The organism is Zobellia russellii, assembly GCF_018728565.1.
Taxonomy (GTDB): Bacteria; Bacteroidota; Bacteroidia; order Flavobacteriales; family Flavobacteriaceae; genus Zobellia; species Zobellia russellii.
On the sequence record NZ_JACSOI010000007.1, the window covers coordinates 1 to 57,671 of the forward strand.

Sequence of the window (57,671 nt, forward strand, 5' to 3'; positions counted from 1 at the left end):
CTGCCAATAGGTGGGAGAGTAGGAAGCCGCCTTGCTTCGAGGTCCCGATCAGTTTTACTGGTCGGGACCTTTTTTTTGTCCCCTCCCGAACGGTGGGAGTTGGTTTAATTTGTGATTAGCGTGATTGTATATGACTATCCACTATGTACAAACCCGATGAAGCTAGTTGTATTCGATAAGGATTATCCGTCTTCAAACAATCTATAGAGTGTTTTTATTACCTTAGAGAGTGTCTTCTTCTTATGAAAGGTGCCACAAAAAATAACCCTTGGTAAAACCAAGGGCTATCTTCACTATCAACTAACTATCAAAAAAAAGAAATTCTTAAAAGTATCTTATGTATTAGTAACCTGTGTTTTGCGATAGGTTAGGGTTGTTTTGCATTTCTGATGTTGGAATTGGAAACAGGAGTTCTCTTTCTGTTAATGCTTTATTGGGGAGGTAGGAAAAGTTGTGCCCTACAAAATCTTCTAGTTGATTGGTTTCTGGGTTATAAGCTTTTCTCCATCTAGCCATGTCAAACCAAGTTTTGTTCTCAAAGCTTAGTTCATGAATTCTTTCTATTCGTACTGCATTTCTAAATGCTTCTTGTGATAAACCGGATAAATCTGCAATTTCAGCACGTTGTCTAATTTCATTAATGGCTGCATACGCATCCGCGGAGGGTGTTCCTTCTGCTTCATTAGCAGCTTCGGCATACATTAATAACACATCGGAATAACGATAGATGCACCAATTTAAATCGGATTGTGCACTTTCTTCATTGGCCTGAACATCAAAATGCTTAAATATATACGGAGCGCCCAGATTAACACTGTCACTTCTATCCGCTTCCAAAGAGTAGCTTGTAAAATAGAATTGCTTTTCTTCAGCACGTTTATCCCCCGCTTCATAGGAATTTGCAAATTCATTGGTTGAAAATATACCTCCAGTCTGTGCTGAGTAGGCTGAGATTCCTAAATTGTACGGTAGAATTGCCGGTTGCCAGTTTGCCGATTGTATGTTGGCGGCAAATTGCGTCATAAAGATGTACTCCCCTGTATTTTTAGTAGCGGGGTTATGTAAATCATCATATGAATCGAATATAGTATACTGGCCAGAGTCTATTACTTCTTTGGCTTTATTGGCGGCTAGTTGAAAATTTTCCGTTTTTTGAAGAGGGTATCCGCCCATAGTCAAATAAACATCTGCCAACAATGTTTTAATCGCTCCTAATGTTACTCTACCTGATTCATCTCTCCACGGTAGGGAGGAATTTTCGGCTTCAGTTAAATCTGATACAATAAGGTTGTAAACCGCTTCTGGTGAAGCTTGCTCTGGGTATAGTTGTTCTGAAGTTAAGTCTACGGATTCTGTAATAATTGGAATGTTACCGAACATTCTTACTAGTCCAAAATAATAATAAGCCCTAAAAAACTTAGCTTCCGCCAAATAGTTCTGTTTAGCGGTCTCATCCATGTTTATTTCCGGAATTTTTTCAATGGCTAAATTTGCTCTTGATATACCTGTATAGTATTCATTCCAAAAGCTACTTCCGTATCCGTTGTCCGAATTATTAATCAAATCTTTGACTAAATAAATGTTGGTGGCTTGTCCTAAAGAAGTATTTGCTAAACCAGTTGCAAATTCTAGCATGAGCCAAGTTCCTCCTCCGAACCCACTGTTTGTAATAGGAACTAGAGGTTCATATATACCATTTACTGCACTTTCGGCATGTTCTGCTTTGGTGAAATAGGTATCAGTAGTAAAATTGGACTCGTCTTCTTCATCTAAAAAGTCACTACATGAAGTTGTAAGCGATATAGCGGTCAGGGCCACTATAGTTCTTATGATGTTTTTATAGGTTTTCATTTTTTTATCGTTTTATATTATTATAATCCAACATTAAGCCCAATCATAAATGTGCGGGGTCTTGGGTAATCATATAAGGAGTAACCTTGATCGAACGTGCCTCCTCCATTGGAGCTTTCTGGATCGTACCCGGGAAATTTTGTGGATACAAAGAAGTTCTGAACAGACGTATAGAGTCTTAGGCGGTTTAAATGTAAGCGCTTTGTAAGTTCAGGATTAAAGACATAGGAAAGCATTAAGTTTCTTCCTCTTAAGAAAGAGGCATCCTTTAATTTTCCAGAATCATTATTGGTGTCATATCCAGCGGCTATAGGTCTAATTTGAGCTATATCTGTATCTTGATTGTCAGGTGTCCAAGCATTCAATACAGTAGAAAAGCTGTTGGCAATGGTCTGACGGTCTTCGGCCGAATGCTCATCACGGTACATGAGACTGTTACCATATTGAAATTGAAGATCAACCAATAGCTCAAGATTGCCGTATCTAAATGTGTTGGAGAAAGTTCCAAAACCATCTGGAATTCCTTTTCCTATGATAGCTCTATCATCACTATTTATGGCTCCATCATCGTTTAGGTCTTTGTATTTAATGTCGCCGGGAAGTCTGTCATAAATGGCTGCTTCGGCGGCCTCATCTGTATTCCATGTACCTTCATCAATATAACCAAAGAAAGTTCCTACCGGTTCTCCTTCTCGTATTAGCGTGGACCCAAGGAAAATATCAGAACCTCCCGTTAATGCTACAACCTTGTTCTTATTTATGGAAATATTAAAATTTGAATCCCATCCAAATACCTCGTTATCAATGTTGGTAGTATTTAAGGTAAACTCAACCCCTTTATTTTCCATACTGCCCACATTTTGGAAAACGCTTGTAAAACCACTGGTAGAAGGAACAGGAGCATCCAAGAGCATGTCTGTAGTTAATTTACGGTATACATCAAGTTCTATTGCTATGCGGTTGTTTAGCAGGCCAAGCTCAATTCCTGCATCTACCTGCTCTGTTTTTTCCCATTTTAAATCTGGATTGGCCATTCGTTCCGGTATATTAAAGGAAGCGCGGTCTCCTGCAAAGATTACGGACCCACTTTCAAGACCTGCTAAAGCTCTATAAGCTTTAATTTCTGAGTTTCCTGTGGCTCCATAGCTAGCCCTTATTTTTAGGTTGGAAATGGTTTCGCTTTGGGACAGAAAATCTTCGTTGGATACTCTCCATGCCAAAGCCGCCGAAGGGAAGAATGCAAATTGATTTTCTGGACCAAATTTGGAAGACCCATCCGCTCTTCCTGTTAAGGTCAGCAAATATTTGTTTTGATGGTTGTAGTTTACACGGCCAAAATATGAGTTAAGTCCGTATGCTATTTTACTTGACGTTGGTGTTTGCGGATTGGACCCAGCTCCAAGATTGTTGAAACCGTAAAAATCATCTGCAAAACCCCTAGTCTCCGCTTTGGACTCAAATTCATCTATGTGCTGCCAAGAAAGTCCCAGCATGGCTGTTAACGAATTTTCGTTTTCAAAATCTTTGTTATAGGTCAAATAGTTTTCAAATTGCCAAGAGTTATATCTTCCGTTTGAAACATAGGCCGCTCCATCAGGTCTGGCAATATATCTTAAGTCACGACCTCCGTAGTAGTCATTCCTTTGATTTATGACGTTTGCCCCAACTGTAGTTCTCAATTGCAAATTTTTATTGAAGGCAATGTTGCTATAGAAATTACCTAAAACCGTTTGAGTCTTGAGGAAGTACCTTCTGTCATTGGCCACAGCAACAGGACTTCCGCCACCTTCCATGCCGGGATAATCTATGTTAGAGCCCCATGTGCCATCTTCATAAGTGACCGGTATAATAGGAAGCGCTTCAAAAACTTGACGCATTGTGGTGATACCGCCACCACCTAATTGGTCTACTTGTTTTTCATTTTGGTCATTATAACCTAAGCTACCACCAACTCTTAACCAATCCGTGATATCGGAATCCATTGTGAATCTAGCCGAATAACGCTTTAACCATGATTCTATAATAAGTCCTTGTTCATCGCGAAAGCCCATAAAAAGTCCGTAGTTGCCCTTTTGGGTTCCTCCGGTAAAAGAAAGTTGATGGTTTTGTGTAAACGAAGTTCTAATAGCTTCATCCTGCCAATCCGTATCGTATAGAGGGTTTCCTTCAGAATCAAACAACCTTGGGTCGGTTCTTTTGAGTCTAGGGTCTGTATACCTACCTCCTGCCCAACCTTCAGGGTCAAACTTTTCTGCATTGGCGTACGCCGTTTCTTCTACTTGAAGAAATTCTTCGGAGTTTAATAAATTAAGCTTTTTGGGGAGTGTTCCTATGCTAAAATCTACATCATAATTAAGGCGGCCACCACCACTTGTTGTGCCTCTTTTTGTAGTAACCAGAATTACGCCGTTTGCACCTCTAGCCCCATAAATAGCTGTTGCCGACGCATCTTTAAGTACTTCAATAGATTCAATATCGTTAGGGTTCATGTAATCTATGGGCGTGCTTCCGTTGGGTAGACTAGCGGCGCTAAGGATTACGCCGTCAATAACATAAAGTGGTGTGTTGGCAATACTTACCGATGTATTTCCACGAATTCTAACAACAGTTCTACCTCCGGGCCTACCTGATCCTGAAGTAATGTTAACCCCGGAAACCTTACCGGCAATGGCTTGGTTCATAGACGCGGCTGGTCTTTCGGCTAGTTCCTCCGCTTTTACGGAGCCCACGGCACCAGTTAAATCACTCTTCTTTTGGGTGCCATAGCCAACCAGTACTACTTCGTCTAAAGCAGATGCATTTTCCTCAAGGCCGATTGTAATATTGTTTTGGTCATTAATGGGTACTTCTCTCGTAGCATATCCTATATAAGAGATAACCAGTACGGCATCTTGATTGCTAACTTCAATGGAGAAATTTCCATCAAAGTCTGTGGTTACGCCATTTGTTGTGCCTTTTTCAATAATACTTGCACCAGGTAAAGGTTGGTTGCCTTGGTCGTTAACGGTACCCGTAATTACGTTGTCCTGATCATTCCTGATGAGTAGCCGAACGGTGTCATTTCTTTCTGTAAACCTATCAATTGAATCGATAGATAAACTAGCCCCAAAGGAAGATTGGAGACATACAATTTGAATACCTAATAAGATGCAAAACTGTTTGATCTTAAAAGATGATAACATTGAAGTCATAGTCTAAAAGTTTAAGTTGATGAATTAGTTAGGGGGATTTCCTTCAAATGTAATTGTATGTAGTGTGCGAGTACACCTGTAATTTTACTAATAATGGTATTTTTTTGTCATTTTTTGATTATTTGATATTATTGGCTTTATTGTTTTTTTAATATCGCATTTTTAGTCGCTATAATTTTTGATACAAAAAAATGAGGAGGAGGAAAACCTTTATTTTGGTTGCGGATTGTTTTTTGAAGTTTAGAAAGTGGTATTAAAAAACAGAGTTGGGAAGACTTTTTAAGAAATTATCAATGCTTGCTATTTTTGTTGAATGGTATGGGTTGAGGATTTTGTTTTTTTGCTAAAGGGTTAAATGGAAGGTTGAGAGGCTTAGAAGAGTGGTATTTTTTTGTTTTAACAAAAGATAAAATAGTATCAGTTTTGTAATTGAAGAGAACGGCTGCTCATTCTGTAAAACAGTATCAAAATTTTCTAACGTGAAGAAAAAACAAAGGAGATACTCATAAGAATGTCCCCTTTGCAAAGGGTAGAATGGTATACGTTTAAATTATTTCATTGGGTGCTCCTGAAGTAATTCTTCGGGAGAATAGAACCCTTCTTTATCTTTAATCTGTTCCTGAACTTCTTTCACTTTTTCAGGTGAAATGGCTGAAGCTTTGTTGCCAAATGTATTTCTAACATAGGTAAGTACGGCGGCAGTCTCTTCTTCATTCAATAATTTGCCAAATGGGGTCATGGGTACTTGACCAGGGTATTTCTTGCCTTTTACCTCTATAGGGCCCATAATTCCGTTTGTGGTGAGTTTAATCAGTCTTTCCTCACTGCCGGTTACCCATTTTGAACCTGCTAGAGGAGGGAACCCTGAAGCGCTAAGGCCTTCACCATCCGATTGGTGACAGGTAGCACAATAGCCATCCCTTTCATAAATTTCTTGTCCAGCCATTAACAGTTCTAAATCTTTTCCTTTTAAATCTGTTTCTATTACTTCTTTAGCTTCTTCTCCAGCTCTATGTCCGTTCAAATGTGCAAGGGCAGATTCATAAGGTTTTTTCATCCATTTGTCCAATCCTTTTTTTCCGGCTTCGGTAATAATAGGAATGCCAATATCTTTACCTAGTCTAGATGCGGCAACCAATGCTTCAAGGCGTACTCTAGGATTGTCATCTTTTGCGGCCTGCATCAACAATTCTGCTTGATCATTAATTTGGTGTCCGCTATATCTCAATACTTCAACTGCAGCTGCACGTGCCCTAAAATCTTTAGCTCCCAATAATTGGGTCAATAAATCATGGTCAATATTGTTAAGTCCCCAACTAACCCAAAGAGCCTCTAAAAGGTTATGTTCGTAATTTTCATCTTTTTTATCAAGGTTGGAAACCCAGGTATCCAATTTGGCCAAAACCTCATCGGCGTTACGAGCACGTAATTCTCTTTTGGTTCTGTAACGCGTTCTGTATTCCGGTAATTTTAAGTTCTCCAACAATTCGTCTATTGTTGCACCTGCAACCTTAGCTGGTTTTACCAATGGTCTAGATGGATAGGTAACCCTATAAATTCTACCATGTACGTGATCTCTTAGTGGGTCGCGTGCATTGTGTTGCATATGACCTATGAGTACGTTGCTCCAATCCAAAAAGTAAAGTGAACCGTCTGGGGCGAACTCCATATCTACGGGGCGGAAATTTTTATCATCGGAAAAAATAAGGTCTTGTCTATGTTTGCTGATATAGCCCGCAGTTTTGGGGTCATCTACCATTTTGTGTTGTTTGGTTCCCCTAAATCCAATCGTATTATTAATCAACATATCTCCTTGTACATTATCCGGGAAATGACGACTAGAAACAAATTCTAGGCCGGAAGTAGGACGCACTAAATGGTCTTTCTCAATAAGGTTTTCTGGGATAGGAGAGCTTACCCCGTAACGCGGAACAATAGTTCCCGGCATCATCCAAGTGGCAGCTGGGCCAGAGGTATGTTCAAAAAATGGCTGCCCCCAATCGTCAAAAGCTATACCCCATGGATTCGGAATTGCCAATTGGGCAGTGCGTTCAAGATGATGACGTTGTGGACTATAACGGTAAAAACCTCCGTTAGATCCTCTAACACTTCCATAGGCCGTTTCTACATTGGAATGAAGAAAAGTACCTTCGCCCATATAAATAGCACCGGATGGATCGGTAGTAAAGGCGCTAATAGCGTGGTGTGTATCATGATCGTCAAACCCACTTAGAATAATTTCTTTTTTATCGGCTTTATCATCTCCATCGGTATCCTTTAATAAAATTAGGTTGGTTCCTTGGGACATGTACACGCCTTCCGGAGCAAATTCAAAACCAATGGTAAGGTGTAGACCGTCTGCAAAAACAGTTTGCTTATCCGCCTTGTTATCGCCATCCGTGTCTTCAAAAATGAGAAGTTTATCATTTGGTTTACTGTCTCCAGCTTTGTAATGAGGGTAACTTGGCATTACGGCCACCCATAAACGGCCCTTGTTGTCAAAAGACATTTGAACAGGATTGGCCAAATCAGGAAACTGTTCTTCGGAGGCAAAAAGTTCTACTTTGTAGCCTGGAGCGGTTTTAATTTGAGCTAGAGCTTCTTGGCCATAGAGGTATTTAGGAGTCCCATTTTTTTCACTTTCTTTATAGTTGGTCTCTACCTTAGGCAATTTTTTTGTTTTTGCATCGGCAGTGGCCAAGTCCATTTTTTTACCGTTAACGGCCATCCAGATGGCAGTATCGCGTATAGCCGTCATTTCCCGAATTTTGGCAATCTCAAAAGGGTAGTTGTCCGGTCCAAAAGGGTCGTACCGTCTTCCGTAAACATGAACGCTATTGGGTATTTTAAAATCGTTGAGCCAAAACCAGTTCTTTTCCATAACGGCCTCATGAACAAGTTGGCTGTTGGTTTCAGTAGTTTGCTTTTCTCCAAATACGGAGTTGGCCAATAATTTGGCGAATTTTTTATAGCCGGAATCCGTAAGCTGAAACCCATCTTGGGTAAGGTCTTCATCTTCGGTTTCGTACCATTTTTTTGTAGCATCGAACGCGTCAACAAAAAGTACACGTTCTTCATTGGCCACCTCTTTCATAGCTTTGGTGTAAAGTGCCAAATTTTTGTTTTCCTGTATACCATCGGGTAAATCCAATTTGGCCGAAAGATTTTCAAAAGCAATAGGCGAAACAATGGCGAGCTGTGGAGGAGCAATGCCGTTATATTTGGTGGCCAAAGTATGTTTTATGAAAGCACGCAGTTCTTCCCTATAATTTTCAAGACCTTCTTGACCCTCAAAAGATTCTATATAACCAAAAAATGCAAGTATGATATCCGGTTTTAAGCTGGTAATCCATTCATCGGGAGTAGGAAAGTGACCTACACTTCCGGATTGGTGTCCGCCATCATCCTCAACAAAGTGTATTCTGCTTCCTGGGTCATGTTCAAACTTGTCGGCTCCAGGAAAGGCCCAGGGAGATTTTCTAGCGGCGTGTGGTCTAAAGGCAGGAGTGTTTCCTCCATCGCACATATTTCTAATATATAAGGAATCGGTGGGATACCTTAGTTGCATTTCGGTCTCAAAATGCCCAAACTCCATCATTCTTGATCCTAAATTGTTTCCTACTAAAACAATGCGAGAGTTTTTATCTACGGTTAAGGTGTTGTTTTCTTTTTCGCTACATGCCAAAAATGAAAGTGCTACGACAAAGGTCATGATGAGCTTTGCTTTGTCGATCGTTTTAATAATTTTCATAATAGGTAGAATAATTTTGTTTTGAGTTAAGATGACGATGGTTTGGTCTTGGTTGAGTATTTATATCGCTCTTACAAGCTAAATAGGCTTAAAATTATTAATGTACTTTTTACACTTGTTAATATCGGAATTTGCATCCACATTAGCTTAACTATTTTTAAAAATTTGCCGATAAAATTAGATTGTTGTTGAGATTGTAGACAAAGCTATGATAGATTTTGATTTAAATTATCCTGTATCTTATTAAAAGTTGATACTTTTTTATCATATATTGGGGTCTAAACGTATTTATAGAGAAAATTTATGAGTGCTCCAAGTATAGAAAAGACGTTGACGCCAAAGGAAACTTTTATCTATAAAGACCTTATTGGTCCTTATTTTAATCCCAATTGGCATTTTCATCCTGAGTTTCAGATTTCATATATCGTAGAAGGCGAAGGAACGCGATTTATAGGTGATCATGTACAGAATTTCAAAGAAGGCGACCTTGTAATGACGGGGCCCAACCTTCCTCATTTATGGAGAAGTGACGATGTCTATTTTCAAAAGGACAGTAAACTTTCTACTAGAGGCTTGGTTATTTATTTTGATCATGTGCTCTTAAACGAACCACTTCTTGAGATGGAAGAGTTTTACAAGATAAATAAGCTTGTAGAACATTCTTTAAGGGGTATAGAATTTTATGGAGAAACAAGGGAAGCCATTATAGCACTTATTTTAGAGTTGGATAACCAACAGGGTTTCAAGAGAATTTTACATCTGTTGAAAATATTAGACACCTTATCCAATAGTAATGAGTATACGATGTTGGCCAGTCCTAACTATATGAATGCCTTTAAAGGTGGAGATGCGGAAAAAATGCGCAAAGTGTATGATTATGTGATGTCTAATTTTAAGACCAATATATCTCTGGACGAGGCCGCAGGTCTTTTAAGCATGACCACAACTTCATTTTGTAGGTATTTTAAGCCTAGGGCCAATAAGACCTTTACACGTTTTGTTAACGAGATACGAATTGGTCATGCCCGAAAATTGCTTTTAGAGGATAATTTTAATATTTCTCAAATTAGTTATGAATGCGGCTATAATGCACTATCAAATTTTAATAGGCAATTTAAGTCTATTACGGACATGAGTCCCCTTGAGTATAGGAAGCTATTTTTAAAGATTCAAAAATCAGTTTAATTATGTATGACTGTGTGCTATCCTCCATGGTAAATGGCAAAAAAGTATCAATCTTTAAGAAAATAAAGGAATTTTAAAGTTTCATTTAGCGCTAGTTTTGTTCACTATATGGAATTCATAAGTCCCCCGGCGCGATTTTTAGAAGGAAATCAGAACCGAATTTCATGTTTTATTTATTTCACAACAAATTTTAAAGAAACCATTACACAATGAAAATAGGGATGAATATGTTGCTTTGGACTAATCATGTCACTGAGCAGCATTTTGGTATTGTAGATACTCTAAAGGATACCGGATATGACGGTATTGAGCTTTTTTTTGGAGAGGGAACCGAAAAATATTATTCACAGCTGGGCAACCATTTTTCCGGAATGGATATGGGAGTTACCGGTGTAGCCTCTTTATCTGCTGAGCAAAATATTGCAAGTCCCGATAAAAAAGTAAGAGAAGCGGGTCTGGAACGTTTAAAGTGGTCAATTGATATGGGTGCGGCTGCCAATGCCCAAGTTTTATGCGGACCTTTTCATTCCACTTTTGCCTTATTTACTCGCAAACCACCCACTCAGGAAGAAAAGAAGTGGAGCAATGAAATGCTGTTAAAGGCGGCAGAATATGCCAAAGGGGCAAATATTATTCTAACGCCTGAAGCCGTAAATAGATTTGAATGTTACCTATATAATACCATGGCCGATTTAGGTGATATGGTAAAGGAGGTAAATCATCCAAATTTGGGAGCCATGTTCGATACGCACCATGCCAATATAGAAGAGAAAAGTCAATCTGGTGCTATTAAAACTATAGCGCCCTATCTAAAGCATGTGCACATTAGTGAAAATGATAGAGGAACACCAGGTAGGGGACAAGTGAACTGGCCAGACGTTTTTTCAGGGCTAAAGGAAATAGACTATAAAGGTTGGGTAACCATTGAAGCCTTTAGTACAACTATACCGGAATTTGCCAATGCTATTAATGTATGGAGAAACTATTCGCCGGTTGAGGAGGTGTATACTGAAGGATTTAAACTCATCTCAGAAGGATTGGGAATCAAAAAATAAAATATTTAAACTAGAATAGAATGAAAAATATACTGCCAATTGTTATTTGTCTATTTTTATTTGCATGCAAAGAGCAAAAGAAAACCGTTGATACAGAACCCGAAATGGCTCAAGAAATAGATGCTCCAAAAAAATGGTTGACCTATGAGGGAGCCAATGACAATGCGAAGCATATCGTTATGATTTCGGGAGACGAGGAGTACCGTTCCGAAGAAGCGTTACCCCAATTGGCAAAAATTTTATCTAAACATCATGGGTTTAAATGTACCGTTCTATTTGCGCAGGAAGAAGATAAGCCAGGTATTATAAATGCGAATTACGTTAAAAATATACCGGGATTAGAGGCATTGACTTCGGCGGATATGATGGTGATCTTTACCCGATTTAGAGCACTGCCCGATAATCAAATGAAATATATAGACGATTATTTAAAATCTGGAAAACCGGTTATGGGGTTAAGAACTGCGACTCATGGTTTTAATTTTCCTGAAGATTCCAATTCTCCATATGCGCACTATAGTTTCAATTACAAAGGAGACAAGACGGAATGGGACGGCGGTTTTGGTCGCTTGGTTCTTGGCGAAACCTGGATCAATCATCATGGGCACCATAAACACCAAAGCACAAAGGGAATGGTGGCTATTGGCGCTGGTACAACTGGCATAACCAACGGGATTTCTGATGGAGACGTATGGGGTGCTAGTGATGTGTACGGGGTTAGACTTCCCCTTCCTGGAGACTCGCAGCCTATAATCTTAGGGCAGGTTATGAATAGAAAAGGAGAGTATGATGAAAACGACGTGTTTTACGGAATGAGACCCTCGGATGATGAAATTGCAACTACCAACAAAGATGGAAAAAGCCTAGGTGAAGAGTTGATGCCCGTTACATGGATTAAGAGCTACCAATTACCTGATGGTAAAAAAGGAAAAGCGTTTACGTCTACAGTTGGTGCCGCAAATGACCTATTGGTAGAAGGTACCAGAAGATTACTGGTAAATGGCATATTTTGGGGACTTGATTTGCCCATTCCAGAAAGGGCAGATGTTACCTTGGTTGGTGATTACAAGCCCACCAAATTTGAGTTCCGTAAGGATGATTATTGGCCTTCAAAACAGGTGAGTATTGAGAGTTTTGAATAAGCCGAAAATATATTGCAAAATATAAAGGTTAGTTAGCGCATAAAAGAAAGCCACGCCAAGCAGTGATTTCTTTTGTGCGCTTTCTTGTCTTAGAAAGGCGTAAGTCCGTTTCATTTGAGTTTTTACAGTGTTGATTGGTCCTCTTTAACTAATATTTAGGTATACTTCTAAAAAGGATTAGTGATTGAGTTATCTTTATGCCAAATTTAAAATAGGGCATTATACTTACTTAATTTATAAATAGATTAAGTGTTACATCGTATATCTTTTGTCTCGGGCTTTGTAGGCAACGTTCATTACCAAACCGGCTATGATTAAAACAATACCCACTAAACTCCATAGCGTATAAACTTCGCCTAGCCACATAAAGCCAATTAGTCCAGTAAAGAGTACTTCAAGATATTTAAAGGGAGCAACTAGATTGTTGGAGGCTATTTGGAATGCTTTGGTCATGTAGAGTTGCCCTATAAATCCGAAAAAACCTAATGTTGAAAAGAAGAGCCAATCTATTCCTATGGGGTTCTGCCAGTAGGGTATGGCAAATATTCCGCCAAAAAAAGTTGCAGTAAGCATAAAGTAATTTACAATTACAATAGGGTGGTCGCTTTGTCCAATTTTACTGATGATAATATAAACTAGTCCGCTTAATACCGCCGCTCCAAAGATTAGAATAAGGCCTGTGTTATCTAGGTTAGAGTCCAGTCCTTTTAGAATTAGAACGCCAATAAACGAAACGATAAAAAACAGCCATTGCACTGGTTTTATTTTTTCCTTCAATAAAAATATCGCAAATATGGCGGAGAAAATAGGTGCTAGATAGCGAAGTGAAACCGCCGTTCCTGCCGTGAGATATTTCAATGACATAAAGAAAAGGGTCATAGAACTTGTACCAACAATTGCGCGTAACACCAGAAGCTTTTTATTATTTCCCAATACAGGAACTTTCAAGCGTTTTAGGATGATCATTGTGAGTAGGAACGAGCCAAACCCCCTAAAAAATACAATTTGATAGACGTTATAGTGCTGTAGTTGTTTTACGGCGACATTCATTAGGGTAAATGCCAAAGCACTAAGAATCATGTAAAAGAGAACTTTTTTAATGTTCATAACGGAAACCTAAAAGGCCTTTTACTACGTGATGTAGTGGATAAAAAAATCCAACCCAATTAATTGGGTTGGATCGTATAAATTCTAGTTATATAAAACTAACCCTGGTTACACCCTTGGCAAATCTCCTTCACCTTTTAACGGTAAGGCAGATTCTCCCATAAGATAGGTGTCTACATGATAGGCAGCTTGGCGGCCTTCAGAAATGGCCCAAACAATTAAGGATTGACCTCGTCTTTGGTCACCAGCAGCAAAGATGCCGGGAACGTTGGTCTTATAGTTGCTTTCGCTAGCCTTAATATTGGTTCTTCTGTCGGCTTCGATACCCAATTGCTCGGCAATGGTCATTTCCGATCCGGTAAAACCTAATGCTAATAGGGCCAATTCGCACTTCCACTCTTTTTCGGTGCCTTCCACTTCTTTTAAGACCATAGCCTTTCCTGGTTCTCTAATCCACTCTACCTGAGTAGTGATAAGTCCAGTTAGGTTACCTTTATCGTCTCCAATGAATTTTTTAGTAGATATGCTAAAGAAACGTTCCGCTCCTTCTTTGTGGGACGTACTTGTTTTTAGGCGCATTGGCCAAAAAGGCCAAGGTTGTCCTTCCGGTCTTTCGGTTGTGGACATTGGCATGATTTCAAAATTTGAAACAGAAGTTGCCCCATGTCTTATAGATGTACCTATACAGTCAGACCCAGTATCACCACCACCAATAACGATAACGTCTTTGCCCGTGGCCATGATTTCGTTTTCAAATTCTTTAACGCCATCTACTCTTCTATTGTTCTGCGGTAAGAAATCCATCGCCTGAACTACACCTTTTAAATCGGCTCCTTCTATTGGCAGGTTTCTGCGAACAGTTGCACCACCACAAAGTACTACGGCATCAAAATCATTTTGAAGGTCTTTACCTGAAATATCCTTGCCAACGTGAACACCACACTTAAACTCAATGCCTTCTTCTTCTAAAACCTCTAGCCTGCGATCAATGATATGCTTTTCCATCTTAAAATCTGGAATACCATAACGTAATAGTCCGCCTGGTTTCTCATCTCTTTCAAAAACGGTAACGGTGTGTCCTGCACGGTTTAGTTGTTGTGCAGCAGCAAGCCCGGCAGGTCCAGAACCTACAATAGCTATCTTTTTACCAGTTCTTGTTGTTGGAGGTTTTGCAACTATCCATCCTTTTTTAAAGGCGGTTTCAACAATATTTTTTTCTATATTTTCTATAGTTACCGGGTCTTCGTTGATGCCTAAAACACATGCTTCTTCGCATGGGGCCGGGCAAAGTCTTCCGGTAAATTCCGGAAAGTTATTGGTGGCGTGTAGAATGGTTGCAGCCTTTTCCCATTTGCCACGATAAACGGCATCGTTAAAATCGGGAATAAGGTTGCCTAACGGGCAACCACTGTGGCAAAAAGGAATGCCACAATCCATACATCTTGCACCTTGTTCCTTAAGCTCCGGCTCATTTAAGGCAACGGTAAACTCATTATAATTCTTAACGCGGTCTTTAACAGGCGCGTATGATTCTACTTTTCTATCGAATTCCAAAAATCCTGTAATCTTTCCCATGTCTCGACTTTAAATAGTTTCTAATTTTTCTCTTTCCATACGTAATAATGCCTGTTTGTATTCTTCAGGTAAGACCTTGATGAATTTAGGTAGACAATCTTCCCATTTCTCTAAAATTCTTTGTGCCAATGGGCTCAAGGTAGAGTTGTAGTGACTTTCTATTAAATCCTTCAATTGTTTAACGTCGTTATCTTCGGTAACCTCTAACAAATTAAGGTCTTCATTGTTACATTTTTTTCTGAAAGTTCCTTTCTGATCATATATGTAGGCGATACCACCACTCATACCAGCTCCAAAGTTTCTTCCTACTTCACCAAGTATTACGGCCACACCTCCGGTCATATACTCACAACCGTGATCGCCAATACCTTCTACTACCGCTTTTGCTCCCGAGTTACGAACGCAGAAACGTTCTCCTGCTTTTCCGTTGATGTAAGCACGTCCCGCGGTTGCTCCGTAAAGCGTAACGTTACCCGTAATTACATTGTCTTCTGGCACAATGGTAGATTTCTCTGGAACTTTAATGACCAATTTGGCTCCTGATAGTCCTTTTCCAAGGTAATCATTGGTGTTTCCGTTTACTGTCATGGTAAGACCTCTGGTGGCAAATGCACCAAAACTTTGTCCCGCAGAACCAGTAAAGTTCAGTTTTAAAGTATTTATAGGAAGGCCTTGTGCCCCGTATACTTTAGAGATTTCATTACTGATGATTGCTCCAACGGCACGATCCGTATTTTTAATAGGGAAATCTAACGTTAGCTTTTCCTTTCTAAATAAAGATGGATTTGCTTTTGCTATAATATCAAACTCAATTGAGTTGTCAATGTCGTGCGTTTGTTTCTGGGTGTTGTAAAATTTGGTTCCTGCCGGTACATCAACCTCGTATAAAATAGGGGTTAAATCAATACCTGCCGATTTGTAATGATCAATAGCTTTCTTACGGTCTAGTTTTTGAACCTGACCTACCATTTCGTTTATAGTTCTGAAACCTAGTTGGGCCATGATTTCACGTAATTCCTGAGCTACAAAATACATGTAGTTTACAACGTGTTCCGGTTTCCCTGCAAATTTCTTACGTAATTCAGGGTTTTGGGTTGCAATACCTACTGGGCATGTATTTAGATGGCAAACACGCATCATAATACAACCTGAAGCAACAAGCGGAGCGGTCGCAAAACCAAACTCTTCTGCTCCAAGGAGACAAGCAACAGCAACATCACGTCCTGTTTTAAGCTGACCATCACACTCAAGAACAATCCTGTTTCTTAGGTCGTTCATGACCAAGGTTTGTTGTGCTTCCGCTATACCAAGCTCCCATGGTAGACCAGCGTGTTTTAGGGAAGTCAATGGAGATGCTCCCGTACCTCCATCAAATCCGGAAATAAGAACAACATCTGCCTTGGCTTTAGAAACCCCTGCCGCAACGGTACCAACACCTACTTCGGAAACCAGCTTCACATTTATACGAGCTTCACGGTTAGCCGATTTTAAATCATAGATTAACTGCGATAAATCCTCGATCGAGTAGATATCGTGATGTGGTGGAGGTGAAATCAATCCTACGTAAGGAGTAGAGTTTCTTGTTTTGGCTATGGATGGGTTTACTTTTGGACCAGGTAGTTGGCCACCTTCACCAGGTTTGGCACCCTGTGCCATTTTAATCTGTATTTCTTGTGCATTGGTCAGGTAATCGGATGTTACTCCAAAACGTCCTGAAGCTACCTGCTTAATGGCACTGTTCTTCCAATCTCCAGTAGCATTTTTGTAGAAACGTTCTGCGTCTTCACCACCTTCACCAGAATTACTTTTACCACCAATACGGTTCATGGCTATTGCCAAGTTTTCGTGTGCTTCTTTACTAATAGAACCGTAAGACATAGCTCCGGTCTTAAAGCGCTTCACGATTTCTGTCCATGGTTCAACTTCGTCCAATGGAATAGGATCGTAATTGGAGAATTCAAATAGCCCACGAATGGTCATTAAGTTTTTAGACTGTTCATTCACCATTTCTGCGTACTCTTTGTACGTCTCATTTTCGTTACCACGTACCGCTTTCTGCAGCTTGGCAACGGTTAATGGGTTGAACATATGTTTTTCGCCATCACGTCTCCAGCGGTAATCTCCGCCCATTTCCAAATCAAGGTTAGCAGCAACTTCTTTGGTGTTGAACGCTTTTTTATGACGTTTAGCTACTTCTTTTTCTATTTGGTACAAACCTATACCTTGAATACGGGTAGGTGTGTTAGGGAAATATTTATCTACTACTTTGGTGTTTATTCCTATACACTCAAACAATTGTGAGCCTCGGTACGAGTTTAGCGTAGAGATTCCAATTTTGTTCATTACCTTAAGAATACCTTTACCAACTGCTTTGTTGTAGTTCTTAACGGCTTCTTCAAAAGTGAAATCGGTTATATCATGCTCCTCTATTTGCTCGCCAATAATTTCATTTACCAAGTATGGGTTAATTGCACTGGCTCCAAAACCGAACAATAAACAGAAATGGTGTACTTCCCTTGGTTCGGCAGATTCAATTATGATACTTAGTTTGCTTCTCTTTCCTAAACGTTGCAGGCCACTGTTTACAAATGAACAGGCCAATAATGCAGGAATAGGTGCCATAGTCTGACTTACATTCCTATCCGAAAGGATAATAATATTGGTACCCTCATCTATAGCTTTTGATGCTTGTTGCAAAATTGATTCTAAAGCATCTTCCAAACCATTATGACCTCTTTCTATTTCATAAAGGACAGGAATGGAAACAACTTTGTAATCCGGGCTGGCATCGTAATTTTTGATTTTATCCAAATCTTCTTTGGAAATAACCGGGTTCTGAATTTTTAATTTTCTACAATGTAATTCAGAGAAGTCAAATATATTATGGTCACTACCTAAGGTAAGGCTAATATCAGTAATCAATTCTTCACGAATACCATCTAACGGTGGGTTGGTTACCTGGGCGAACAGCTGCTGAAAGTAGTTGTAAATTAACTGCGGACGTTGAGATAGTACTGCAATAGGCGTATCCGAACCCATAGAACCTATCGGTTCTTTTGCCGTTTTGCCCATTGGAAGGATAATGGTATTGATATCCTCTAAGGTGTAGCCAAAAACAGATTTACGTTTTTCAAGCGAAGCTTCACCTAAAAATAGCGGACAATCATTATAAGGTATATTCTTTAAGTGAACCAAGTTGTTGTCCAACCACTCTTTATAAGGAAGTCGGCTGGCGATGTCTTCTTTAATTTCCTCATCGTTAATGATGCGGCCCTCCTCCATGTTTACCAAGAACATTTTACCTGGTTCCAGTCTTCCGTGGAATTCAACATTTTCAGGAGCAATTTGCACCACACCGGTTTCAGAAGACATGATAACGTAATCATCTTTTGTAACCGTGTATCTAGATGGGCGTAGACCGTTACGGTCAAGTACGGCACCAATATAGTTTCCGTCAGTAAAAGGTACGGATGCAGGACCGTCCCATGGTTCCATCATACAAGAATGGTACTCGTAGAAAGCTCTTTTTGCTTCGGACATGTCCGGGTTCTTTTCCCATGCTTCAGGAATAAGAATCATCATAACCTCAGGTAAAGATCTACCGGTCATTAACAAAAGTTCAACAACCATATCCATAGTTGCGGAATCTGATTTACCTGGAAGTATAGTAGGTAGGATGTTTTTTATATCCTCACCAAACCAATCGCTCTTTAAAAGTTCTTCTCGTGAACGCATTCTAGAAACGTTACCACGTAGCGTGTTTATTTCACCATTATGACACATGTAACGGAAGGGTTGTGCCAAATCCCAAGTAGGGAAGGTGTTGGTGGAAAAGCGTTGGTGAACCAGAGATAAACGGGTTACCACACGAGGATCCATCAAGTCCTTATAGTATAGGCTGATGTCCTTTGGCATCAAAAGCCCTTTAAATATGATAATTTTTGTTGAAAGGCTAGGTACGTAAAAGAACTTGCTTTCAGATAGTTTTGAGTTGATTACCGTATGCTCTGTAACTTTTCTGGCAACGAACAATTTAAGGTTAAAGTTAAAATAGTCCTGCTCATCACTTTCCTTGGCAACAAAAACTTGTTTAACAAAAGGCTCCGTTTCCATAGCAACACGGCCAGGAATAGATCGGTTAACAGGAACATCTCTCCAACCCAATAGTTTTAAGCCTTGTTTTTTTATGTTTTCCTCAAATGTGGAAATACAGAACTCACGCTGGTTCTCCTTTTGTGGCAGGAAGATATTACCTACGGCATATTCACCTGGCTCAGGAAGTTCAAAATCACAAACCGCTTTAAAGAAGTCATGAGGTATATCTATAAGTATACCGGCACCATCACCAGTTTTTCCGTCTGAGCTAACAGCACCACGGTGCTCTAACTTATCTAATATCTCCAGTGCTTTGTGGATAATATCATTGGACTTTTTTCCTTTAAGGCTACAGATAAAACCTGCGCCACAGTTGTCATGTTCAAATTCCGGTAGGTACAACCCTTGCTTCTTCAACGTCATAGATTATGGTATTTATCCAAAAATAGCATTTCTGATGAATAATTAGCAGCTATTTTTGTCTAATCAAATAAAAATTCAACGTTTCAAATAAAACGTTGAAAAATATTCATATATGGTTTTTATGTGAGCTAAATTTATCAGAATGGTAAAATTAGCACATTCAATAGACCTGTGAAAGGTTTTTAGAGGGGGTATTTGTTATATTTCTTAATTTTTGAAGTTAACCCCCTCTGTTTTGTGTGGTGTTGTGGTATTTAGGTCTATTTTTTATTGTAAATGTGATAGAATTAACGGGGTGGACAGTGTCTGGGATATTAATTTTTTAAAATACTCCTAGAGATTACTATTTTTTGAATCTCGCTAGTTCCCTCGTAAATCTGGGTTATTTTGGCATCCCTCATAAGTCTTTCTACGTGGTAGTCCTTAACAAAACCATTGCCACCGTGTATTTGTACTGCTTCAACAGTCGTGTCCATAGCTGCTTGGGATGCATAAAGTTTGGCAATGGCACTAGATAGGTCGTAATTGTTACCTTGGTCTTTGTCCCATGCCGCTTTATATACTAGGTTTCGTGCCGCTTCTATTTGCACGTGCATGTCCGCCAGTTTAAAAGCTATGGCTTGGTGATTGGAAATTTCCGTGCCAAATGCTTTTCGTTCTTTAGAATATTTGAGTGCCAGCTCATATGCCCCAGCTGCAATACCTAGTGCTTGTGCGGCAATACCTATACGGCCTCCGGATAGGGTTTTCATGGCAAATTTAAAACCAAAACCATCTTCACCTATTCTGTTCTCCTTAGGAACCTTTACGTCATTAAAGTTAAGGGAGTGTGTATCGCTACCACGTATCCCTAATTTATTTTCTTTTGGGCCGATTTCAAAACCGGACATTCCCTTTTCTACAATAAGGGCGTTAATACCTTTATGTCCTTTTTCTCTATCCGTTTGGGCTATGACCAAATAAATGTCCGCAGTACCGCCGTTGGTAATCCAGTTTTTGGTTCCGTTCAGAATATAGTGGTCACCTTTGTCTATAGCTGTAGTTTTTTGGGAAGTAGCATCACTCCCTGCTTCGGGTTCGGAAAGACAGAAAGCACCAATTACTTCTCCAGAAGCCAATCGTGTCAGATATTTTTGTTTTTGTTCTTCATTTCCAAAGGTTTCCAGGCCCCAGCAGACCAATGAATTGTTAACGGAAACCACTACAGATGCAGAAGCATCAACTTTAGATAGTTCTTCCATGGCAATAACATAAGATAGGGTGTCCATGCCGCTGCCGCTATATTTAGGGTCGGTCATCATGCCTAAAAACCCAAGTTCGCCAAGCTTCTTGATTTGTTCGGAGGGGAATTTTTGAGCTTCGTCCCTTTCGATTACTCCGGGTAGTAATTCGTTCTGAGCAAAATCGCGCGCAGCCTGTCTAATCATTAAATGTTCTTCTGATAATGAGAAATCCATAATTTATCTGTCTTTTTTTTGAGCTTCTACAAATATAAGCTTCTGAAATAAATTGTACACCTAGCAAAGTGAGCTAATTTTTTTTAAAAAATTAATGATTCATTAGTGGTCAAAAACTTTGTATCCCAAGCCAAATTTTTATATTTGTTGAATTCGTTTTTCGAATTGATTTAAACTGAAAGTTATGACACAGCAGTAACGCCGTTTTGGCGTAGAGAAAGAGAAATTTTTTAAATGGGGAATTAGAGTCATAATAGTATTTAAATCAATTTATAATGAAAGAATTACTACAAGCATACGAAAATAAATCGCCTGAGATTGTCTTTAATTGGAAAGATAGTGAGACGGAAGCCGAGGGGTGGACGGTCATAAATTCACTTAGAGGTGGAGCTGCAGGAGGAGGAACCAGGATGCGTGAAGGATTGGATATGAACGAGGTGCTTTCTTTGGCAAAAACTATGGAGGTTAAATTTACCGTTTCTGGCCCACCAATTGGCGGGGCTAAGTCCGGAATTAACTTTAACCCCAATGATCCAAGAAAAAAAGGAGTGTTGGAACGTTGGTACCATGCGGTATCACCGTTATTAAAAAGCTACTACGGTACCGGAGGGGACCTTAACGTAGATGAGATTCATGAGGTCATTCCAATTACTGAAGATGCAGGGGTCTGGCATCCTCAAGAGGGCGTTTTTAATGGTCATTTTAAGCCTACCGAAGCAGATAAAATCAACAGAATTGGGCAATTGCGCCTTGGGGTGATCAAAGCTTTGGAAAACAAAAAGTATTCCCCTGAAGTTTCCAGGAAGTATACCGTTGCCGATATGATTACCGGATATGGTGTTGCCGAAGCAGTGAAACATTATTATGATATATACGGCGGGAACGTTGTTGGGAAAAAAGCTATAGTTCAAGGTTTTGGAAATGTAGGGAGCGCCGCGGCCTATTACTTGGCTCAAATGGGTGCTAAAATCGTTGGAATAATTGATCGCGCCGGAGGTGTAATTAATGAAGATGGGTTTTCTTTTGAAGAAATCAAGACTTTTTTCCTTAATAAAAATGGGAATAATCTAATAGCTGGGGCTGATGAGATGATTCCTTTTGATGAAATAAATGAGCGTATCTGGTCTTTGCAGGCAGAGATATTTGCGCCATGTGCCGCATCTCGTCTTGTAACAAGAGATCAGATAAATAGTTTGATCAATACCGGTTTAGAAGTAATTTCCTGCGGGGCTAACGTGCCTTTTGCGGATAAGGAAATATTTTTTGGGCCGATTATGGAGTATACGGACGGAAAGGTGAGTGTAATTCCAGATTTTATATCAAACTGCGGTATGGCACGAGTTTTTGCTTACTTCATGGAAAAAAGAGTAGGCATTGATGATGAGCTTATTTTTAAAGATACTTCGGATACCATCCGAAAAGCTATATTGAACACTTATAAACAAAACTCCTCTAAGGAGAATATCAGCCGAACGGCATTTGAAATTGCATTGAAACAACTAATATAAATAGATTGAGTATGGAGACCATTATTATTATTGTATTCCTCGCAGGTTATCTTGCGATTACCCTTGAGCATAACCTTAAAATAGATAAGCTAATTCCGGCTTTGGCCATGATGGCTATTCTCTGGGCTATAATTGCCTTGACCCATATGGATGTTTTTGAGGTCAATACACAACTTAGGGAGCTCGAGCCCACACATATAGATGAAATTCTACTGCATCACTTAGGTAAAACGGCAGAAATACTAGTCTTTCTATTAGGGGCGATGACCATTGTGGAAATCATTGATTATTTTGATGGATTTGCTACTATTAAAGGGTTTATCCGAACTAAAAGTAAACGAAAGTTGTTATGGTTATTTTCAATATTGGCCTTTGTCCTTTCGGCTATCATAGATAACTTAACTGCTACAATTGTTTTGATTACCATATTGCAAAAAGTGGTTAATGATAGGGAAACACGTCTGTGGTTTGCGGGTATGATTATCATTACGGCAAATGCTGGTGGTGCGTGGTCTCCTATTGGAGATGTAACAACTACCATGCTATGGATCGCAAACAAAGTGTCTGCTTTACAATTAGTGGAACACGTTCTTCTTCCTTCAATAGTTTGTATGGTAGTGCCAGTATTGATAGCTAGTAGATTTAAAGCTTTTAAGGGGAATCTTGATAGTAATATTGATGCTTTAGAAGAGCCAAAGTCTAAATATGGTGCAACAATGTTGTACTTAGGTTTGAGTGCTATCGTATTTGTTCCTTTCTTTAAAACGGTTACTCATTTACCTCCATACGTGGGTATGATGTTGTCATTGGCCGTTGTAGCAACATTTGCTGAAATTTATAGTAATTCAAAATTCAGTATTTCAAATGTGGAAGGAGAAGGAGATGATACTGCAGGTCACCATAGTCCTGTTCATCATTCACTTTCAAAAATTGAACTGCCAAGTATATTATTTTTCTTAGGTATATTATTGGCGGTTGCAGCTTTGGAATCTTTGGGTATGTTATTCCATTATGCCGAAAGTCTAAACGAAGCTATTCCTAATACGGATATTGTGGTAATGCTATTTGGTATTGGTTCCGCTGTAATTGATAATGTGCCTTTAGTGGCTGCTAGTTTGGGAATGTTCTCAGAACCAATGGATAATCCATTATGGCACTTCATTGCATATTCAGCTGGTACAGGAGGTAGTATGTTGATTATCGGTTCTGCTGCCGGTGTTGTTGCCATGGGTATGGAGAAGATAGATTTCTTCTGGTATTTAAAGAAAATAGCATGGTTGGCATTGGTTGGTTTTATATCCGGAGCCGTAACTTTTATTTTATTAAGAGATTTTGTATTAAACGTATAATTTAATCGATAAAATACCGTTATAGAGGCAACTCTAATACCTAAGAATTCTATGATGTTATTTCAAGATATGGCTCAAGATCCTGCAGCTGCGGATGTTATGTCAGAAGAGAAGACACTTTCCGTTATCGATTTGATATTTAATGGCGGTACAGGTAGTGTGCTTATTATAACGGTACTTTTTATCATGTTGTTCGTTGCTCTCTATATTTACTTTGAGCGTATTTTCGCTATCAAGGCGGCCTCAAAAATAGATAGTAATTTTATGAACCAGATTCGCGACCATGTTACCAATGGTAAGTTGGAAGCGGCAAAATTACTTTGTGCCCAGACCGATTCTCCTGTAGCGCGATTAACCGAAAAAGGGGTTTCTAGAATTGGAAAGCCGTTGGATGATATTAATACGGCCATAGAAAATGCAGGTACCTTAGAGGTTTATAAACTGGAGAAGAATGTTAGTATTCTTGCAACGGTTGCGGGTGCCGCACCAATGATCGGATTCTTAGGAACCGTAATTGGTATGATATTGGCGTTCCATGAAATGGCTACCAGTGGTGGTCAAGCAGAGATGGGCTCATTGGCTTCTGGTATATATACCGCAATGACAACTACCGTAGCGGGCTTGATTGTAGGTATTATAGCTTACATTGGGTACAATCATTTGGTGAACAGAACCGATAAAGTGGTTCATAAAATGGAGGCGAACGCCGTAGAGTTTCTAGACTTGTTGAACGAACCTTTATAATTCGCAAGACATGAAACTAAGAGGAAGAAACAAAGTTAGCCCGGATTTTAGTATGTCTTCAATGACAGATATCGTATTTCTGTTATTGATATTCTTTATGCTTACGGCAAACTCTCCCAATGCTTTAGATTTATTACTTCCAAAGGCAAAAGGAAAGTCTACGAACACACAAAACGTATCCGTTAGTATTGATAAGAATTTGCAGTACTACGTTAACAACGAGAGAATAAACGGAGAATACATAGAAATTGAATTAAAAAAGGCACTAGAAGGACAAGATAAACCCACAATTATTTTAAGGGCGGAAGAAAGCGTTGCCATCAAAGAAGCGGTGAACGTTATGGATATTGCCAACAGAAATAGTTATAAGGTAATCTTGGCCGTGCGACCCAATTAATGTCATTCCTAGACACGAGACACAAAAAGAAATCTTTTACACTTACTACTTTTCTACTAAGTGTATTGCTGCTTGTATTGTTCTATATAGGCCTTACCTATATGGACCCACCTATCGAAAACGGAATTTCCGTTAATTTCGGTACTACCAACTTTGGTAGTGGTAATGTGCAGCCTAAAGAGAAAATCCGATCAGAACCTTTGGATACACCACCTGTTGAGCCTTCTAAACAAGAAGAGGTTGTTGAGGAAGTAGAGGAGATTGCAGAAGATGTGCCTGAAGAAGTTGTGGCCGAAGAAGCCCCGGCTGAAAAAGTGTTGACTCAAGAGAACGAAGAATCCATCAAAATTAAAAAAGCTCAAGAGGCCAAAAAGAAAGCGGAAGAAGCAGAGAAGGCTGCTAAGAAAAGGGCCGAGGATGCCCAGAAAAAAGCAAAGGCGGAAGCGGCTAAAAAAGCTCAAGAGAAAAAAGCTGCTGAAGAAAAGGCCCGTAAGGAGCAAGAGGCTAAAAAGAAAAAGCTAGATGCGCTTATTGGCGGTATCAGTAAATCCGAAGGTAATGCTTCGGGAAGCGAAGGAGATGATAACAGAGCGGGTGATAAGGGACAGCCAGATGGTGATCCCTATGCCACGAGTTATTATGGAAGTCCCGGTTCTGGTAGCGGAACAGGTGGTTATGGCTTAAATGGTCGCTCCTTGGTGGGTAAAGGGCAGGTAAAACAGCAGTGTAACGAAGAAGGTAGGGTAGTAGTGAAAATTATTGTTGATCGCAACGGTAATGTAGTGAGTGCTACGCCTGGGGTTAAGGGAACTACCAATAATAGTCCTTGCTTATTGGAGCCTGCAAAGAAAACCGCATTTAAGCATAAATGGAATTTAGATTCCAATGCGCCTAGTCAGCAAGTTGGTTTTGTGGTCGTCAACTTTAAATTGGGAGAGTGACCTATCAGGAAACTTTGGATTGGATGTTTGCGCAACTTCCAATGTATCAACAAAAAGGAAAACAAGCCTATAATGCCAAACTAGATGGTATTCGCAACTTTGCAAATCATTTAAATCATCCGGAGAACAAGTTTAAGAGTATTCACGTGGCCGGGACCAATGGTAAGGGTTCCAGTAGTCATATGTTAGCATCAATACTTCAGGAGGCCGGGTATAGAGTAGGTTTGTACACGTCACCACATCTTAAGGACTTTCGTGAACGTATTCGTATAAATGGCGAATGTGTGGATGAAAGCTTTGTGGTTGAATTTGTAGCGAATAATCAAACTTTTTTTGAAAATCATCATTTGTCTTTTTTTGAAATGACCGTAGGCATGGCCTTTGATTATTTTGCAAAGGAGAAGGTTGATATTGCCGTAGTTGAGGTTGGGCTGGGAGGTAGGTTGGATTCAACCAATATTATACATCCTGAAGTAAGTCTGATTACGAACATAGGTTTTGACCACGTAGATATGTTGGGTGATACCTTACCTAAGATTGCTTTTGAGAAAGCGGGTATCATTAAAGAGGGTGTTCCTGTGGTGGTAAGTGAATTTCAGTCTGAAACGGACGAAACGTTTCGGAAGATGGCCAAATCTAAGAAGGCAAAACTTATTTATGCGGAGCGCGAAATTGAAGAGGTGTATCCTACTTCACTCTTAGGTGCATATCAAAAAAAGAATGTTAAAGGCGTATTGGCCGTTATAAGACAACTAAATGGTTTTGGTTTAGCCGATGAACAAATACGCAAAGGGCTTTTGAATGTGGCCGAGAATACAAGTTTAATGGGGAGGTGGCAGCAAATAAATGTTGCTCCAACCGTTATTTGCGATACGGCACATAATAAAGAAGGTCTATCTATTGTGATAAATCAGGTATCTCAGCAAAAATTTAGAAAATTATTTTTCGTACTCGGTTTCGTGAAGGGTAAGGACCTTGATGGTATACTTCCTTTGTTTCCAAAAGATGCGAATTACTACTTGTCATCACCAAGTATTTCAAGAGGATTAGAGGTTAATGAGTTGATGGACAGGGTGAAAGATTTTGGTTTGAACGGGAGAAAATATACATCTATTGAAGCTGCGTATCATGCCGCTTTGGCAGAGGCCGGACCGGAAGATTTTATCTTTGTTGGAGGTAGTACGTTCACAGTTTCAGAAGTAATTTAATTTTTTTTCTTTTTTTGTTTTGAGAAGTAAAAAAGAGTCTTATATTTGCACACCTTTTAGGGCAATTAGCTCAGTTGGTTCAGAGCACCTCGTTTACACCGAGGGGGTCGGGGGTTCGAATCCCTCATTGCCCACCAAAATCCTCAAGCATTAAAATGTTTGAGGATTTTTTCTTTTTAGGACTTTTTACCTTCTACGTTTTGGTTAGAACAGCGTTAAATCATCCCTTCACAAAACATGTCCGCTCGTTGTTAAGAACGTTAAAAAAGCTATTGGATTTTACTCAAAGATTAAAGCCTGGTCTTTATAGTGTGCGACGAATTTTTCCACAAGTGTAGAAGCATGGTATTGCTTGTGTCTAAATTAGAAATGGAACAGTTTTGCAAAGGTCACGAGTTGTTAGGCATTTATAGTTTGTCAACCACCAAATGTGCTCAGTCTTCATAAAAAAAAGCCGCCTAAATAGTTTAGGTGGCTTTTAAAATTTCAAATGTAGATCGGTTATCCTTTTCCTATTACAATCTTTAGTTTTTCGTTGTTCTCCTGAATGTTTTTTGCTGTTTGGGCACTTACTCCTGTTTGCCATAAATAAACGCGCTTAAGGCTGCTTATTTTTTCTATACTTGGTAAACATGCGTCAGTTACTTTAGTACCGTATAGATTTAAGGCTTCTAAATGCTCTAGTCCGGCTAAGTGAGAAACACCTTTATCCGAAATCTCTGTTTTTTCTAATTGTAAACGAGTAAGGTTCACAAACTCTGAAATATTTGAAAGTTGTTCGTCACTAACATTCGTATTGGCCAGGTTTAACCAAGTCACATAGTCTTTTACCTTATGGAGTTCTGCTAGTTTTTCTTGAGTAAGGTCCGAACCTGAATATTTAACGTCTAATAAGGAATTGTCAGGACCTAAGATTTTAACTTCAAAACCTTGTTGTACCAGATTGGATAATTGGATGCTGTCCAGTTTTTGAAGCTGTACCGTCTCATACCATGGTTTTGGGTTGGTGTCAATGCCATAGCGTCTTAGTAGAACTGGCTTTATGTTTTCGGTTACGTTCATGCTAGTTAACGCGCCTTCAAAAGGAGCTCCCTGTTCAATCCACCATTCTACAGTTTTGATTTCGTCATAGGTGAGGGCATTATTTGTAGGGGGCATGAACTTTACATTTTTTGGTGGAAGCGTAATTCTTCTAAAAAGTTCGCTGTCTTGGGTATTTCCGGCGGCAATAACATTTTCGCTCTCTCCGCCCATACGTAATGAATCTGGGTGGCTCATGTTCAGTCCGCCTCGCTTTATTTCGTCATTATGACACCCTATGCATTTTGCTTCAAAAATTGGAGCAACCAAATCGGCATAAACTTGAACAGAATCTGGAGTCATAAATGAAGGACCGGAGTCCTTTGCATCTTTTGCACCCAACAGTTTTTGGATAGGGGCAGGAGCGTATTCGGTCAAGTAAGTTTCGCCATGGGTTAAATTTCCCCCTTTATGACCTTCTATAAAAAGCATGGCCAAAAGTAGAATGTTAAAACCGTGTTGTAATTTAATGGGGAAAGCTTTTGGTTTGCTCTTTAGGTACCATCCAATAAAGGCCACTATTACCAAGGCAATGCCCAGCCATCTATGGGCGAATAGGTGTTCTTCTTCATATAGGCCGGTTTCACCTAAGAACCATCCGGAAATGGCGGCACCCGCGGCACTAAGTGCACCTAATAACCATGCGAGTGGTATTAGTTTGCTTTTGACTTCGGTTTTTTTGAAGCTTTCGTACCATTCTAAAACAATGGCTAAAAAAAGAAACCCAATAGGAAGATGTACAAATAATGGGTGAAAGCGACCTAAAAAAGTTGAGAATTCTAATGCTATCATGACTCTTGGTTCTAAATTGTTGGTTTGAGTTGAACAATAAATTTATAATTAAAAAAAATACTCATGTTTAATATCAACTCAGGGTATGTGTTGCGCATACTGTAAAATAATGAGTCAATCTTTGAGCTATTGTAAATTTATTGTGATTGACGCAAAATACATATTTTAAATGATAGGATTAGTGCAATAAATGGTCAATCTATGCAATGTTGAGTATTTGTAGACTTTGTAAAGTACGTAAACTTGGGTTAGGTTGGTTAATGGATAATAATTTAGCGTAAACTTTAGTGTTGTTAGGTGTAAGTTGTTGACTCTTTGTACTGAACGTGCAATGCGGGTTTTGTCTTACTAAAGACAATTAATTTATGTTTTCTTAATCCGAAATTAATTTTACCTTTGGCCCACTATTTATGGGTCATTAGCTCAGTTGGTTTAGAGCGCTGCCTTGACAGGGCAGAGGTCACTGGTTCGAATCCAGTATGACCCACATATTTCTCTCTTCTTCCCTACTTGCAATTTTCACATTTTAACAATGTAGATCAGGTGTTTTTTTAAAATTCAATAATTACATCAGGGACAATTCTTTCTTTTTTGAGGAATAGGTAAATATTTATACTTTTTTATGTGACTTTTTTTGTTAAGTGGTTTCCTACTAAGTGTATAACCTGTTAATTACTAAGTGTGTTTAATCCGTTTGTTCTTCTTTTGGCAGTTAGTTTAATCATTTTTTTGGTGATTGTGGTATTTGTGATACCATCGGCCTTATCTTCTAAAGAGCATACTAGAAAAGGTAGGGGCTATTTAGATTTAAGAGGTAAAACAAAATGGAAAAAAAAGATGAAAGAAAAACCTGAGTAGAATCAAAGTAAAAATGAAAATTATATGATCTAAGATATTTGTGTTTAGGGGTAGATAAAGCTGTAATGTTGGTTTCAAAATAGAATTTTTGGTAAAAAGTGACTTTTTGTTAATTGCCGTGTCTAAAAGAATACACTAACTAACATTACTATATGATGAATGATCTTGTATTTGTATTCTTCAGTATAAGCATTGCCATATTCCTGTTGGGTATGGTAGTTATGCTTCCCAACATTTTGTTTTCTACAAATTCCAGTGCCAAAGAACAGAAACCTGAGGCGCTCAAGGATAAAGAGAAAAAAGAATAATTGACACCTTTTCGGTCAACTATTAAAACCAAGACATAGGTTTTAGGGTTGGAAAATGTTCTTTATTATTAAGATGGAAAAGCTCATTCTTGCTTTGTTTAAAAAGCAGATGTTGAGCTTTTTTTATTGATTACTTTTCTGTTTTGAAGGTGATTACTGGCGCTATATTTATACCTTTGCGTGTCGTTAATGAGTCTGTTAAAATATATTACGGTGACTTTTAGACATTTTTTGTGTCGCAATTAGTAACTAGCAACCAGAACCAAATATTGGAAACAGAAGTAGTACCGGAATTGATGTCGGATGAAGAGCTTGTGCGCAAGATAGCGAGGCATAATGATGCTTTGCTTTTTGCTGTACTCTACGATAGGTATGCACAAAGAGTATATAATAAATGTTACAGCTTTTCTAATTCGCAAGCAGAGGCCCAAGACCTTACGCAGGATGTTTTCCTGATGCTTTTTGTGAAGCTTTCCAGTTTTAAGGGAAAGTCAAAATTCTCTACTTGGGTATATGCGTTCACCTATAATTTTTGTGTGAACTATGTGAAAAGGAACAAGCAGAGGTTAATGAGTGATAAATCTGATTCTATTTCGCAAACAACTAAACCCATAACGGTGGTAGATGATGATGCGGAAATAGCCAATATGCGGTCGGAAAAACTTAAAAAGGCCTTAAATTTAGTAGACCCAGAGGATAAAAAAATATTGCTTTTAAAGTACCAAGACGATATATCGATAAAAGAACTGACCTCAATATTAGATATAGGGGAAAGTGCCGTGAAAATGCGACTCAAACGAGCAAAGTCTCGTATTGTGGAAGCTTATAACAAAATACCATAATGTCTATGGAAAAGAAAAATCCATTTAAGGAAATGGAAGACTCGTTGCACGAGGTTCCTCCTCATTTGAAAAAGAAGGTTATGGATGATATAGCTTCTGCCAAACTTGTTATGGACATGGCAAACTTGTTTACATGTAATTATAAGTCTGCAATTGAAGATATATTTAAAACCAAGCCCGATATTATTTAACGCATAACATTTAAGAAAATGGATAAAGTTTCAGAGTGGAAAGATTTAACTTTCAATACCTTAAGTACTATCGTAAGTGATATAGCATCTGCGTTACCCAATATTTTGGGAGCTATCGTTATTCTGATGTTGGGGTGGGGCATTAGTAAAGTAGTGCGTTTTGTTCTTAAAAAGGTGTTCAAGATAGCGCAGTTGAGTAAAGTCTCGGATAAAATTAATGAAGCAAGGTTATTTGGAGACAGTAACGTTAAAATAGATATAGAGAAAGTATTGCTTCAGTTTGTGAAGTATATACTATTGTTGGTATTTATTATAGTTGCGGCAGATATAGTAGAGCTTACCATCATCTCGCAAGAGATAGCCAACCTGCTCCGTTATCTTCCAATATTACTTAGTGCAATGGTCATTTTTATGATCGGACTATATGCGGCCAAGTTGATAAAATCCGCACTGAAAAGCGTTTTTGATTCTATGGGCTTTGGAGGCGGAAAGCTTGTTAGTAGTATAGTTTTCTATATCATGGTGATTTTTGTTACCATAACGGCTTTAAATCAAGCGGGGATTGATACTTCCATGTTTACAAGTAATTTCACGCTTATATTGGGTGCGTTTCTTTTAGCTTTTGCGTTAGGACTAGGTCTTGGGTCTAGAAATGTGGTTGAAAGCCTGTTGAAGACTTTTTATGCACGAAAAAATTATGCCGCAGGAGATAAGGTGAAGTTTGCGGATATAGAGGGCACAATTGAAGCGATAGATAATATTAGTGTAACCTTAAATACAAAAGAAGGAAAGCTAATTGTACCTATAAAAGAGATTGTAGAAAATAGGGTTAAGTTGGAATAGAAGCCAACAAGTAGTAATAGATGGTAAAGGCAGTACTTTAGGGGTGCTGCCTTTTTTGGTTTAAATGGAATCTAGAATGCGTTCCAAGGCCATGCCTCGTGACCCTTTTATAAGGATAAGGCTTTTGGGATTAGGTTGTTGGTCCTTTAAATAGTCCTTAAGTTTGGCAAAAGTGCTATATTTCTTAAAAGATGTGTTGGTCTTGTGAAAGTTTTCACCAACGAGTATAACCTCGCCAAAATTTAATTCTTTTGCTAAATCTGCTATATTTTGGTGCTCAACAGATGCAATTTCCCCGAGCTCGAACATATCGCCTAAAAAAGCAATTTTGTAGCCTCCTTCCATCTGAGAGAAATTTTCCAAGGCGGCTTTCATGCTTGTAGGGTTAGCATTGTAGGCATCAAGGATAATTTGGTGGCCGTTATGGTTAATGATTTGAGAGCGATTGTTGTTAGGGGAGTAGCCTTTTATGGCTTCTGCAATTTCACTAAGGGGAACGTTAAAGTATTTTCCTATAAGTATGGCCGCTGCACAATTGGTGAAGTTGTAACTGCCTATTAACTGTGATTCAACTTTTAGGTCTTCAAATGATGCTGTAACAAATGGATTTGCTCCTAAGAATTCTATTTTGTAAAATTCTTTTTGACTAGTGCTAAAGCCGTATTTTTTTATATAGCTCCCTAGTTTTTGAAACTGAACCGGGTCATCACCGTTCATGAATATATGCTTATCGTTTTGGGTGAGATAATCATATAATTCGCTTTTACCTTTTATAACACCTTCTTCGCTTCCAAAACCTTCAATATGGGCTTTTCCAAAATTGGTGATATATCCAAAATCCGGCAGTGCCAAACTGCACAGGAACTCAATTTCTTTTTGGTGGTTTGCTCCCATTTCTATAATGGCAATTTCAGTCTCTGGTTTTATTGAGAGTAGGGTAAGGGGTACTCCAATATGGTTGTTGAGGTTGCCCTTGGTTGCAATAGTGCGGTACTTTTTTGATAGCACGGCATTAATCAACTCTTTGGTGGTGGTTTTGCCGTTACTTCCCGTTAACGCAATAACCTTAGCGTTGGAGTGATTTCTGTGGAAAGAAGCTAATTCTTGAAGCGCTTCCAAAACATTATCAACTAGGATAAACCTTTGGTCTGATTGTGCATGGTCTTCCTCATCAACCACGGCATAGGCAGCTCCGTTCTCCAATGCCTTGGTGGCGTATTCATTTCCATTAAAGTTGTCTCCTTTTAAGGCGAAGAAAATACAGTTTTCCTTTATTTTTCTGGTATCCGTAGAGATTTCTGGAAACTCCAAAAAGATGTCGTGCAATTGAGCTGTTTTCATAAAGTAAAAGTATAAAAAAAGTCTCGGCATATTATACCGAGACTTTTTAGAAAAATATTTTAAGGAGCTTATCTTACTTTTTTACCTCTTGGTGTTTTGTTCTTAGTTTTAGATTTAGATCCAACCCTAGACATAGCACATCTGAAACCTACGTAATCCGTAGCCATATATTGAGGCATATATCTTCTTTGTGCAGGATCTAACCAGTAGGCACGATCTCTCCAAGAACCACCTTTGTAAACTCTAACTTCGTCATTGATCAATGTTGATCTGTTGTTAGACTTATCATACTGACGAACCAATTTCCCGGTTGAGTCACGCTCAACACTATGCTTAGGAGAGTTGTACATTTTCTTTCTGTCATTCTCATCTTCCTCATCACTAAATTGATCAAAGAATCTAGAAGAACCTGGGTCACCATCACGGTATCCTCTGTTGTCACTTGAAGAGAAGTTAGTTCTTAAATAAGTTTCTTCTTCATCAACAGGTACCATTTTAATTTCACCAGGAAGGTTAACGGCAACTATTTTTCCGTTTGGCATGGTATCGTACATTACAGAGTCTCTAAGAATGTTTACTTTACCATCTTCTCCTATTGCGGTTTTCATGTAAATGTTACCACGGTAGTAGTTAAAATCACTTACTTCATCATCTACAATAGGTCTGTAAACATCAGCAACCCATTCGGCAACGTTACCCGCCATGTCATAAAGACCAAGATCGTTAGGCTTGTAAGACATTACTTGAGCAGTAATATCGGCACCATCATCGGACCATCCGGCAATTCCGCCGTAATCACCTTTACCTTGCTTAAAGTTGGCTAACTGGTCACCTCTACCTACACGTTGTCCGTTTCTGGTATAATCCCCTTCCCAAGGATATTTTTTTCTACCTCTATAATTATTGTATTCACGGTTACCTTGGTTGGCTTGTGCGGCGTATTCCCATTCGGTTTCCGTTGGTAGTCTATATTCTGGCATAATTACACCGCTACTTCTTTTGGCAAATGTATTTACACTGTCCTTTTTAGCTTTTCCTTGTAAAGAGTCTATTTGCCCGTTGTAAACAGATTCTGGTCTGTTCAAATAAGCTTCCGTACTAAAAGTACCTGCTACTTCGCCTTGGGCCGCTTGGTATTTGGCATCTTTTGCCAAGTAACCTTCTCTTTCCAACATTACTTCGTTAACACGATCTGTACGCCACTCGGCAAACTGTGTTGCTTGAACCCAGTTTACACCAACTACAGGATATTCAGCGTAAGCCGGATGTCTTAAATAGTTGTTGGTCATAGTTTCATTAAAGCCTAATCTATTTCTCCAAACCAAAGTATCTGGCAAAGCACCTTTATAGATGTTTGCGTATTGCGGATTCTCGGGAGGATAGACACTTTTAAGATAATCAAGGTACTCCAAGTACATGACATTGGTTACCTCTGTCTCGTCCATATAAAAAGACTGTACGTGTTGCGATGTAGGTGTGTTGTTCCAATCGTGCATAACGTCATCCTGTACTTTACCCTTGGTGAAAGTACCACCTTCAACAAACACAAGGCCTGGTGCCGTTTCTTGTTCTTTAAAATCCGTATTGTATTGAAAACCACCTTCTTTGGCGTTTATTTTCCAGCCTGTGGCTCTTGACACGTCTTTGGAAGAACCGGAATTTTTACAGCTGGTAACCGTAAAACCTCCCGCTAGTACTGCACAAGAAAGTACAACTTTGATAAACTGTTTTTTCATAATTAGGACTTGAGTTCAAATAGTACCACTGCTTAAAATGGTAGCGCAGTTGGTTATTTTATTTTGATTAATTTTTAGTGTCACTTTCGGCATATAAAACGATGATTTGCACAGAATATTTTATTTGTGAAAAATTATTTTGTCTGCCAAGGAGACATCGCGTTTGCAATTAACCGATGCCGCCTCAAAAATCATAACGGTGCAAATAACTTTATAGTATGGCTAGATGCATTTCTTTTGCCCAAAAAACAGTATGAAGGTCATAATATTTCTAAGCGAATGCGAAATTACAAAAGATGTGCGTACTTTATGCCCTGTTTTTGATTTGAAACGGAAATTTGAAAATTTTGTGTTTTCTATGCAAGATATTCCTTAAAAGGCCGTTTACATGTAATACAACTAATATATTTTTGGTTTGTAGCACTATATTGTAATATTTGACCGACTAAATTTAGCTATATTAAAAATGAAAAAAATTTCAATACTTATTTTGCTTGTGTTTGCATGCAAAGTATCGGCCCAAGAAGCAGGTGATCGTGTAATTACCACTGCAGTTCCCTTTTTGAACATAACAGCAGATGCCAGAGCGGCAGGTATGGGTGATTTGGGTGTGGCCACTTCAACCGACGCATATTCTCAGCAATGGAACCCTGCAAAGTTTGCATTTGCGGAGCGTAAAATGGGTATTGGTATGGGGTATACGCCTTATCTTAGCAATGCCATCTCCGGTATTGGTCTTTTAAACGCAAGTTATTTCAATAAAATTAATGATCAGAGCGCTTTTGCCGTTAGTCTTCGCTATTTTACCTTGGGAGATATTGAGCTTAGGCAAACTTTTGATGATGTAGGAACGGTTGTTAAGCCAAACGAACTGTCTTTTGATGGGTCGTATTCTTTAAAATTGAGCCCAACTTTTTCAATGGCTGTAGGGGGTAGATATATTAGGTCTAACCTCAAATTCCAAAATGATAATAATGTAGATTCTAAGCCGGGAAGTACTTTTGCGGTTGATGTAGCAGGCTTTTACCGTTCTAGGGAAATTGCCTATAACAGGTTTGACGGCCGCTGGAGAGGTGGCTTTAATATTTCAAACTTAGGAGGTAAAATTGCTTATGATGAAAATGGGCAAGATAACTTCATCCCAACAAATTTAAAGTTTGGTTTTGGTTTTGATTTTATTCTTGATCAAGACAATGTAATTGGCCTTACTACCGAATTCAATAAGTTGTTAGTGCCAACACCTCAGGATTTTGACAATGATGGAGATATGGATGCCGCGGATAACGACGAGTACCAAAATATTGGATTTTTAAGTGGTGTGTTTAAATCTTTTGGAGATGCCCCTGATGGTTTTAGTGAGGAGCTAAAAGAAATGACATGGGCTTTAGGTGCAGAATATACATACCAAGATGCTTTTATGTTCCGTACAGGTTATTTCAATGAGAGTGATGTAAAAGGTTTTAGAAAATATTTTACGTTGGGTGCAGGTTTTAAATTTAATTCCGCTCAAATAGACTTATCGTATCTATTTTCTACATCTAAAATCACTAACCCTGTAGAGAATTCACTTCGTTTCTCTTTAACCTTTAATTTAGGGGATGAGTTCTATAACGATTAAGATTCGTATAAATATATAATAAGAAAACCTGCCATACGGTAGGTTTTCTTATTTTAGGCCCTTATTAAACAAGTATGCAAAAACAGAATATATCTTTTGAATTGACCATTTTTGATTCAATTCAGGAGCTTTCGGAAGAGGATGGTAAACTTATGATAGATGCGATTGGAGCAAGAAAAAATGCCTATGCACCTTACTCGAGCTTTCAGGTTGGTGCTGCGGTGCTATTGGAAAATGGCGAAGTGGTTATTGGTAACAATCAAGAAAACGCTTCTTATCCGTCGGGACTTTGTGCTGAGCGTGTGGCAATTTTCTACGCTGGAGCAAAATATCCGGGTGTGGGCATTACTGCTATAGCCATAACCGCTACCTCTGTCAATTATGAGTTAACCAATCCTGCGGCACCTTGTGGAAACTGTAGGCAGGCTATCTCGGAGTATGAAGTAAAGCAAAAAACGCCCATAGCACTTTTGATGATGGGGGAAAAAGGCAAAATTTTTAAATGTAATTCCATGGCGGATATTCTGCCATTGGGCTTTGATAGTTCGTTTTTGTAACAGTTCTGAACAACCTAAGGATAAATTCTAACAAACCTTTTACTTCAATTTTTTTCAACTATTGATTTAATATGTATTTTTGCCCTTCTGGTTGGTTCCGTGAATAAAAAAGAAACGGCCAGGGTGTTGTAACCACGAATCCAAATTATTAGCATCAATGAAAAAAATTACCAAAGAAGTATATCTGAAATGGTATGAAGATATGTTGTTCTGGCGCAAGTTCGAGGACAAGCTGGCACAGGTCTACATTCAACAAAAAGTTAGAGGTTTTTTACACTTGTATAATGGTCAAGAAGCTGTTTTGGCTGGCTCATTGCATGCAATGGACTTAACCAAAGACCGTATGATCACGGCCTACAGGAATCACGTTCAGCCAATTGGTATGGGTGTTGATCCTAAACAAGTAATGGCAGAATTGTATGGTAAGGTTACTGGTACTTCCAAAGGTATGGGAGGTTCAATGCATATATTCTCAAAAGAACACCGTTTTCATGGTGGTCATGGTATCGTGGGAGGACAAATTCCATTAGGTGCAGGTATGGCTTTTGGAGATAAGTACGCCGGTAGGGATAACGTTACCTTATGTTATATGGGTGATGGTGCCGTACGTCAAGGCTCCTTTCATGAAGCGTTGAACTTGGCAATGCTTTGGCAACTTCCGGTAGTATTTATTTGTGAAAACAATGGTTATGCTATGGGTACTTCTGTAGAGAGAACATCATATTCAACTGAAATTTGGAAACTAGGTTTGGGTTACGAGATGCCTTGTGGTCCCGTAGACGGTATGGATCCGGTAACGGTTGCTCAAGAGGTAAGTAAAGCCGTAGAAAGAGCACGCTCTGGAGGTGGACCAACTTTCCTTGAAATGAAAACATATAGATATAGAGGTCATTCTATGTCGGATGCACAGCATTATAGAACAAAGGAGGAAGTAAAGGAATATCAGAAAATAGACCCTATTACCCAAGTTCTTGATATTATTAAAGAGAACGATTACGCATCCGATGAAGACATTAAGGCAATAGACAAAAAAGTTAAGGATTTGGTGTTGGAATGCGAAAAATTCGCAGACGAATCAGATTATCCGCCAGTACAGCAATTGTACGATATGGTCTATGAGCAAGAAGATTTTCCATTTGTACAACATAAATAATTTTAGGTAAATGGCAGAAGTAATAAACATGCCCCGCTTGAGCGATACCATGGAAGAAGGTACCGTAGCCAAATGGTTGAAAAACGTTGGTGACAAAGTTGAGGAAGGCGATATACTTGCAGAAATAGAAACTGACAAAGCCACAATGGAATTTGAGTCCTTTTATGAAGGTACTTTATTGCATATTGGTATTGCAGAAGGAGATGGTGCACCGGTAGATTCTCTTTTGGCCATTATTGGTGAAGAGGGAGAAGATATCTCATCATTGTTAAACGGTAGTGCGGATACTTCTGGCGAAGAAGAGGCGGAAGAAGCCAATGAACCTGCAGCTTCAAGTTCTGAAGGTTCTGAGGAAGTTGCTTCTGCAGATGTTCCAGAGGGCGTAGAAGTGGTAAAGATGCCTCGCCTTAGTGATACGATGGAAGAGGGTACTGTTGCTGCTTGGTTGAAAAAAGTGGGTGATACGGTAGAAGAAGGGGATATTTTAGCTGAAATCGAAACGGATAAAGCTACAATGGAATTTGAATCCTTCTACTCGGGTACCTTATTATATATCGGTATTCAAGAGGGTGAATCTTCTCCGGTTGATGCAGTGTTGGCGGTTATAGGACCTGCAGGTACAGATGTTGATGCCGTGCTTAATGCCAAGCCGTCTTCGGGTAAGAAAGAAAGTGCTTCTTCTGAAACTAAAAAAGAAGAGCCAAAAAAGGAAGCTTATAAAGATACTTCAACTCCAAAGGCTGTAAATGACGGCCAACGTATATTTGTATCGCCTTTGGCCAAGAAAATAGCAAAGGAAAAGGGTATTGATTTAGCCAATGTTAAAGGTTCAGGAGATAACGGACGAATTGTGAAGAAAGATGTAGAGGGGTATACTCCTGCTGCAGCTTCTCAAGCTCCGCAAAAAGCGGCTAGTTCGCAAGCGGCGGCACCTGCAAGTGCTCCTGTAATCCTGCCAGTAGGTGAAGAAGGTTCTGAGGAGGTCAAAAATTCGCAAATGCGAAAAACCATCGCAAAGCGTTTGTCCGAATCCAAATTTACCGCACCTCACTATTACTTGACTATAGAAGTAGACATGAGCAATGCCATGGCTTCTAGAAAACAGATAAATGATTTGCCTGATACAAAGGTTTCTTTTAACGATATGGTAGTAAAAGCATGTGCCATGGCCCTGAAGAAGCATCCGCAGGTAAATACTACTTGGAACGGAGATACTACACGTTACAACCATCATGTACATGTTGGTGTTGCCGTAGCTGTAGATGAAGGTCTTGTTGTTCCTGTGTTGAAATTCACAGAGCAATTGAGTTTAACTCAGATCGGTGCTGCCGTTAAGGATTTGGCCGGTCGTGCGAGAAACAAAAAACTGACTCCGGCAGAGATGGATGGTAGTACGTTTACAGTTTCTAACTTGGGTATGTTCGGTATTACCGAGTTTACTTCAATCATTAATCAACCTAACTCCGCAATTTTATCCGTTGGAGCCATTGTTCAAAAACCAGTGGTTAAAGACGGTCAGATTGTAGTTGGTAATACAATGAAGGTAACTTTGGCTTGTGACCATAGAACGGTTGATGGGGCTACTGGCGCTCAATTTTTATTAACACTACGTGCGTATTTGGAAAATCCGGTAACCATGCTGGCTTAAACAGATCGCTAACTATTATAATAAAGGCATCTTGGTTATTTCCAGATGCCTTTTTTTATTTCTAAATTGTACTATTAAAAATAACACCTATGAAAAAGAGTTTTCTGTTTGTTGCCAGTATGTTGGCTTTGTCGTGCGGTTCTCAAAAGATTGATGAATCCGTAACATTAGAAAGTGAAGAAGCGGTGCAGTTTGATCGCAGCTTAATGGAGGTGCCTAAAAAGGCCGACGATTTAAATGGTATAGGGAGTATTGTAGGTGCGGGGCAAAATCAATTTTCAAACGCGGAAAAAGTGGCTTCAATCATGAATTTTCTGGCTTCGGACGAGCTACAAGGTAGGGATACTGGAAGTGAAGGAATTGAAAAAGCCGCTGAGCTCATTGAAGGCAGCTTCTCAAAAAATAACGTCAAACCTTATTTTGAAACGTATAGAGATGACCTTTCTAATTATGATGCGCCCGCTTTTAATGTTGTTGGTGTGGTTGAAGGCAGTGATCCTAAACTAAAAAATGAGTTTGTAATAATTGGTGCTCACTACGATCACATAGGACTTATAGCAGAGGAGAATGGAGATGCCATAGCCAATGGTGCAAATGATAACGCAACGGGAACTACAACCGTGATGGAGCTTGCCCGTTATTTTGGGAAATCAAGAACAAATAAACGAAGCATAATTTTTGCTCTTTTCAGTGCTGAAGAAAAGGGATTGTTAGGGTCAAAACACTTGGCGCAAAAGCTAAAGGAAGAGAATTTGAACCTATATGCAATGCTCAATTATGAAATGGTTGGTGTGCCCTTGGTAGGTAAGGATTACTTGGCTTACTTAACGGGGTATGAAGAATCCAATATGGCCAATGTAGCTAATAGTTACGCAGAACAGACCTACGCAGGCTTTCTTCCTAAAGCAAAGGAATTCAACCTTTTTAAGCGATCGGATAATTATCCGTTTCATGAAGCCTTTGGAGTGCCTTCACAGACTTTCAGTACGTTTGATTTTACGAACTTTAACCACTATCACAAAGTGGGAGATGAACTTTCTGAAATGGACTTCGGTCACATGGCTAACTTAATAAATAAGAGTATTCCGGTTGTAGAGGGTATCGTTAACGCACCAACAAAAGAAATTAAGTACAACTAATGGCAAATATCGTAATAACGGGGTCTAGTAGGGGTATAGGTTTTGAACTGACCAAATTGTTTGCTAATGAGGGGCACAAAGTTTTGGCTCTATCCCGAAATGATAAGCCAATTTCCGGTTTGGCTCATGAAAATATTTTTAGTTTCTCCTTTGATTTGGGTAATCCATCCGATTTTAAAAAGATGGAGGATTTTTTAGCTGAAAACTTTGAAACGGTAGACGTACTTATAAATAATGCAGGAAAGTTGTTGAACAAACCTTTTCTTGAAACCGAAGCCGAGGAGTTTGAGGCTGTTTACAAAGTAAATGTATTTGGAGTAGCGGAAATGACAAGGAAGATTCTACCAAGAATGCCTAAAGACGGCCATGTGCTTACCATTAGTTCTATGGGAGGTGTGCAGGGCAGTGTTAAGTTTCCGGGTTTATCTGCATATAGTTCCAGTAAGGGGGCGGTAATCATTCTAACCGAATTGTGGGCCGAAGAATTTAAGGAAACCGGTCCTTCCTTTAATGTGTTGGCGTTGGGCGCAGTCCAGACTGAAATGCTACAAGAGGCTTTTCCAGGGTATGAAGCGCCTACAACAGCTTTGCAAATGGCCAAATACATCAAGAACTTTGCTTTAGAAGGCCATCAGCTGTATAACGGAAAACTACTTCAGGTCAGTAATAGTACGCCCTAAACTTTTGGTTTTTCCTTACATAGGGTCGTTCTTGTGAATAGGCGTTATTTTTTGACATAGGCTTAATAATAGATAACTTCATTTATTGGTTGAGTTAACTTATTTTTGTTCGCAGTGGATAATGTGTTACAAAAATATCTTCCCGAAAGGGCTATAGAATCCTGTTTGGAGTTGATTCAGAAAACAGGCGTTCACTTAAAGATTGTTAACGAACGGGTTACCCGCCATGGGGATTACCGGCGGATGCCCAATGGAAAGCATCAGATAACAGTAAATGCCAATCTCAATAAATATCGATTTTTAATTACGCTTATACATGAAATTGCCCATTTAGTGGCTTTTGAAAAATATGGCAGGACTATAAAACCACATGGTACGGAGTGGAAACGCATTTTTCAATATTTAATGTTACCGTTTATAAGGCCCGAAATTTTTCCTACCCAATTACTACCTCTTTTAGCAAATCATTTTAAAAATCCAAAGGCAAGTAGTAGTACGGACGCAAGGCTGTCCATAGCATTAAAACATTTTGACGAGAAAAAAACGGATAGGACTTACGTTTTTGAGGTGCCGTTAGGTAGTATTTTTCGCATACATAATGGTAAATTGTACAAAAAAGGGAATAGACGCGTTAAGCGATATGAATGTATAGAGGTGGCTACAGGGCGAATGTATCTTTTTCAACCTAATGCAGAAGTGGAATTGGTTTTTGATTAAAATTGTAAGAAATTACGTGAAAAAATAACTAACTATTAATAAATAAGCGAAAGATTTTGTTACTTCCGCTTTCATAGCAATCAAGAAATGAAAAACAACAATTATTACGCAGTTCTAATGGCCGGTGGTGTCGGTTCAAGGTTTTGGCCAATCAGTACATCTTCTTACCCAAAGCAATTTCATGACATGTTGGGTACGGGAGATACCTTAATTCAAAAGACTTTTAAGCGTCTGAACAAGTTTGTTCCTACCGAAAATATTCTCATCCTGACCAATGAGCGTTATAATGATTTGGTTTTGGAGCAGCTACCTTTGGTTAAACAGGATCAAGTAGTGCTTGAACCTGCTATGAGAAATACAGCTCCTTGTATTCTGTACGCAGCTTTAAAGATTCAAAAAATGAACGAGAACGGTGTAATGATCGTAGCGCCCAGTGATCATTGGATTGAAGATGAAGATGCCTTTGCCAAAGATGTAACCACCTGTTTTGATAAATGTGAGAAGGAAGATGTACTCTGTACTTTAGGTATTAAACCATCGTTTCCTAATACAGGCTTTGGTTATATAGAATTTGAAAAGGAAAGTCCGGAAGGCTTAAAGAAGGTAAATCAGTTCCGTGAAAAACCTGATTACGAAACGGCAAAGGAATTTTTGGCCCAAGGAAATTTTCTTTGGAATGCGGGAATTTTTATGTGGAGCGTGAAGACCATTGTAAATGCGTTCAAAAACTATCAACCTGAACAGTATTCACTTTTTGAATCCGGTATGTCTTGTTACAATACTGGCGAAGAAAAAGAGTTTATAAAAGAGAACTATCCAAAAGCAGAAAACATCTCTATAGATTACGCCATTTTGGAAAATTCAAAATCCATATTTGTACTACCGGCTACTTTTGACTGGAACGATTTGGGTACTTGGGGCTCTTTATACGATAAATTGGACAAGGATGATGATAATAACGCCATTGTAAACAGCAAGGTGGTAACTACTGATGCATCCGGCAACATGATCAGATCCCCAAAAGATAAAATTGTTGTGGTAGATGGTCTTAACGACTATATCATCGTAGACAAAAAAGAAGTACTTTTAATATACCCGAAAACTAAAGAACAGGATATTAAAAAGGTGTTGGGTGCCGTTAAAGAAAAATATGGCGACGAATATGCCTAATTCTAATACATGAGCGATAAATTGAATCAAGATAATATCACGCCAACAGAGGCTCCAAAGGAGAGCGAAGAGGCCGTAAGGAAAGATGCAAAAGGTCTGTGGGAAAGCCTGCGGAGGTTTATGCGTGAATTATTGGATATTCGTGAAAATACGGATCAAGAAGCTACGAAGGAAGCTATTATTGCAGATATACCCTTTAAAGGGCATACTTCATGGATTTTGATCTGTTCTATCTTTATTGCTTCTATTGGTCTTAATGCAAACTCTACAGCGGTAGTTATTGGTGCCATGTTAATATCACCGCTTATGGGTCCCATTTTGGGTCTGGGTATGTCTTTGGCCATTAATGATATTGACACACTAAGGCGATCATTAAAGAACTTTGCCGTAATGGTAGTTCTTAGTGTGTTAACGGCTTATCTATTTTTTGAATTCTTTCCAATTCAAGATGAGTCTTCTGAGTTGTTGGCACGTACGGCTCCGGATATTAGGGATGTTCTTATTGCCTTTTTTGGTGGTTTGGCATTGGTAATTGCAAGGGCTAAAAAAGGAACTATTGCCAGTGTTATTTTTGGTGTCGCCATTGCTACGGCTTTAATGCCGCCTTTGTGTACGGTAGGCTTCGGTCTGGCCATAGGTAATCCGGGTTACGCTTTTGGGGCCATGTATTTATTTATCATAAATACCATTTTCATAGCCTTGGCGACTTTCTTGACCATAAAACTTTTAAAGTTTCCTATGGTGCGTTATGTAAACTCCGCCAAAAGAAGGCGTATAGCGCGTATAGCTTCTATTGTGGCTTTATTGGTTATGATACCTGCGGGATGGACGTTCTATAAGGTATTTCAGGAGTCTATGTTTAAAAAACAGGCCAATGAATTTGTTAGTGAGACCATTGGAAAATACCAATTTACAAGCGGAGGAAGGTATCTGGATAATTTTACCAGTATTGAATATAATGAAGGTGAACAGCCGGTAATTGAGATTGTTTGTATGGGCAACGAGGTTATTCCGGCCAATATTATTTCCTCATGGAATACCATGCTAAAAGAAGATGAAGATTATAAGCGGCTTACGAATACCGAGCTTCATATTATTCAAGGGTCTCAAAATGATCAGGTAGATCAGTTGAAATATATTAACGAACTCTATGAGTCCCAGAAAAACCAATTGTCTAGTAAAGCGGAGAAAATTGCGTTTTTAGAGGCTGAGGTCACTCGCTTGCAAAAGGATGCATCTAGTAGAAAACAAATTCCTTTTCAGGATATAAGTGCCGAGGCAAAAGCCAACTATGAGAATTTGGTTTCGTTGCAGTATGATAATGCCGTTATTACGGATTTCAGTAAAACAGATACCCTATCAATCTTTGAAGTAAAATGGAAAGAAGGGCTGAGCAATACTAAAATTGCTTCGGAGAACAAAAGGGTTCATGAGTGGTTAAAAGTACGATTGAAGGATACCACCATACAGCTGCGAGGAACTGCAAAATAGTATTGTAGACTTAGTTACGCTCTTCAATATACATCTGGCGCACTTTTTTAAAGAGGTCGGAAGAATACACAAAATCGGTAACCGTTTCGTTATCGGTTTTAAATATTTCCTTGTTAGTGCCTTCCCAAGCCTTTAAACCGTCTTTAAGAAAAAGAATTTTTTCTCCTATTTCCATTACCGAGTTCATATCGTGGGTATTGATAATAGTGGTAATGTCATACTCTTCTGTAATTTCCTTGATCAAGTTGTCTATGACAATAGCGGTTTTTGGATCAAGTCCAGAATTGGGTTCGTCACAGAAAAGATATTTAGGGTTCATAACAATGGCGCGGGCAATAGCTACCCTTTTCTGCATTCCCCCGGAAATTTCGGAAGGATATTTATGATGCGCATCTACTAGATTAACTCTCTTTAGTACAAAATCCGCTCTATCCTGCATTTCGGATTTGGACTGTTTTGTAAACATTTCCAACGGAAATTTCACATTGCCTTCTACGGTCATAGAATCAAACAGGGCGCTTCCTTGGAATACCATGCCCATTTCTTGGCGTAGGTCTCTTTTTTGTTCATCTGTAAGTTCCGTATAAATTTGACCGTTATAACTAATTGTGCCTTCCTCCGGAGTAAAAAGTCCTAACAAGCACTTTAAGAAAACGGTCTTGCCGGAGCCACTTTGTCCAATTATTAAATTGGTCTTTCCTTTTTGAAAACTAGTGGTCACCCCTTTAAGAATATGGGTGCCATCAAAAGATTTGTGTATGTCGTTTACTTCTATCATTGGCCTAATAAGAGTTGGGTGAGTATATAGTTAGCAATGATTATTACCACACTCGTCCAAACAAACGAGGTGGTGCTGGCCTTTCCTACTTCTAAAGCTCCACCGGTCATGTAAAAACCATGATAGGAAGGTACCGTAGCTAAAACAAAAGCAAATACCAATGTTTTGAGAAAGGCATAGGTTACGTGAAAAGGAATAAAATCTAATTGAACACCTTCTATAAAATCTGCACTGGTGCTAAATCCTCCAAATACGGCTGCCATCCAACCTCCAAAAATCCCAACATACATAGCAATTGAGATAATGAACGGGTAAAGGCAAAGTGCTATAATTTTTGGAAAAACCAGATAGTTAAGCGCATTTACTCCCATGACCTCTAGCGCATCTATTTGCTCTGTTACTCGCATAGTACCAATGCTGGATGTGATATAGGACCCTACTTTTCCTGCCATGATAATTGAGCAAAAGGTAGGGGCAAACTCAAGAATAATGGATTGCCTAGTTGCAAAGCCCACCAGGTTTTTTGGTATAAGTTCACTGGTAATGTTCAATGCCGTCTGTATGGCAACAACAGCTCCCATGAAAAAAGAAATGAAAATTAAGATACCCAAAGAACCGAAGATCAATTCGTCTACTTCTTTCAAAATGAGCGACTTCATAATGCGCCATTTTGTAGGTTTCTTAAAGACCTCTTTTATCATAATGGCATATCTGCCAATCGATCTTAGGTAGTTCATGTGATGAAAATAGGTATATCCTAACAAAAATAACAATAAACGATTTCATTTAACCTCCATTTAAACTTTAAAAGGGGAATTTATTTACTTTTGCTATCTCAATAAAACAACTATGTCCAAGAATTTTACCGTCTTATTTTTTACCATTTGTACCATTACTTTTTTACCGCTTACGTCATTCGGTCAAAAAAAATCAAAAGAACAAACCGATGCCCAATTGAAAACCGACCCAAAGCTTGTGGTGGGTATTATTGTGGATCAAATGCGCTACGATTATATTACCCGTTTTTGGGACCATTATGGTGATGATGGATTTAAACGCTTGGTTAATGAAGGTTTCAATTGTAAAAACAATCACTATAACTATGCTCCCACGAGTACAGGACCTGGGCATACTTCTGTATATACAGGTACAACACCGGCTATGCATGGCATAATTGGCAATAACTGGTACGATAAAGAATCGGATACCGATGTATATTGTGCGGGTGATCCGGCCTATAATTCAGTTGGTACTACTTCTGATGCCGGAAAAATGTCTCCCCATAGAATGACCGTTACCACAATTACAGATGAACTTCGCTTGCATACGCAAATGCGAGGTAAGACTATTGCCATTGCTTTAAAAGATAGAGGTGCTGTTCTTCCAGGTGGGCATACGGCTAATGCGGCATATTGGTTTAGCGATGGCGCTTGGATTACAAGTTCTTTTTATATGGATAAACTACCTGTTTGGGTGGAGAAGTTTAATGCTGATAAATCCGTAGATACATACAAGAAGCCATGGAAAACGTTAAAGAAAATTTCGGAGTATGTTGAAAGCGGTACGGACTATAATGCTTATGAAGGATTGTTTAAAGGGGAGAAGACCTCGGTTTTCCCTCATGATCTACCTGCGCTATGGGATGAGAATGGTAAGTATGAGCTGCTTAAAGCAACACCTTTTGGTAATAGTATAACTACTGATTTTGCTGTAGCCGCCCTTGAGGAAGAGCAGCTGGGGAAAGATGATATTACAGATTTCTTGGCTGTTAGTTTTTCAAGTACGGATTACGTAGGTCATAAGTTTGGTGTCAACTCAAAAGAAATACAGGATACGTATGTTAGACTTGATCAAGATTTAGAGCGTCTTTTTAAGGAATTAGATCGCAAAGTGGGTAAAGGAGAATATACCGTATTTCTAACCGCAGATCATGCTGCAATTGAAGTTCCGGCATATTTAAAGGATCAGAGAATACCGGCAGATTATGTTGTTTGGGACGAGATAAAAACAAATTTCAATCAATTTTTGGAGTTCAATTATGGAACAACTGATATTGTAAAGGACTTTTCTAACGACCAATACTTTTTAGACCATAGTATTATTAAGAATCTAGATTTGAGCGTACAGGAAGTTCAAGAAAATATAGCAAAAGAATTATTGAATTATAAAGGGATTGATCGTACCTATACGGCCTACCAAATGTGGCAGAATGATTACACTCATGGTATACCTTATATTCTTCAAAATGGGTATAACCAAAAACGTTCTGGTGATGTCTTGGTCGTATTGTCTCCGGGTACAATTTCTTACCCAAAAACAGGTTCTACCCATGGTTCGCCACAAATTTATGATACGCATGTGCCCTTACTTTTTTATGGTGCGGGTATTAAACAAGGGAGTACGGTAGAGCGAACCGAAATAGATGATATTGCTCCAACAGTAGCTAGCTTATTAGGGATAGCGTTTCCTAACGGAGCTACAGGAAGCCCAATAGTAGAAGTGTTGGAATAATTAGAAAGCATATGAACAATAGGCCAATTGGTGTTTTTGATTCAGGGGTTGGAGGAACTTCCATTTGGAAAGAAATTCAGAAACTCCTACCAAATGAAAATACCCTGTATTTGGCAGATAGTAAAAATGCACCTTACGGTGAGAAATCACAGGAAGAGATTCTTCAGCTAAGTATAAAGAATACCGAGTTTCTTCTGGATAAAGGCTGTAAGATTATTGTGGTTGCCTGTAATACGGCCACTACCAATGCCATATCGTATTTAAGGGCGCATTACAAAGTTCCTTTTATAGGCATAGAGCCGGCAATAAAGCCTGCGGCCTTACAATCTGAATCTAAGACTGTGGGTGTATTGGCTACAAAAGGAACGCTATCCAGTAGTCTTTTTCATAGCACATCTATTAACCATGCTGCGGGAATTAGGATTATAGAACAAGAAGGAACCGGTTTGGTGCCGTTAATAGAAAGCGGCAAAGTAGAAGCTAAGGAAACCAAGGAACTTTTAAATAAATATGTGGACCCTATGCTTGAACAAGGCATGGACCATCTGGTTTTGGGCTGTACCCATTATCCATACCTAATACCTGTTCTAAAAAGTCTATTGCCCGCTCATGTAAGGATTATTGATTCCGGAGAAGCAGTAGCAAGACAGGTACGGGCCGTGCTCCAAAAGAACGATGCGCTCAATGCATCAAATGAGCCGGCAAGACATAGACTTTATACTAACGTAGCTCCTGACGTTCTAAAGCGTTTTGTGGGGGATGTTACGGCAGATTTTTTAGTTGAAAAATTAGATTTTTAAGTAGGTAAGATACGTAAATGCGTATTTGTGTTTCTCATCTTCCGGATGGTATTGCTCGGTTGCAAGTTCCCAAACGGACTCATCAATTTCCGGAAAAAAAGTGTCGGCATCTTCAAAAGTGCCATGTACGCGGGTAAGTTCAATTTTGTTAGCTTGTTCCATTCCAAGCTTGTAGATTTCCCCTCCTCCAATTATAAATGATAAGGGCTCGTCCTTTACAAGTTGCAATGCTTCGGTTAAAGAATACACAACAACACAAGTATCATAGTTTACGGTATAGTTTTTATCCCTGGTTATGATGATATGCTTACGGTTGGGAAGGGGCTTGGGAAAGCTTTCGTACGTTTTTCTTCCCATAATAATGCTGTGGCCGGAAGTTAGTTTTTTAAACCTCTTAAAGTCGTCCGGTAAATGCCATAGGAGGTCATTGTCTTTTCCTAGAGCATTGTCCTCGGCCGCCGCCGATATCATTGCTACAGTTTTCATGGTTCAATTTTTTTGTTGATTTTGGATAGCGGAAAATCGGTCTCTATTTCCTTTTGTATTTCGGCAATACGCTTTTTTTGTTTAGCTACTAGTTTTTCTCGTTGGGTACGTTCCCAATCCTTGCCCATAAACTTTTGGGTAATAAAAACATTAAAAGCATGTATGACAAATAAAAAGGCCCAAAAGGTAATGCCCCAAATAAACCAGTCATAGGTCTCGCCGTATTTTAAAATCTTATTTATTAGAATTAAAAAGACACTGCCAATTAGAAAAATGACAAAATGAACGTATAGCCGTTTCTTTTGTTTTATGCGAGTTTGAGCGTTCTCAAGCATTTCGTGTTGCTCAAGATCTACTTCGGAGCGGTTTTTATTTTTAGAGAACATACGAATAGTTATCTTTAGATTACAAAGATAAGGCAATTGCCGACACAGCGAATACAAGATGAAAAATACCAGAAAACACTTTCCCGTTTTAAGTCAGTATATTTATGCTAACACCGCTTCTTCAGGATTACTTAATGACGATTTAATGGAGTGGCGCCAGGAACATGATCTGGATTATTTAATAGGCGGAAGTAATTTTAGAAATGAGGTAGCCGCTAAGTTAATTTCTGAAACGCGCGAAACGGTAGCCAATTTTTTTGGAGCTAAAAAGGAGAATACAGCATTGGTCCAAAATTTTACGCTAGGGTTGAATATACTTCTAGAAGGACTGGACAGGAGCCATAAGGTATTATTGGTTGAAGATGATTATCCATCGGTAAATTGGCCTTTTGAATACCGTGGTTTTGATGTATCCTATGTTCCTTTGAACGAAGATTTGGAAGCCACTATTTTGAATCAGATCGAGAAGGATAAAATTACCGTATTGGCTTTAAGCTTAGTGCAATGGACCAACGGAATTCATATAAATTTAGATTTTCTTACAAAAATTAAGCAGAAATTTCCTAAATTGAAAATAATTGCCGATGGCACGCAGTTTTGTGGCACGTCAAACTTTGATTTTGATAGTTCGCCATTGGATGTTCTAGGAGCAAGTGCGTATAAATGGTTGTTGTCCGGTTATGGAAACGGTTTTATGTTGTTCAAGGATGGAATGGAAGAAACGTTTGCTGTACGAACAATAGGTTACAATGCTTCGGGGCATGATCTAGGTGCAAGGGATAGCATTCCATTTGCCAATAGGTTTGAGCCGGGACATTTGGATACGCTAAACTTTGGGAGTTTAAAGTTTTCCTTAGAGTATTTGAGTGTCTTGGGTAAGGATGCTATAGAAAATCAGTTAAAAATGCTTTCTAAAAAAGCAAAAAATGAATTTGGCGAACTAGGATTGTTGCCTAAGTCAATACTAGGTAGAGACAATCATAGTACTATATTTAATATAGAAGGAAATGATGCTCTTTTTCAAATATTAACGGCCAAAGGTGTCATCTGTTCGCAACGCGGAGACGGTATTAGGCTTAGTTTTCATTTTTACAATAGTGAGGAAGATATCAATGAAGTTGTAAAAATCTTAAAAACAGCTATATAGACGATTACAATGTAGAGAAAAGGATGACAATATTTTGCATCCAATTACTATTTGTTATGTAAATATTGCGAAAATGATAAAAATGCGTTAATCATTGTATATGAGCATTTTAATATGTTAGTTTTGCCCTTGATTTAGAAACTAAAAAATCAATTTAAAATAATACATAATGGCAATTTCAAAACAGTATCTAAAAACAAAACCCGTTTGTAAAGTTACTTTTACGGTTCCTGCAGAGGAAGCATCAAAAGTGGCTGTTGTTGGTGATTTCAATAACTGGAAAGCAAACAAAGCAAGTTCATTGAAGAAGTTGAAAAACGGAAATTTCAAAGGTACTTTAGAACTTCCTAAAGAGACTTCTTTTGAGTTTAAATATATCATAGACGGTAACTATGTAAATGAAGCGGAAGCTGATCGTTACCAGTGGAATGATTATGCAGGTGGTGAAAACGCCGTTCTGGATTTATAATTCATTCGTTAGAAATATATAGAAAGCCGGAACATGTTTATGTCCCGGCTTTTTTTACTTTGAAGTAATTGCACAAGCTTGTGTAGAAGCGGTTGTGCTAATTATCTATTTGTTTCTATGCTTCAACGGTAACTCCCTTCCAGAAAGCAACTCGGCCTTTGATACCTTTGGCCAATGGGCTAACTTCTGGGTAGTACCATGCTGCATCAGGATTTTCCTTGCCATCAACCATTAGGGTATAGTAATGTGCCTGACCTTTCCATGGGCAAGTAGTATGTGTTTCACTTGTTTTGAAGTATTCTTTTTTAATACTTTCCGCAGGAAAATAATGGTTGTTTTCTACAACAACTGTTTCATCACTTTCCGCTATTACGGTATTGTTCCAAATTGCTTTCATATCAAATGCATTTATGCCATTCCTTTAAACGGCAGGTAAATAATTAAAGTTAGAAGGTGTTGAGGTTACTTTTTTCTTAGTACAAAATTTTTGTAATGGTTTTCAGCATCACAAAACTCTGTTTCTATTTTTAGACCCGCTTTTTCGGCTAGCCAAGCAACCACCTTATCGTCATACTTTTGGGAAATCTCGGTATGTATTGTTTCCCACTGTTCAAAATCAATTAGTACGTCTAACTTTTCAATACTTACAGATTGGGCTTCTTTGGCTACCAAGTAACTCCTTGCCGTTCCGGTTTCCGGGTCATATACTTCCCAGTGTAGAAACTTGTCCAAATCAAAATTGCCGCCAAGTTCTGTATTGATTCTGGCCAATACGTTTTTATTGAATGCTGCAGTTATTCCGGCTTGATCATTGTAAGCATCTAGAATGGTCTGTGGGTTTTTCTTCATGTCAAACCCAATAAAGAACAAATCATCCTTTTGCATAAGCTCTTGAACACTTCTTAGAAAGTCTATAGCTTGCTCGTGCAAGAGGTTTCCAATGTTAGAACCTAAGAAGAGAATTACTTTCTTAGTACCGTTTTTGGAGTTTATTTTTTTCAATGCCTCAAAATAGGTGCCTTGTTGGGGTTCTACAACCACATTTGGGAGCTCTTTTTTAAGGGATTGTTCCAAACCATTAAGTACGTTTTGACTAATGTCAATAGGTTGGTATTTGAAATTATAGTTGTTTTCTGAAAGGTGTTTTAATAGGATTTTAGTCTTTTTACCATCTCCGGCACCCAACTCTATAAGTTTGAATTTAGGAATTCCCGAAGCAAAAAGCTCGGCTATTTCTTGGGTGTGATTCGCAAGAATATCAAACTCTTTCTGAGTAAGGTAATACTCTGGCATATTCATAATATCCTGAAAAAGTTTGTCTCCCTTCTCGTCATAGAAATATTTGGACGATAAATGTTTGGGGAAATCCGTTAGCCCGGTATGGACATCTTCTTCAAATTGGGTCTCAAAAAGTATTTGGGTTGGTTTATGCATGCCTCTTAGGTCGGAAAAGTTCTAAATACTATACGTGTGTCGTCTAAAAAATTATTTGGCCAGCCTTAAACCGGTATATTGCCATCTTAGTTGGGTCTGAAAGAAGTTACGGTATGTGGGTCTGGTATGATGTACGGGTGTGGCAACGGAACCACCACGCAGTACTTTCTGATTCACCATAAATTTACCGTTGTATTCACCTAGGGCGCCATCAGCTTTTTTATAATTGGGGTAGGGGAGATAAGCGCTTTCCGTCCATTCCCATCGCTTTCCCCAGTTAAAGAGTGATTGGGCCGCTTCCCATTCAAATTCCGTAGCAAGACGGCAGCCTTTCCATTGTGCAAAGGCGAATGCCTCAAAATATGAAATGTGGGTAACGGGGGCATTGGGTGTAATTTCCTGAAGCCCGTTTAGCGTATAATTATGCCAAAGTCCGTCAATATTGTGCCAGTATAAAGGTGCGGAAATGTTATTTTGGTTTATCCAATCCCAACCTTCTGCATGCCAAAGGTCAAATTTCTTGTAGCCCTCAGCTTCAACGAATGCAATATATTCTTGATTGGTAATAAGATTTTTTGATACCTGAAACGGGTGTAGGTATACTTTATGCCTTCCCAATTCATTGTCATAGCAAAAAGTGTTAGAGTTATGGCCTATTTCGTAAATACCTTCATCCATAGAAATCCACTCTTGTGGTTCATTCTCATGTGGATGCTCTTTAAAGTTATTTGAATAAACGGGTAATAGCGGGTTGTTGCCCAGAATAAACTTAATATCCGTTAATAACAACTCTTGATGCTGCTTTTCATGATGTATACCTATTTCCAACAGGTCATCTAATTCTTGACTTTGTGATGTGCTAAATAGGTTTTTTATCCCTTCCGTTACGTACGTGCGATAGGCATAGACACTGTCTACAGAGGGGCGCGAGAGATTGCCCCGGTCGGAACGCACTACACGTTTGCCTACGGTTTCATAGTAACTATTGAATACAAAGGAAAAATCCTCATCAAAAACGGTATAGCCCTTAAAATGAGGTTTTAAAATAAACTCTTCAAAAAACCAAGTTGTGTGTCCTAGGTGCCATTTAGGAGGGGAAACATCTACAATGGGTTGAACCACGTAGTCTTCAATTTCTAGAGGCTTGCAAATGTTTTCTGTGTGCAGGCGCGTCTCTAAAAAAAAATCAACGAGGGAATCGATTGAGGTCATATCAATTTTTATATTCTATAAATATAAGGATTATAGAATGTACGCCATGAGCTCAATAGTATTTTTGGTGAACGCTAAACGGCAACGGCACCCTTTATATGAGGGTGAGGGTTGTAATCCTCCAGGCTGAAATCTTCAAACTTAAAGTCAAAAATGTCTTTTATTTCCGGGTTGATGACCATTTTCGGTAAAGGCCTAGGTTCGCGACTCAATTGCAATTCTACCTGCTCCATATGGTTGTTGTAGATGTGGGCGTCACCAAAAGTGTGAATAAATTCACCCGCTTCATAACCGCACACTTGTGCCATCATCATTGTAAATAGTGCGTAAGAAGCAATGTTAAACGGTACACCTAAAAAGATGTCTGCACTACGTTGGTAAAGTTGACATGAAAGCTTGCCATCAGCAACATAAAACTGAAAAAAGGCATGGCAGGGAGGGAGTGCCGCTTTGCCATTGGCTACATTTTCAGAGAACGATTTTGAGGTGTCCGGAAGTACACTTGGGTTCCATGCGGAAACCAACATACGTCTGCTATTAGGATTGTTTTTTAAAGATTGAATAACATCTTTAATTTGATCAATCTCATCATTGTTCCAATTACGCCATTGATGACCATAAACAGGGCCTAAATCACCATTCTCATCTGCCCATTCGTTCCAGATACGCACGCCGTTTTCTTGAAGGTATTTAATATTTGTATCTCCTTTCAAGAACCAAAGCAACTCATAAACGATAGACTTCAGGTGTAGCTTTTTGGTAGTTACCATAGGAAAACCTTTGCTGAGGTCAAAACGCATTTGATATCCAAAAACGCTCAATGTTCCAGTTCCTGTACGGTCTCCTTTTTGGTTACCGTTTTCGAGTACGTGCTTTAGTAAATCGTGGTATTGTTTCATAGTAGCGTAAAGATAATGGGTAAAAGGAAAAGGAAAAGGAATTGCTATTTTGAGTTATCAGTAATTTATTAACCGAGATATTTTTGCTGAATATTCTAACTCTCGGTTATCCCAAAATCATACCCGCAATAGTAGCGGAGAGTAAAGATGCAATTGAACCACCAAGAACGGCCTTAAGACCAAATTCGGAAAGTGTCTTGCGTTGACCGGGTGCTAAAGAGCCGATACCGCCAATTTGTATGCCTATAGATGCAAAGTTTGCAAATCCGCAGAGCATATAAGTGGCCATAATAACAGATTTGTTATAAGTAAGGTTGGCTCCTCTGCTTAAATCCTTAAGTTCGGCCAATTGTTTGTAGCCAATAAACTCGCTTGCGGCTAGCTTTATACCCAATAATTGCCCCATGAACATAACATCTTCTTTTGCAACGCCTATTAACCACATAAGAGGCGCAAAGATGGTTCCGAGAATAGCTTCTAAAGAGAATTTTTTATAAGCCGTGTTCTCTACAATCCAATCATTTAAATGGGTCAGGTCTCCCGCATATCCTAAAATGCCATTGATCATGGCGATCATAGCAACAAAAACCAAAAGCATGGCACCAACGTTAACCGCTAATTTTAGCCCTTCAGTTGTTCCGTTAGCTATGGCGTCTAACATATTTGAACCGATTTTTTCCGTAGAAACTTCAATATCCGTATTAACGACTTCCGTTTGCGGATATAATATTTTTGAGATTACGATTGCCCCTGGTGCGGCCATAACTGATGCAGCCAATAAGTGCTTCGCAAAAACCAACTGCAGCAATTTATCCTCACCACCTAAAAAACCTATATAAGCAGCTAAAACAGCTCCGGCAACGGTAGCCATTCCGCCAATCATTACCAATAGTATTTCCGAACGGTTCATTTTTTCCAAATACGCCTTAATCAATAAAGGTGCTTCGGTCTGACCTAAAAAAATATTTCCCGCAACAGAAAGACTTTCGGCTCCGGATATACCCAATGTTTTAGAAAGCATCCAGGCCAATGCCCTAACCACTTTCTGGATTACTCCTAAATAGAATAATAAAGAGGTAAGTGCAGAAAAGAAGATAATGGTAGGCAATACTTGAAATGCAAAAATGTAGCCGAATGTATTGGTGTCAACAACTAAACCTTCAAAAAGAAATTTACTTCCCGCACGGGTGAACCCTAAAATACTGATAAAAACTTCACCAACGGATTCAAATCCCTTTTGGATGAAAGGTACCTTTAGTACACCAACAGCAATGAAAAGTTGTAGGGTAAGACCTATGCCAACCGTTTTCCAATTGATGGCTTTTCGGTTAGAACTGAATAAAAATGAAATAAGTAAAAGCACCACCATTCCCAATACACCACGGCCTAAACTGCTTAGAGTAAAGCCTTCGTTAGGTTTTATTTTGTTGGTGGTTTCTGAAATTACATCATTGATTACCGTTGTTTCAACATTGGGTACGGTAATACTATCTTGTGCTATGGATGGGAAAAAAATGAAAAGGGCAAGCAGAACAATCCAAGGGTTGATTTTCATAGGGTACTTGCTTGTTTATCAGTTTCTTTTTGAAATCTCGTCCCGTAACTTGGCCGCTTTTTCATAATCTTCGTTGGCTACAGCTTGATCAAGCTCTTTGTGGAGCTCATCAACAGAAAGTTCCGTATAACCATCTGTTGCACCGGATTCGATTTCTACAGTTTCGCCCTCTTGTAAGATTTCGTCAACTACAATGCTGTCATCGGTTTCTTCTTTTTCCTTGTCTTTTGACGAGAACTTTAAAAAGATTCCTGCTTTGTCCAAAATAGTCTTGTAAGTGAAAATAGGGGCGTTAAACCGGAGAGCCAATGCAATGGCATCACTGGTTCTGGCATCTATAATCTCCTCAATTTTATCACGCTCGCATATAATACTGGAGTAAAAAACACCGTCTACCAATTTGTGGATAATAACCTGTTTGATAACAATGTCAAAACGATCTGAAAAGTTTTTGAACAAATCGTGGGTTAAAGGTCTAGGCGGTTTTATTTCCTTTTCAAGTGCAATGGCAATGGACTGTGCTTCAAAAGCACCGATAACGATGGGTAATTTACGATCGCCTTCCACTTCGTTCAAAATAAGGGCATATGCCCCGTTTTGTGTTTGGCTATAGGAAATACCTTTTATTTTTAACCTTACTAAGCTCATAGAATCTTTAAAATACAAAAGACTGTTTAAATACGGGCGTACCATGCATTTAAACAGCCCTTTAATGAGCGCAAATTAACAAAAATTAAGCGTTTTGCGCTTTAAATTCCTTTAATTTTTCGATGAGCTTTGGTACCACTTCAAAGGCGTCGCCCACAATTCCGTAGTCGGCAGCTTTGAAAAATGGTGCTTCAGGGTCCGAG

The 57,671-nt window shown here is 38.9% G+C and carries 47 protein-coding genes and 2 tRNA genes (1 of these 49 running past the window's edge); 28 read left to right on the forward strand and 21 right to left on the reverse strand.

What is annotated here, in order from left to right; translation table 11 throughout:
• Positions 1 to 342: 342 nt before the first annotated feature.
• The 3 genes from H9565_RS15775 to H9565_RS15785 form a co-directional block, all read right to left on the reverse strand.
• Entirely contained in the window at positions 343 to 1,851 is a 1,509-nt protein-coding gene (locus H9565_RS15775; RefSeq protein ID WP_215441078.1) for a RagB/SusD family nutrient uptake outer membrane protein, read from the reverse strand.
• A 20-nt stretch (positions 1,852 to 1,871) separates the two neighbouring features.
• Complete coding sequence (locus H9565_RS15780; RefSeq protein ID WP_215441079.1) at positions 1,872 to 5,042, reverse strand: SusC/RagA family TonB-linked outer membrane protein; 3,171 nt, start codon at positions 5,040 to 5,042, stop codon at positions 1,872 to 1,874.
• A gap of 550 nt (positions 5,043 to 5,592) precedes the next feature.
• Positions 5,593 to 8,793 (reverse strand): PVC-type heme-binding CxxCH protein, encoded by a 3,201-nt coding sequence (locus H9565_RS15785; RefSeq protein ID WP_215441080.1) that lies wholly within the window; start codon positions 8,791 to 8,793, stop codon positions 5,593 to 5,595.
• Between the two features lie 303 nt (positions 8,794 to 9,096).
• On the opposite strand from H9565_RS15785, the gene H9565_RS15790 reads away from it, so the two are divergent.
• The 3 genes from H9565_RS15790 to H9565_RS15800 all read left to right on the forward strand — a co-directional run bounded on the left by H9565_RS15790 (position 9,097) and on the right by H9565_RS15800 (position 12,175).
• Positions 9,097 to 9,978: an AraC family transcriptional regulator gene (locus H9565_RS15790; protein ID WP_215441081.1), complete on the forward strand. Its 882-nt coding sequence runs from the start codon at positions 9,097 to 9,099 to the stop codon at positions 9,976 to 9,978.
• Positions 9,979 to 10,187: 209 nt separating this feature from the next.
• The gene (locus H9565_RS15795; RefSeq protein WP_215441082.1) at positions 10,188 to 11,033 is read left to right on the forward strand and encodes a sugar phosphate isomerase/epimerase family protein; all 846 of its coding nucleotides are present in this window, start codon (positions 10,188 to 10,190) and stop codon (positions 11,031 to 11,033) included.
• A gap of 20 nt (positions 11,034 to 11,053) precedes the next feature.
• Positions 11,054 to 12,175: a ThuA domain-containing protein gene (locus H9565_RS15800; RefSeq protein WP_215441084.1), complete on the forward strand. Its 1,122-nt coding sequence runs from the start codon at positions 11,054 to 11,056 to the stop codon at positions 12,173 to 12,175.
• Between the two features lie 252 nt (positions 12,176 to 12,427).
• Here the strand turns inward: H9565_RS15800 and H9565_RS15805 are convergent, their stop codons facing one another.
• The 4 genes from H9565_RS15805 to H9565_RS15820 all read right to left on the reverse strand — a co-directional run bounded on the left by H9565_RS15805 (position 12,428) and on the right by H9565_RS15820 (position 20,832).
• Complete coding sequence (locus H9565_RS15805; RefSeq protein WP_246560709.1) at positions 12,428 to 13,282, reverse strand: DMT family transporter; 855 nt, start codon at positions 13,280 to 13,282, stop codon at positions 12,428 to 12,430.
• A gap of 108 nt (positions 13,283 to 13,390) precedes the next feature.
• Positions 13,391 to 14,857, reverse strand: coding sequence for a glutamate synthase subunit beta (locus H9565_RS15810; RefSeq protein ID WP_215441087.1), 1,467 nt, complete (start codon positions 14,855 to 14,857; stop codon positions 13,391 to 13,393).
• Positions 14,858 to 14,866: 9 nt separating this feature from the next.
• The gene (gene gltB, locus H9565_RS15815) at positions 14,867 to 19,375 is read right to left on the reverse strand and encodes a glutamate synthase large subunit (RefSeq protein WP_215441088.1); all 4,509 of its coding nucleotides are present in this window, start codon (positions 19,373 to 19,375) and stop codon (positions 14,867 to 14,869) included.
• 314 nt (positions 19,376 to 19,689) lie between these two features.
• On the reverse strand, positions 19,690 to 20,832 hold the full coding sequence (locus H9565_RS15820) for an acyl-CoA dehydrogenase (RefSeq protein WP_215441090.1): 1,143 nt from the start codon (positions 20,830 to 20,832) through the stop codon (positions 19,690 to 19,692).
• A gap of 275 nt (positions 20,833 to 21,107) precedes the next feature.
• On the opposite strand from H9565_RS15820, the gene H9565_RS15825 reads away from it, so the two are divergent.
• From H9565_RS15825 to H9565_RS15855, 7 genes are all read left to right on the forward strand, one after another.
• Entirely contained in the window at positions 21,108 to 22,340 is a 1,233-nt protein-coding gene (locus H9565_RS15825; protein WP_215441091.1) for a Glu/Leu/Phe/Val dehydrogenase dimerization domain-containing protein, read from the forward strand.
• Positions 22,341 to 22,351: 11 nt separating this feature from the next.
• Positions 22,352 to 23,689, forward strand: coding sequence for a sodium:proton antiporter NhaD (gene nhaD, locus H9565_RS15830; RefSeq protein ID WP_215441094.1), 1,338 nt, complete (start codon positions 22,352 to 22,354; stop codon positions 23,687 to 23,689).
• Between the two features lie 51 nt (positions 23,690 to 23,740).
• The gene (locus H9565_RS15835; RefSeq protein WP_194526076.1) at positions 23,741 to 24,433 is read left to right on the forward strand and encodes a MotA/TolQ/ExbB proton channel family protein; all 693 of its coding nucleotides are present in this window, start codon (positions 23,741 to 23,743) and stop codon (positions 24,431 to 24,433) included.
• Positions 24,434 to 24,443: 10 nt separating this feature from the next.
• On the forward strand, positions 24,444 to 24,830 hold the full coding sequence (locus tag H9565_RS15840) for an ExbD/TolR family protein (RefSeq protein ID WP_215441096.1): 387 nt from the start codon (positions 24,444 to 24,446) through the stop codon (positions 24,828 to 24,830).
• Positions 24,830 to 25,771, forward strand: coding sequence for an energy transducer TonB (locus H9565_RS15845; RefSeq protein WP_215441098.1), 942 nt, complete (start codon positions 24,830 to 24,832; stop codon positions 25,769 to 25,771). Before H9565_RS15840 ends, H9565_RS15845 begins: the two co-directional genes overlap by 1 nt.
• Positions 25,768 to 26,979 (forward strand): bifunctional folylpolyglutamate synthase/dihydrofolate synthase, encoded by a 1,212-nt coding sequence (locus H9565_RS15850; RefSeq protein ID WP_215441100.1) that lies wholly within the window; start codon positions 25,768 to 25,770, stop codon positions 26,977 to 26,979. The genes H9565_RS15845 and H9565_RS15850 overlap by 4 nt, the downstream gene beginning before the upstream one ends.
• Positions 26,980 to 27,038: 59 nt before the next feature.
• Positions 27,039 to 27,116 (forward strand) — tRNA-Val (locus H9565_RS15855).
• A 364-nt stretch (positions 27,117 to 27,480) separates the two neighbouring features.
• Here the strand turns inward: H9565_RS15855 and H9565_RS15860 are convergent.
• On the reverse strand, positions 27,481 to 28,851 hold the full coding sequence (locus H9565_RS15860) for a c-type cytochrome domain-containing protein (RefSeq protein ID WP_215441102.1): 1,371 nt from the start codon (positions 28,849 to 28,851) through the stop codon (positions 27,481 to 27,483).
• Positions 28,852 to 29,263: 412 nt separating this feature from the next.
• Here H9565_RS15860 and H9565_RS15865 point away from each other — a divergent pair.
• The 5 genes from H9565_RS15865 to H9565_RS15885 all read left to right on the forward strand — a co-directional run bounded on the left by H9565_RS15865 (position 29,264) and on the right by H9565_RS15885 (position 31,893).
• Positions 29,264 to 29,338, forward strand: a tRNA-Val gene (locus tag H9565_RS15865).
• 523 nt (positions 29,339 to 29,861) lie between these two features.
• Positions 29,862 to 30,017 (forward strand): hypothetical protein, encoded by a 156-nt coding sequence (locus tag H9565_RS15870; RefSeq protein ID WP_215441104.1) that lies wholly within the window; start codon positions 29,862 to 29,864, stop codon positions 30,015 to 30,017.
• Positions 30,018 to 30,250: 233 nt separating this feature from the next.
• Positions 30,251 to 30,859: an RNA polymerase sigma factor gene (locus H9565_RS15875; protein WP_303406378.1), complete on the forward strand. Its 609-nt coding sequence runs from the start codon at positions 30,251 to 30,253 to the stop codon at positions 30,857 to 30,859.
• Positions 30,860 to 30,864: 5 nt separating this feature from the next.
• On the forward strand, positions 30,865 to 31,050 hold the full coding sequence (locus H9565_RS15880) for a hypothetical protein (protein ID WP_246560711.1): 186 nt from the start codon (positions 30,865 to 30,867) through the stop codon (positions 31,048 to 31,050).
• 18 nt (positions 31,051 to 31,068) lie between these two features.
• Positions 31,069 to 31,893: a mechanosensitive ion channel family protein gene (locus H9565_RS15885; protein ID WP_215441106.1), complete on the forward strand. Its 825-nt coding sequence runs from the start codon at positions 31,069 to 31,071 to the stop codon at positions 31,891 to 31,893.
• A gap of 60 nt (positions 31,894 to 31,953) precedes the next feature.
• Here the strand turns inward: H9565_RS15885 and H9565_RS15890 are convergent, their stop codons facing one another.
• Both H9565_RS15890 and gldJ read right to left on the reverse strand, forming a co-directional pair.
• The gene (locus H9565_RS15890) at positions 31,954 to 33,234 is read right to left on the reverse strand and encodes a UDP-N-acetylmuramoyl-tripeptide--D-alanyl-D-alanine ligase (RefSeq protein WP_215441107.1); all 1,281 of its coding nucleotides are present in this window, start codon (positions 33,232 to 33,234) and stop codon (positions 31,954 to 31,956) included.
• 68 nt (positions 33,235 to 33,302) lie between these two features.
• Complete coding sequence (gene gldJ, locus H9565_RS15895) at positions 33,303 to 34,970, reverse strand: gliding motility lipoprotein GldJ (RefSeq protein WP_215441108.1); 1,668 nt, start codon at positions 34,968 to 34,970, stop codon at positions 33,303 to 33,305.
• A 466-nt stretch (positions 34,971 to 35,436) separates the two neighbouring features.
• Here gldJ and porV point away from each other — a divergent pair, with 466 nt between their 5' ends.
• From porV to H9565_RS15940, 9 genes are all read left to right on the forward strand, one after another.
• Positions 35,437 to 36,588, forward strand: a complete 1,152-nt coding sequence (gene porV / locus H9565_RS15900; protein WP_215441109.1) for a type IX secretion system outer membrane channel protein PorV — start codon at positions 35,437 to 35,439, stop codon at positions 36,586 to 36,588.
• 74 nt (positions 36,589 to 36,662) lie between these two features.
• Positions 36,663 to 37,145 (forward strand): cytidine deaminase, encoded by a 483-nt coding sequence (gene cdd, locus H9565_RS15905; RefSeq protein ID WP_215441110.1) that lies wholly within the window; start codon positions 36,663 to 36,665, stop codon positions 37,143 to 37,145.
• 157 nt (positions 37,146 to 37,302) lie between these two features.
• Positions 37,303 to 38,298 (forward strand): pyruvate dehydrogenase (acetyl-transferring) E1 component subunit alpha, encoded by a 996-nt coding sequence (gene pdhA, locus H9565_RS15910; protein WP_215441111.1) that lies wholly within the window; start codon positions 37,303 to 37,305, stop codon positions 38,296 to 38,298.
• Positions 38,299 to 38,308: 10 nt separating this feature from the next.
• Positions 38,309 to 39,946 carry a pyruvate dehydrogenase complex dihydrolipoamide acetyltransferase gene (locus H9565_RS15915; protein WP_215441113.1) on the forward strand — a complete coding sequence of 546 codons (1,638 nt, stop codon included), beginning with the start codon at positions 38,309 to 38,311 and terminating at the stop codon, positions 39,944 to 39,946.
• A gap of 89 nt (positions 39,947 to 40,035) precedes the next feature.
• Positions 40,036 to 41,085 (forward strand): M28 family metallopeptidase, encoded by a 1,050-nt coding sequence (locus H9565_RS15920; protein WP_215441114.1) that lies wholly within the window; start codon positions 40,036 to 40,038, stop codon positions 41,083 to 41,085.
• On the forward strand, positions 41,085 to 41,765 hold the full coding sequence (locus tag H9565_RS15925) for an SDR family NAD(P)-dependent oxidoreductase (protein WP_215441115.1): 681 nt from the start codon (positions 41,085 to 41,087) through the stop codon (positions 41,763 to 41,765). The genes H9565_RS15920 and H9565_RS15925 overlap by 1 nt, the downstream gene beginning before the upstream one ends.
• Positions 41,766 to 41,879: 114 nt before the next feature.
• On the forward strand, positions 41,880 to 42,482 hold the full coding sequence (locus H9565_RS15930; RefSeq protein WP_215441116.1) for a SprT-like domain-containing protein: 603 nt from the start codon (positions 41,880 to 41,882) through the stop codon (positions 42,480 to 42,482).
• An 87-nt stretch (positions 42,483 to 42,569) separates the two neighbouring features.
• On the forward strand, positions 42,570 to 43,652 hold the full coding sequence (locus tag H9565_RS15935; RefSeq protein ID WP_215441117.1) for a mannose-1-phosphate guanylyltransferase: 1,083 nt from the start codon (positions 42,570 to 42,572) through the stop codon (positions 43,650 to 43,652).
• A gap of 9 nt (positions 43,653 to 43,661) precedes the next feature.
• Positions 43,662 to 45,143 carry a DUF389 domain-containing protein gene (locus tag H9565_RS15940; protein WP_215441118.1) on the forward strand — a complete coding sequence of 494 codons (1,482 nt, stop codon included), beginning with the start codon at positions 43,662 to 43,664 and terminating at the stop codon, positions 45,141 to 45,143.
• Positions 45,144 to 45,153: 10 nt separating this feature from the next.
• Here H9565_RS15940 and H9565_RS15945 read toward each other — a convergent pair whose 3' ends face one another.
• Together H9565_RS15945 and H9565_RS15950 are read right to left on the reverse strand one after the other, a co-directional pair.
• Positions 45,154 to 45,921 (reverse strand): ABC transporter ATP-binding protein, encoded by a 768-nt coding sequence (locus H9565_RS15945; protein ID WP_215441119.1) that lies wholly within the window; start codon positions 45,919 to 45,921, stop codon positions 45,154 to 45,156.
• The gene (locus H9565_RS15950) at positions 45,918 to 46,658 is read right to left on the reverse strand and encodes an MlaE family ABC transporter permease (protein ID WP_215441120.1); all 741 of its coding nucleotides are present in this window, start codon (positions 46,656 to 46,658) and stop codon (positions 45,918 to 45,920) included. Before H9565_RS15950 ends, H9565_RS15945 begins: the two co-directional genes overlap by 4 nt.
• 112 nt (positions 46,659 to 46,770) lie before the next feature.
• Here H9565_RS15950 and pafA point away from each other — a divergent pair, with 112 nt between their 5' ends.
• Both pafA and murI read left to right on the forward strand, forming a co-directional pair.
• Positions 46,771 to 48,432, forward strand: coding sequence for an alkaline phosphatase PafA (gene pafA / locus H9565_RS15955; RefSeq protein WP_215441122.1), 1,662 nt, complete (start codon positions 46,771 to 46,773; stop codon positions 48,430 to 48,432).
• Positions 48,433 to 48,443: 11 nt separating this feature from the next.
• Positions 48,444 to 49,232 carry a glutamate racemase gene (gene murI, locus H9565_RS15960; protein ID WP_215441124.1) on the forward strand — a complete coding sequence of 263 codons (789 nt, stop codon included), beginning with the start codon at positions 48,444 to 48,446 and terminating at the stop codon, positions 49,230 to 49,232.
• On the opposite strand, the gene H9565_RS15965 is transcribed toward murI, so the two are convergent.
• Positions 49,221 to 49,718 carry a dihydrofolate reductase gene (locus H9565_RS15965; protein ID WP_215441126.1) on the reverse strand — a complete coding sequence of 166 codons (498 nt, stop codon included), beginning with the start codon at positions 49,716 to 49,718 and terminating at the stop codon, positions 49,221 to 49,223. The genes murI and H9565_RS15965 overlap by 12 nt on opposite strands.
• Positions 49,715 to 50,104, reverse strand: a complete 390-nt coding sequence (locus H9565_RS15970) for a 2TM domain-containing protein (protein ID WP_215441127.1) — start codon at positions 50,102 to 50,104, stop codon at positions 49,715 to 49,717. Before H9565_RS15970 ends, H9565_RS15965 begins: the two co-directional genes overlap by 4 nt.
• Positions 50,105 to 50,162: 58 nt before the next feature.
• On the opposite strand from H9565_RS15970, the gene H9565_RS15975 reads away from it, so the two are divergent.
• Both H9565_RS15975 and H9565_RS15980 read left to right on the forward strand, forming a co-directional pair.
• Positions 50,163 to 51,251, forward strand: a complete 1,089-nt coding sequence (locus H9565_RS15975) for an aminotransferase class V-fold PLP-dependent enzyme (RefSeq protein ID WP_215441128.1) — start codon at positions 50,163 to 50,165, stop codon at positions 51,249 to 51,251.
• Positions 51,252 to 51,420: 169 nt separating this feature from the next.
• Positions 51,421 to 51,720 carry an isoamylase early set domain-containing protein gene (locus H9565_RS15980; RefSeq protein ID WP_215441129.1) on the forward strand — a complete coding sequence of 100 codons (300 nt, stop codon included), beginning with the start codon at positions 51,421 to 51,423 and terminating at the stop codon, positions 51,718 to 51,720.
• A 115-nt stretch (positions 51,721 to 51,835) separates the two neighbouring features.
• Here the strand turns inward: H9565_RS15980 and H9565_RS15985 are convergent, their stop codons facing one another.
• The 7 genes from H9565_RS15985 to H9565_RS16015 form a co-directional block, all read right to left on the reverse strand.
• Positions 51,836 to 52,117, reverse strand: a complete 282-nt coding sequence (locus tag H9565_RS15985; RefSeq protein ID WP_215441130.1) for a DUF427 domain-containing protein — start codon at positions 52,115 to 52,117, stop codon at positions 51,836 to 51,838.
• Positions 52,118 to 52,182: 65 nt separating this feature from the next.
• Positions 52,183 to 53,154, reverse strand: a complete 972-nt coding sequence (gene egtD / locus H9565_RS15990; protein ID WP_215441131.1) for an L-histidine N(alpha)-methyltransferase — start codon at positions 53,152 to 53,154, stop codon at positions 52,183 to 52,185.
• Positions 53,155 to 53,205: 51 nt separating this feature from the next.
• Positions 53,206 to 54,366 (reverse strand): ergothioneine biosynthesis protein EgtB, encoded by a 1,161-nt coding sequence (gene egtB / locus H9565_RS15995; protein WP_215441132.1) that lies wholly within the window; start codon positions 54,364 to 54,366, stop codon positions 53,206 to 53,208.
• A gap of 74 nt (positions 54,367 to 54,440) precedes the next feature.
• Entirely contained in the window at positions 54,441 to 55,265 is an 825-nt protein-coding gene (locus tag H9565_RS16000; RefSeq protein ID WP_215441134.1) for a thymidylate synthase, read from the reverse strand.
• Positions 55,266 to 55,371: 106 nt separating this feature from the next.
• Positions 55,372 to 56,820: a NupC/NupG family nucleoside CNT transporter gene (locus tag H9565_RS16005; RefSeq protein WP_215441136.1), complete on the reverse strand. Its 1,449-nt coding sequence runs from the start codon at positions 56,818 to 56,820 to the stop codon at positions 55,372 to 55,374.
• 18 nt (positions 56,821 to 56,838) lie between these two features.
• A complete protein-coding gene (locus H9565_RS16010; RefSeq protein ID WP_215441137.1) occupies positions 56,839 to 57,468 on the reverse strand; it encodes a bifunctional nuclease family protein in 630 nt (209 codons plus the stop codon).
• Positions 57,469 to 57,553: 85 nt separating this feature from the next.
• Positions 57,554 to 57,671 carry the 3' portion of an electron transfer flavoprotein subunit alpha/FixB family protein gene (locus H9565_RS16015; RefSeq protein ID WP_215441139.1) on the reverse strand. 851 nt of this gene lie beyond the right edge of the window, so only the last 118 of its 969 coding nucleotides appear in the window; the start codon falls outside the window, past its right edge — the gene reads right to left on this strand; it ends in the stop codon at positions 57,554 to 57,556.

Excerpts from the sequence above, each read along its gene's own strand:
- H9565_RS15775 (WP_215441078.1), bottom strand. The coding sequence starts at position 1,851 with ATGAAAACCTATAAAAACATCATAAGAACTATAGTGGCCCTGACCGCT.
- H9565_RS15780 (WP_215441079.1), bottom strand. The coding sequence starts at position 5,042 with ATGACTTCAATGTTATCATCTTTTAAGATCAAACAGTTTTGCATCTTA.
- H9565_RS15785 (WP_215441080.1), bottom strand. The coding sequence starts at position 8,793 with ATGAAAATTATTAAAACGATCGACAAAGCAAAGCTCATCATGACCTTT.
- H9565_RS15790 (WP_215441081.1), top strand. The coding sequence starts at position 9,097 with ATGAGTGCTCCAAGTATAGAAAAGACGTTGACGCCAAAGGAAACTTTT.
- H9565_RS15795 (WP_215441082.1), top strand. The coding sequence starts at position 10,188 with ATGAAAATAGGGATGAATATGTTGCTTTGGACTAATCATGTCACTGAG.
- H9565_RS15800 (WP_215441084.1), top strand. The coding sequence starts at position 11,054 with ATGAAAAATATACTGCCAATTGTTATTTGTCTATTTTTATTTGCATGC.
- H9565_RS15805 (WP_246560709.1), bottom strand. The coding sequence starts at position 13,282 with ATGAACATTAAAAAAGTTCTCTTTTACATGATTCTTAGTGCTTTGGCA.
- H9565_RS15810 (WP_215441087.1), bottom strand. The coding sequence starts at position 14,857 with ATGGGAAAGATTACAGGATTTTTGGAATTCGATAGAAAAGTAGAATCA.
- gltB (WP_215441088.1), bottom strand. The coding sequence starts at position 19,375 with ATGACGTTGAAGAAGCAAGGGTTGTACCTACCGGAATTTGAACATGAC.
- H9565_RS15820 (WP_215441090.1), bottom strand. The coding sequence starts at position 20,832 with ATGGATTTCTCATTATCAGAAGAACATTTAATGATTAGACAGGCTGCG.
- H9565_RS15825 (WP_215441091.1), top strand. The coding sequence starts at position 21,108 with ATGAAAGAATTACTACAAGCATACGAAAATAAATCGCCTGAGATTGTC.
- nhaD (WP_215441094.1), top strand. The coding sequence starts at position 22,352 with ATGGAGACCATTATTATTATTGTATTCCTCGCAGGTTATCTTGCGATT.
- H9565_RS15835 (WP_194526076.1), top strand. The coding sequence starts at position 23,741 with ATGATGTTATTTCAAGATATGGCTCAAGATCCTGCAGCTGCGGATGTT.
- H9565_RS15840 (WP_215441096.1), top strand. The coding sequence starts at position 24,444 with ATGAAACTAAGAGGAAGAAACAAAGTTAGCCCGGATTTTAGTATGTCT.
- H9565_RS15845 (WP_215441098.1), top strand. The coding sequence starts at position 24,830 with ATGTCATTCCTAGACACGAGACACAAAAAGAAATCTTTTACACTTACT.
- H9565_RS15860 (WP_215441102.1), bottom strand. The coding sequence starts at position 28,851 with ATGATAGCATTAGAATTCTCAACTTTTTTAGGTCGCTTTCACCCATTA.
- H9565_RS15870 (WP_215441104.1), top strand. The coding sequence starts at position 29,862 with ATGATGAATGATCTTGTATTTGTATTCTTCAGTATAAGCATTGCCATA.
- H9565_RS15880 (WP_246560711.1), top strand. The coding sequence starts at position 30,865 with ATGGAAAAGAAAAATCCATTTAAGGAAATGGAAGACTCGTTGCACGAG.
- H9565_RS15885 (WP_215441106.1), top strand. The coding sequence starts at position 31,069 with ATGGATAAAGTTTCAGAGTGGAAAGATTTAACTTTCAATACCTTAAGT.
- H9565_RS15890 (WP_215441107.1), bottom strand. The coding sequence starts at position 33,234 with ATGAAAACAGCTCAATTGCACGACATCTTTTTGGAGTTTCCAGAAATC.
- gldJ (WP_215441108.1), bottom strand. The coding sequence starts at position 34,970 with ATGAAAAAACAGTTTATCAAAGTTGTACTTTCTTGTGCAGTACTAGCG.
- porV (WP_215441109.1), top strand. The coding sequence starts at position 35,437 with ATGAAAAAAATTTCAATACTTATTTTGCTTGTGTTTGCATGCAAAGTA.
- cdd (WP_215441110.1), top strand. The coding sequence starts at position 36,663 with ATGCAAAAACAGAATATATCTTTTGAATTGACCATTTTTGATTCAATT.
- pdhA (WP_215441111.1), top strand. The coding sequence starts at position 37,303 with ATGAAAAAAATTACCAAAGAAGTATATCTGAAATGGTATGAAGATATG.
- H9565_RS15915 (WP_215441113.1), top strand. The coding sequence starts at position 38,309 with ATGGCAGAAGTAATAAACATGCCCCGCTTGAGCGATACCATGGAAGAA.
- H9565_RS15920 (WP_215441114.1), top strand. The coding sequence starts at position 40,036 with ATGAAAAAGAGTTTTCTGTTTGTTGCCAGTATGTTGGCTTTGTCGTGC.
- H9565_RS15925 (WP_215441115.1), top strand. The coding sequence starts at position 41,085 with ATGGCAAATATCGTAATAACGGGGTCTAGTAGGGGTATAGGTTTTGAA.
- H9565_RS15935 (WP_215441117.1), top strand. The coding sequence starts at position 42,570 with ATGAAAAACAACAATTATTACGCAGTTCTAATGGCCGGTGGTGTCGGT.
- H9565_RS15940 (WP_215441118.1), top strand. The coding sequence starts at position 43,662 with ATGAGCGATAAATTGAATCAAGATAATATCACGCCAACAGAGGCTCCA.
- H9565_RS15945 (WP_215441119.1), bottom strand. The coding sequence starts at position 45,921 with ATGATAGAAGTAAACGACATACACAAATCTTTTGATGGCACCCATATT.
- H9565_RS15950 (WP_215441120.1), bottom strand. The coding sequence starts at position 46,658 with ATGAACTACCTAAGATCGATTGGCAGATATGCCATTATGATAAAAGAG.
- pafA (WP_215441122.1), top strand. The coding sequence starts at position 46,771 with ATGTCCAAGAATTTTACCGTCTTATTTTTTACCATTTGTACCATTACT.
- murI (WP_215441124.1), top strand. The coding sequence starts at position 48,444 with ATGAACAATAGGCCAATTGGTGTTTTTGATTCAGGGGTTGGAGGAACT.
- H9565_RS15965 (WP_215441126.1), bottom strand. The coding sequence starts at position 49,718 with ATGAAAACTGTAGCAATGATATCGGCGGCGGCCGAGGACAATGCTCTA.
- H9565_RS15970 (WP_215441127.1), bottom strand. The coding sequence starts at position 50,104 with ATGTTCTCTAAAAATAAAAACCGCTCCGAAGTAGATCTTGAGCAACAC.
- H9565_RS15975 (WP_215441128.1), top strand. The coding sequence starts at position 50,163 with ATGAAAAATACCAGAAAACACTTTCCCGTTTTAAGTCAGTATATTTAT.
- H9565_RS15980 (WP_215441129.1), top strand. The coding sequence starts at position 51,421 with ATGGCAATTTCAAAACAGTATCTAAAAACAAAACCCGTTTGTAAAGTT.
- H9565_RS15985 (WP_215441130.1), bottom strand. The coding sequence starts at position 52,117 with ATGAAAGCAATTTGGAACAATACCGTAATAGCGGAAAGTGATGAAACA.
- egtD (WP_215441131.1), bottom strand. The coding sequence starts at position 53,154 with ATGCATAAACCAACCCAAATACTTTTTGAGACCCAATTTGAAGAAGAT.
- egtB (WP_215441132.1), bottom strand. The coding sequence starts at position 54,366 with ATGACCTCAATCGATTCCCTCGTTGATTTTTTTTTAGAGACGCGCCTG.
- H9565_RS16000 (WP_215441134.1), bottom strand. The coding sequence starts at position 55,265 with ATGAAACAATACCACGATTTACTAAAGCACGTACTCGAAAACGGTAAC.
- H9565_RS16005 (WP_215441136.1), bottom strand. The coding sequence starts at position 56,820 with ATGAAAATCAACCCTTGGATTGTTCTGCTTGCCCTTTTCATTTTTTTC.
- H9565_RS16010 (WP_215441137.1), bottom strand. The coding sequence starts at position 57,468 with ATGAGCTTAGTAAGGTTAAAAATAAAAGGTATTTCCTATAGCCAAACA.